Below are 54,475 nucleotides of genomic sequence, written 5' to 3' on the forward strand. Positions count from 1 at the left end.
CGCTATTGGTGACGTGGCTTCCGCCTTTCCAAGCAGGGGTTCCACCTGCTAAGTTACTCAACCTAGGCTCGGTCGCTCCACAGAATACACTTATCTCTGATTAAAGTCTGAGTATGAACATCGAGCTGATATTAGGCTGAACCTGCGCCCGTTGCTGGCTTCAACTCTTTAATTCAAGTAGCTGATTGTATTTCCTGCAATAGAAAACGTATTGCTGACCGTAAAATGAGATTCTATTGTATTTCATACATTGGAATGTTGTGATTTGGCTGAAAAAAGGCCTTTTTTCAATATTCGATTGTACGGAATACAATAGAATCTATTTCGAAGCCTCTTCTACAGCATTCCATTGTACAAAATGCAGTTGCTATCGTTCCTGCGCCTTCACCGCCACCCAGCCGTCAATCAGATAAGCGCCGAAGAATCGGGATACGGCAGTGAACCCGGCCTCCTTCAACAACTCCTCTATCTCTTCAGCATGGAGCGGATGAGAGATTACGCCGAACGATTGCTCGAAGGTCTGCCACTGTTCCTCTGCGATCCCGTTCCCCAGCATATGCAGCCGCCAGCCTGCCATCTGAAGCTCCCATGCAGGAGTACCCGGCACCCCGCAGATGGCGGACAGGCAGAGCGGCGCACCCGGCTGAAGCCGCGCGGCAATGCTGCGAAGGAGCGCCAGCTTACTCTCCCTCCCCTGCACGAAATGAAGCACCAGCATACAGGTTGCGGCATCGTACGCTCTAGCACAGCTCCAGTCACTAATTTCCGTACGATGCAGCCGCACTCTATCCAGCAGACCCGGTTGACCCGCAGCCTCCAGCCGCTGCTTGGCAGCCTGAAGCATACTCTGCGAGGTGTCCAGGCCGTTGAAGCTCCAGTCCGGGTGGCTCAGGCCCAGCTTCAGTATCTCCTGTCCTCCGCCTGCTCCGACGATCAGTAGCTCCTGCTTCTCCCGCTTGTCCAGCCGCGCTGTCAACAGCGTATCCATCAAGTCATATTGCAGCGCGTACCCGGGGATTTTGCGGCTGATATTCTGTACATACTGATCTCCGTCTGCCTGCTCCCAAGAACTGGCTGCCCCGCTCATGCTGTCCTTCAATTACATCCCCTCCGAAAGTAATAATCGGTACATAACCACAACAGGTCATGTACCGATTATCAGGGACGGACGCGGAAACCGCCATCCCACATAGCTGGGATCTATAGCACTGGCCGCTCGTACCAATACCCCGGAATTCCCCGTTCCAGCCGCATCAGTGCCTCCAGATAATAATAATCGCCCCAGATCGTGTAATCATCCGGCGAGTCTCCCGATCTGGCCGAATACGCGCCGTGCTCCAGCAGACCCTCGGCCTGCTCGTTACCATGGGTCGAATAATGCTCTGCCAGTGCCCGCACGGCTGCCTCTCCCGCCTCTTGAAAGAATAGGCGCTCTGGATCATCCGTCTCCAGTTGCGCCGCAATCTCCAGCAGCCCGCAGGCAGCAATGGCTGAGGCTGAGCTGTCGCGCTTCGTTCCCGGTTCAACAGGAACGTCGAAATCCCAGTATGCGACCCCATCCTCCGGCAGATGAGCCACGAAGTAACGGCCCAGCCGCTTCGCTGTCTCCAGCATTTCCGGGCTTTTCAGATAACGGCTGATCAGGGCGAAGCCATAGATGCCCCAGGCCTGACCGCGCGTCCAGGTCGAGCCGTCCCTGTAGCCCTGATGTGTGCCGCCCCGTATGGCGTCTCCGGTCATCGGATCGAAATAGAAGGTATGGTAGCTGGAATCATCCCCGCGCACCAGGAAGCGGCGGGACTTCAGGGCATGAAGCTCGGCCACCCTCCGGTAGGCGTCATTGCCGGTCTGCTCATGCGCCCAGAGCAGCAGCGGCAGATTGAGCAGACAGTCGATAATGATCCGTCCGCCGTTGACGGCATCCCCCTCCCGGCCCCAAGCCTGGATCAAGCCGGGCCCTTCGCGCCAGCGCTTCATCAGCATATCCGCCGCCTCCAGCGTAAGCTGTCTGGCACCTTCATCCCTTTCTATGATCCACTGGGCCTTGGAAGACAAAGAGTACATGAAGCCGATATCATGATGATCGAAAATAATCTTCTGGTCCATACGGCGGCGGAAGCTCCGCACGGTGCTTAACGCCTGCTCGCGGTAGACCGGATCTTCACTATACTCAGAGCAAAGCCAGAGGATGCCGGACCAGAAGCCCGCCGTCCACTCCGTATTGTCATTGAGCGTATAATGCTCGTCCCCGGTACTCACATGGGGGAACCGATCCCCGAATCTTGTAATATTGCGTTTCGTTACGCGAAGTGCGTCCTCGATTGCCTGTTGCCACATATCAGTTACTCCTCCTTGTTATAGGTAATCTTGCTGGATCAGCCGATTGGCCTGTTTGTACTGGCCCGGAGTGATCCCCTCATATTTCTTGAACACGCGGATGAAGGAATTGCTGTTCAGGAAGCCTACACGCTCCGAGACCTCCTGCACATTCAATTCATCCGCCTCCAGAATCCGCTTGGCCTCTTCAATCCGATACTGGTTGATATAATCGATAACGTTGGTGCCGGTCTGTTCCTTGAAATACTTCGAGACATACGTAGGATGGAACCGGAAGCGTTCCGAGATGTGGGTCAGCCCCAGATTCACATCATTGTAGTTCTCATGAATGAATTCCAGGAGCTGCTCCTTCAGCTCGGTATTGTGGGAACGCTTGCGTTCATGCACCATCTGGCAGACCGTCTCCAGAATCTGCAGCAGCTCCGTCTCCATCTCCTCAAAGGTCTCACAGGCAAACAGCCGCCGGATCAGCTCATTGCGCCGGGTCAGCTCCTTCTGGTCATCGGTCTTGATCTGCTCCGTGGCCTTCAGCATGGTCCCGATCAGTTCGAACATCAGGCAGCGGGCCAGCTCAACGGATAAGGGCTCCCCGGCAAAATTGGTCATTAGAATCTCATTCATCACCTCGGTGGAACGGGCATAGTTGCCTGTGGCAATATAATTGACCAGTTGACGCTCCAGATCGAGCGGATAATACAGTTCTTCCTTGGGCTGCCGGATGCGGTCCTGGTCAATAATCTGGCCGATACCGAGAATCAGCCGGTATTCCAGCGCCTCCTCCGACTCCCGGAAGCAGGCGGAAATGTCTGCCAGAGAGATGTGAACACTGCTCACGCCAACGGAGAAATAGATCAGGAAGCGGGACTGGATGAAATGCTGCGCCTCCCCGGTCGCCCGGATCAGCTCCGGCACTGCGTCCGCCGCATTTCCCCGGAGATTGACCAGCAGCGCGATCCGCCCATCCATCTCTGCGGAATAAACCGGACCGGCCGGGCCCAGCAGCTCCTCCAGCACATTGGTCAGGATCAGATGGACGAACTGCCGCTTCCCCTCCTCATCCTCCGGGGCCCGTGTGCGGAACAGACCCTCATAATTCTCCAGGTGTACCAGCAGTACCGCGAAGGAATCACTCTCCCAAAAGAGACCCAGACGCTCCATCTCCCCGGCAAGCCCTTCTCCCGGCTGCACCCGCCCCTTCAGCAGCCTCGCCAGGAAGCTGCTGCGCACCATCGACTGCTGCTCCTTGAGCCGCGTGGCGAACTGGTCCTGCTCCTCCCAGGCCCGGGTCAGCACCGTCTGCAGGATGCCGAACTCATCATCCGGCTGCTCCAGCTTGCCCTTGACCTTATCGGAGATAATATCCATAATCCGGCCGAGCGGCCGGTAATTCCGGCGGGTGAACCACCAGGCGGCGATGCCGCCCAGCAGCAGAACAGCAGCCACACCGGCGAAGGTGATGCTGCGGATCACCATCAGCTTCTTGGCATAGATCCGGGTCGGAACGATAGAGACATACTGCCAATCCTCCACACTAGAGGATATTTGCGAGACCGTCACCGATTCCCCGTTCCAGTCGGCCGTGCCGGTCCGCCGTTCGCTGTCCTTATTCTGCTGCAAATATTGATGTATGGTGTAAGGGGTTTCAACCGTTCCTGTGGAGAAAAGCGTACGCCCGTCACGGTCCAGGATGAACACTATACTCTCCGGCTCCAGCCGCACATTGTTGATCGCCTGCTGGAACCGTTCCGGGTCGAGCATGACCACAAAGGTAGCCGGACTGTCCGGCGACACCTGAACCGGATACGGCTGAAGGTAGACCAAGGTCTCCTCTATGCGGAGGTCCTCGGTGAGGACTTTCATTTTGCGGAAGGCGCTCTGGTCTGACTCCTCCATCAGCCGGGTCCACTCCGGCCCGCTTACCCCGGTCCCCTCATAATAAATCTCATACAGCAGCTTCTTGGACACCAGCGAGGAGGAGGACAGCGCCACATCCGCCGACTTCACATAGATGTACAGCTCGCGGATGAGCCCGTTCCCGATGCGGATCGATTTGAGGTTCTTGATCAGGTCCAGCCCCATCAGCCGCCACCTGGCATCCTGCTCGGACGCATGATTAATGAAGCTGCTGAGCTGGGAATCGGCCATAAGCTGGCTGCTGATGCTGCTGATATCCTGGACCTGGCTGTCGATCGTCTCCTGCACCTGGGACAGCAGCACCATATTGGAGCGGTTCACCTCCTCCTTCAGCAGATTGCGGGATTCCGCAAATACAGCCGCCCCGATCGCAATGGGGATGAGCAGGATGACCAGATAAGAGAGGCTCCAGGACAGCAGGATGCTTTTCTTTTTCATGGAGCTCCTCCTCCTTGTTCATGATGTGGGTGCAATGCTGGTGCGGCTCCGGTCTATTCCTTGATTGCGCCGATCATGACGCCCTTCACAAAATACTTCTGCAAAAACGGATATATAAACAGAATCGGCAGCGTCGCCACCATCACAGTTGCGTACTTCACACTTTCACCGATCGCTTCCTTGTCGCCCATGGCGGCCGAGGTGGTCATCGAATCTGTGCTGTTCTGGATCAGAATCTCCCGCAGCACCAGCTGAAGCGGATACAAATCACGGTCGCGGATGTACAGGATGGCGCTGAACCAGGAATTCCAGTGGCCTACCCCGTAGAACAGAATCATGACCGCAATGACCGGCATCGATAAAGGGACCACAATCCGCCACAGGATGCGCATCTCCCCCGCCCCGTCAATTCTGGCCGATTCCAGCAGATTCTCGGAGATTCCCTGAAAGGCTGTACGCATAATGATCAGATTATAACTGCTGACCAGCCCCGGCACAATCAGTGCGAGCAGGTTATCCCCGAGGTGCAGGGTGTTGTTAATCAGCAGGTAGGTCGGTATAATCCCGCCATTGAAGAACATGGTGAACACAATGGCCAGCATGATCGGATTGCGCAGCATGAAGCTTTTGCGGGAGAGGGTATAGGCCCCCAGAATGGTAAAAAGCAAATTGAGCGCCGTACCCAGCACTACGATCACGAGTGTATTTCTGTAGCCGGAGAGAATGCTCGGATTACTGAGCACCAGCTTATAGCTGTCCAGGTTGAACCCGTCCGGCAGCAGCAGCAGCCCGCTATGGGCCATCAGGCGGTTGGAGTCGCTGAGCGAGGCATTCAGCACATGCCACAGCGGATACAAGGTGATGATAATGAGCAGGACCATGAGCAGCACGTTGAGGCTGTCAAACAGCTTTTCCCCTATCGTTCGTTTAATCGTCATGAGAATCCCCCACTTAGAACAGCTTATTGTCGGATACCGCCTTGGAGAGGCGGTTGGCGCCGATGAGCAGAATGAAATTGACCAGCGACTGGAACAGGCCGACGGCCGTCGTATAGCTGAACTCTGCACTCTCACTGATCCCTTTGCGGTAGACGAAGGTGGAGATGACGTCCGCTGTATCGTAGACGTTCGGATTATAGAGCAGGATGACCTTCTCGAAGCCGATCTCCATCAGCCCGCCTATGCGCAGAATCAGCAAAATGACAATCATCGGGATAATCCCCGGCAGGGTAATATGCCACACCCGGCGGAGCCGGCTGGCCCCGTCCACCATCGATGCGTCGTAGAGCTCGGGATTAATTCCGCTGAGCGCCGCCAGATAGATAATGGTCGAGAATCCAAGCTCCTGCCAGATGGAGGAGGCCGTATAGATCGTGCGGAAATTCCCCGGGTCACTCAGCAGCGCGCTGCTCTCCCCGCCGAAGAACGTAATGATCGAATTGAACAGCCCGTCACGGGAAGAGAAATCGACCACCATCCCGCAAATGACCACCAGAGAGATAAAGTGGGGGATATAAGAGACCGTCTGCACCGTGCGCTTGAACATCTCATGCCTCAGCTCATTAAGCAGCAGCGCCAGCAGGATCGGGGCCGGGAAACCGAATAACAGCTGGTAGAAGCTGAGGATCAGTGTGTTTTTGAGCACCCGCCAGAAATAATAGCTCTGAAAAAAATCACGGAAATGCTGCAGCCCTACCCACTCACTGCCCCAGATGCCTTTGCCGACGGTATACTCCTTGAAGGCAATGACCGCGCCATACATCGGCAGATACTTGAAGACCAGAAAATACAGAACCACGGGGAGCGCCATCCAGTAGATCACTTTGTTCTGCTTGTAATTCAGCCATACCAGGGATAACTTCCGGGTCACAAGTCTCCCTCCTTTCTTTTGGAGGACCTGCCTGCGGGGGCTAAAAGTCCGGTCTGCCGCTCCGCAGGTGGCCTTCATCCTGATCTATCTTGCATTGTAGCGGTCAACCGCCGCCTGCTGAATTTCAATCGCCCGCTTCACATTGAACTTGTTGATCTGGGCTGTGAACTTATCGAAGTTCTCCAGCGGCTCAGCGCCGATAACGAACTTGATGAACATTTCATCGCGGTAGGTGGTGATGTCGCTCATGATTTTGCTGTACTCACTGGATTCCTCGGTAGTCAGGCTGACCGGAGGAAGACCGACCTTGAGCGTATTGTCACTATATTTGGAAAAGAGCGTCACCGCATCCTTCTGCTGCTGGAACTGGTAATACTGCTCGTTGTACCGGTCGTCATCCTCCCCGACAAACGGATAGTTGGCAATGAAATGCTTCGCCATCGCCTGAACCACCGACAGTCCGTCCGGGTTCTTCAGAATCTCATCCGTATAGGTCGGATACCCGTCCTTCATGGTGTACGTCACGCCTTCTACGCCGAAGTTCTTCAGCATATGACCTTCTTCACTGAAGAAATAATCCAGCGCCTTCACAGTCTCCTCCGGGTGCTTGTTGCTCTTGGTGATCGTTGCTCCGGCACCGCTCCATTCCCAGGACCGGCCGGTGAACATCGGCTCATCGCCCTTGTTCACTACGGGGAACTGGACAGCCGTAAGGTTAGCCTCCGGCTCCTTCTCCTGTAGGGCGGGCAGATAACGTCCGATGCCGCCGCCGATGTAGGTGAAGAAGGCGCCGGCTTGGCCGCTCAGAATCTTGGCATCAAACGTCTTCTGATCATTGGTGGCGAAGTCCGGATCAATCAGCCCCTCCTGATACCAGTGGTGGAAGGTGGTCAGGAACTCCTTGAATTCCGGCTCGACCGGTCCGAACGCCACCTTGCCGTCCTTGAGGAAGATCGTATTCGTGATGCCGTAGGCCTCCAGGAAATTCGCAGCCGCCGGGCCCATCGTCGTCAGCTTGGGCGGAGCGCCGTACAGAAGCGGAGCGGAGACGCCCTTTTTCTCCTTGAAGGCCTTCAGCACCGTCTCCCACTCGGCAATCGTCTCCGGCTGCGGCAGCTTCAATTCATCCAGCCAGTCCTGGCGGATGAACATGCCGCCGAAGGTCTTGTACTTGCCCAGCCGCAGATGCGGGATAGCGTAGATGTCGCCGTTATCCGCTTTCAACTGCTTCGCCACCTCGGGATTCTCGTCCAGAATTTTTTTCAGGTTAGGCGCATACTGATCGATCAGGTCATTCAGCTTAATGATGCTGCCGTCCGTGTACAGCTTAGAATAATCGCCATAGACGAACATCACATCCGGCAGCTTATTGGAGGCCAGCATGACGTTGAACTGCTCCGTCTCTGCCCCGACCGCCGGATGCTGGAATTCCGTCTTAATGTTGGTCTTCTTCTCCCATTCCTTGATCGCCGTGATCTCACTCATATTCTTCAGCGTAATCGAGACATTTGTATTCAGCGACGCCCAGATTGAGATCGGTGTCGGCTCATCCGCCGCTGCTCCCTCTGTATTCTTGTTGCCGTCCGCGCCGCCTGAGCAGCCTGCCAATCCGCCTACCGCCAGCAGCAGGCTGGCACCCAGCAGCATCCGCCTTCTCCAAGATCTCTTCATTCTTCTCATCTCCCCCATCTGTTCGTAATCGATGTGCAGCTGCCGGAGGCGAACGAATCGACTCAATTCGTTTCGTTGCGCTTGCCGTCCTGCTGTGTCCGGCCCTCCCGCTCATCTAACTTAACGTGTCCGCCTCCGCTTTGACTATCTCCCATTCTTGCCGCGATATCGATATCTTGCTTACGGCTTGTCCATCACAGGAATTGTATATGGATGTTGAGAAATTGGGATTGATTCTGTGTAAACAAATTAAGGATTTTTTACGTTTTGGGATTGGTCGTGACTCCAGAGAAGTTTTGGACTTCCGGCCGCTGTTGTCCCCAGATTTCTTGATTTGAACCGCTGATCGCGGTAGAAATCCGGTGACTAGCTGATGCTTACGATGCTAGCTTTCCTACGGAAAGCTTTCAGGCGGACGCTCCCGCTCCTACAGTTCCAAATTCCCCTCCGCCACTTTTCCCTTAACTGTACAGTTAATTAACTTAACCCAGTCGGCCAGCCCTTGCAGGGGAGCCCATGTACCGCCCGCTTCCGGCGGATTCTAGTGTAGTAGTGCTACACATTCGCTCCCATTAGGCTATATCCGGCCCGCGCACCACCTCGCCAGCACATTGTAATCGGTTTTTCGATTACATTTGGTCTGCACGCCGCTCCCCGTCCCATTGTAATCGGTTTTTCGATTACATTTGGTCTGCACGCCGCTCCCACGTCGCATTGTAATCGGTTTTTCGATTACATTTGGCCCACACGCCGCTCCCCGTCCCATTGTAATCGGTTTTTCGATTACATTTGGCCTACACGCCGCTCCCCGTCCCATTGTAATCGGTTTTTCGATTACAATGAGCCCGCTTACCCTCGTGAAACCAAATGTGTTCGGTTTCTCGCCTACATTTGGTCACATGCCTCCGCATCACCACATTGTGTTCGGTTTTTCGTCTACATTTGGCCCGTCTACCTTCACCAGCACAAAAAAAGACACCGGTTAAGTGTCTTTAATCTTACTCCTATGGGATTCGCCCTGCTTTGCTTTGCCCTGCTTTGCCTTGCCTTGCCTCCCTTAGCCCCCCCGCTCAAGCCCGGGACAGCACCGACAGCACCGTCTCCAGCACCACATTCACGCCCATTTCACAATCCTCATAGGAGGTGAGCTCTTCCTCGCAATGGCTTTTCCCGTTCACACTTGGGACGAAAATCATCGCCGACGGCAGGAACCCGGCCACGAACTGGGCGTCATGCCCTGCGCCGCTGGCCAGCTTCCGGCTGCTGTAGCCCAGCTTCTGCGTTGCGTCAGCCACCAGCCCGCAGATGTCGGGATCGAACCATACCGTGTCGCGGCCCCACAGCTTCGTCTTCAATACGCTGCAATCCAGCACTTCCTCCGGCAAGCCGTGAATAATCGCCTCAACTTCACGGACCACATCCATGTCCTTATGTCTCGCTTCCACGGTGAAGATCACCTTGTTCGGAATAACGGTGTGGATATTCGGCAGCACGTTCATCCGCCCCATTGTATAGACCAGCTCAGGGTCCAGCACGGCCAGCTTGCGGCGCAGTTCCGTAATAATATCGGTAGCGGCAAACAGCGCATCCCGGCGCATATCCATCGGCGTAGTCCCGGCATGATCCGACTCCCCTGTCACTTCAATCTCATAGCAGACCATACCCACAACACAGTCAACCAGACCGATTTTAACGTTCTCCTTCTCCAGCACGGGGCCTTGCTCAATATGCAGCTCCAGATAAGCCGCCGCTTCCCTGATCCGATTCTCCGCCTCCCCGGCATACCCGCTGGCCTGGAGCGCATCTCCGAAGGTGATCCCCTCCGGGTCCTTCTTCTCCAGCATAGCCGCCTTATCGAACTTGCCGGACAAGACCCCAGAAGCCATCATGGACGGCTCGAAGCGCGCCCCCTCCTCATTGGTGAAGTTCATCACCGTGACAGGCAGCAGGGGCTTAATCCCGTGATCTACCAGGGTTCTCACCACCTCAAGGCCGGCAATCACTCCCAGCACACCGTCGAATCTGCCGCCCTTCTTCACAGTATCCAGATGTGAGCCGATCACTATCGGCGGCCCCTCTTCACTGCCAGCCAGAGTGGCATACATATTGCCCAGATCATCCACCTTCACGGTCATGCCCAGCTCTTCGCAGCAGGCGGTGAAATAGCCGCGCACCCGCACATCCTGCTCCGACAGCGACAGCCGGGTAACTCCGTTATGATCTGTCCGCCCGAAATCGGCAAAAGCCTCAATCGTATTCTTCAGCCGCCCACCGTTCACCAATAGTTGCTTAACCTGCATCGGCTTATTCCCCCGTTTCCGCTGATATGGAATGATTGCTATCCTTATATGTTAACGAATTCCACATGTTTGTCATTGTACATACTGTAAAAATTATAGGCTGGAGAATTTCCGTTATATGCTGGCACCTGCGGGGAAGTCTGTTAGAATATGAGACATCAGGATTACATATTGCAGGACGAGAGGGGTAAAAGCATGAACACTATTTTACGCAGCGGCCTGGCCGTGGCCGAGATCAGTTCACTCGGTGCTGAGCTGGTCAGCTTCAGAAGAACGGATACAGACACTGAATATATGTGGAACGGAGACGCCGCCTATTGGACAGGCCGTTCCCCGGTGCTGTTCCCGATGATCGGGGGAGCCGCAGGCGAAGCGGTCCGGGTAGACGGGCAGGCGTATCCGCTGGCCCGGCACGGCTTCGCCAGACGCAGCGAATTCACGCTGGTGGAGTCCAGCGATACACATGCCGTCTTCCGGCTCTCCCACAGCGCGGACACGCTGGCCAGCTACCCGTATCCGTTCCATCTGTATCTCACCTATACGCTGAACGGCAGCACGCTGGACATCGGCTACCGGGTGGAGAATCCCGGAGAAGAGGAGATGTTCTTCCAGCTCGGCACCCATCCGGCGTTCAACTGCCCGATTGGCGGAGAAGGCAGCTTCACCGACTATTACCTTGAATTCGAACAGCCGGAGCGCCTGGAGCGCTTGTTCCTGAATGAGAATGGCTTGATTACTCCAGGCCAGAGCGAGACTATGCTCGGCGGGGACAACAAGCTGCCGCTGAACCACGACATGTTCGCGCATGACGCCTTGGTCTTCCGCAATGTCCAGTCCAAATCGGTTGCCCTGAAAAGCAGACAGTCTGACAAGAGCGTAACAGTCGCCTTCACCAATTTCCCTGATCTCGGCATCTGGCAGCCGAAGAATGCACCGTTTGTGTGTATCGAGCCTTGGCATGGTGTGGCCGATATCGAAGGCTTCACCGGCGATATCCGGGAGAAGCAGAACGTCATCTCCCTGCCGCCGGGCAGCCAGTTTACCAGCGCGCTGGCGATTACATTTAACTAAATTTCAGCAGGTGAAGGCCGCAGTCACCCCGTGGTGCTGCGGCCTTTTTGCTGTGGAACAGCGGCTTCTCGTCAGGCAGTTCACCCCCCTCCTCAAGCGATAAGTACACTTTAGTAGTATATACAACCTTTTGACCCGGATAGTAAGATATTCACAAATCAAGTGACGCGTAGACCCGAATCAGAACCGGGAAAGGAAGTGACTGCTCGAGTGAAGCCAGAGATAAGTATTATTGTGCCTATCTACAACGTGGAATTGTACCTGAGGAAGTGTGTGGATTCGATATTGGCGCAGACCTTCCGCAGCTTTGAATTGATTCTGGTCAATGACGGATCACCCGATAAGTGCGGCGAGATATGCGAGTATTACAAGGAGCTGGACCCCCGTGTCGTAGTCATTCACAAGCAGAACGGCGGATTGTCCGATGCCCGGAACTATGGTATTGATGTGGCAAAGGGCCGGTATATCGGGTTCGTTGACAGCGATGACTGGATAGAACCGGACATGTATGAAGCCCTGCACGGACTCATCACCGCCCACAATGCAGATATCGCTGTATGCGGTCATTGCGAGGTACAGGATGATGTCAAGCTGGAAAAGTCCTTCACGCACCAGGTGCGTGTATACGATAATGCGCATGCCTTTGACAAGCTGCTGGAGGATACCGAGATCCAGAACCTGGCCTGGGATAAGCTGTATAAGGCCGAGCTGTTCAGCCAGGTGAGATATCCGGTTGGCCGATATTTTGAGGACATTTTTACCACCTATAAATTATTCCTCCAGGCGAACAAGACCGTCTCGCTGGACTCCCCCAAATACCTGTATCTGAAGCGAAGCGACAGCATCACCGGAGCGATGAACAACCGGAAATATTACGACCGCTTCTGTGCGGCGCTGGAGATCTACGAGACCATTCAGGATAAAAACTATCCGATCGCCAAAGAAATCTCGTTATCCCGGACCGTAACCGAGGGCATTGAGCTGTGCAACTTCCAGCTGATTACCGGCGAGACTGCAGTTAACAAGGAATATCTGGCCGAGCTGGGCGGGTTCCTGAGCAAGCATACCTCCGCGATCCTGCGCAACCGTATTATCCGCCGGGAGATGAAGACCGCAGCCCTGCTTATTCTGACCAGCTCCACGGTATACAAAATGCTGTATTATTCCAAACTCCGTTTGAAGGGAAGTAATATGATATGAGCCAAGCCCTTGAGAAAATCCTGCCGCTGTCTTTCCGCAATTATGTAAGCAATATTCCCGTCTATCAATATTATAAGGGCTATCTGAGCTACCGGAATGCATATAAAGACAAGACGAAAGCCATTTACGTCGTCGGCTCCCCCGAGCATGACAATCTGGGCGATCACGCCATCACTTATGCGCAGATGAATTTTTTGCGAAAAGCTTTTCCCGACTATACCCTGATTGAGATTGTCGCCAACCGGCTGATGCATAACATGAAGTGCCTGGAGGAATTCTGTTCGCCGGAGGATATCTTCGTGCTTCAGGGCGGGGGCAACTTCGGAATCGAGTATTTCCGCGAGGAAGAGGTGCGCCGCAAGATTATCTCCGAATTCCCAAATAACAAAATCATCGTCTTCCCGCAGACCATCTACTTCGGTGATACCGAGCTGGGCCGCGCGGAGTTCAAGAAAACACAGGACCTCTACGGTTCCCATAAGGACCTCACTCTGGTCGCCAGAGAGGCAACGTCGTACGAAATTATGAAAGCAGGTTTCAGAAACAACTCAGTGCTGTTAACGCCGGACATTGTCATGTCCCTGGATATCACTGATCCTCCCAAGGAGCGCCACGGTGCCCTTCTGTGCATTAGAGCCGATAAGGAGAGCATTTTCAGCGAGCAGGATAAAAAGGTCATCCAGGAGTACACCTCCAAGCACTACAGCACCACCACTTTCACGGATACCTGCATTCTCCGCCCTGTCTCCCTGGAAGACCGGGATCACGAGCTGAACACCTTATGGAATCAGTTCAAGGAGGCCGAGGTTGTGATTACGGACCGGCTGCACGGGATGATTTTTGCAGCGATTACGTCCACACCTTGTATTGCACTGGGGAACTATAATTATAAGGTCGTAGGCAGCTACGAATGGATCAAGCATCTGGGCTATGTGAAATTCACGAACGATGTGAAGCAAATCCCGGCTTTGCTGGAAGAACTGAAGACGATCCAGCGCCCCCGGTACAATAATGAGTTCTCGGTCCAGCATTACAGCCAAATCATTGAATCCATGGCAAGCAGCAGCGCTAGAGAACCTGCTTCGTCTATCGTTACCGCTTAAGATAAGCACAAGACACTCTCTGTAGCGAGGAAGCGATCCCACCCTTGAAAACAAATATAAAACTTGCTGCAATCATAACCTATGCTTCGGTATTCCTAGGCGTTATTATCTCCCTGGGCTCGACGCCGTTCATTGTGTCGACCCTGGGGAAATCCGAATATGGATTATTCGCGCTGGTGAACTCCATCATCGCCTATATCGTCCTGCTGGATCTGGGCTTCGGCAGCGCGGTCATCCGCTTCAATGCGAAATACATCTCTGAGAATGACTCCGCAGGCCAGCGCAATATCAACGGAATGTTCCTGCTGCTGTTCTCAGCCATCGGACTCCTCTCCTTACTTGCCAGTGTGATTCTGGTGTTTAATTTCGATTCGATCTTCAGCAGCCTTGATGAAGCTGAGCTGGGCATTCTGAAGACCATATTCATCATTGCCGCCATCAATGTGGCTGTGTCGTTCCCGCTGAATATCTTCAGCTCAATCATTACGGCCTATGAGCGGTTCGTCTATCTCAAAATCATCAATCTGATCCGCGTGGTCCTCTCTCCGGCCATGATGGTGCTGGTCCTGCTGTTCGACTTCAGATCGACAGGAATGGTTACCGTTGCGCTTGTGCTGAACCTGGCGATCGGTGTGATTAACGTGGTCTTTTGCCGCACCAAGCTGAATCTGAGGGTCCGGTTCCACGGCTTCGACACCAAGCTGTTCAAGGAAATCTTCAGCTATTCGTCGTATATTCTGCTGTCGTCCATCGCCTTCCAGATCTATACGAATGCTGATCCGCTGATCATCGGGATGTTCCTCGGGGCTACGCCCATCGCCATCTTCGCCATCGCCGCCCAGCTCAACACGTATATTCTCAACTTCTCCAATGTGCTGGCCAGCTTCTATCTGCCGAAGCTCACCAAGATGATCGTCAAGGGGGCAGATCAGGCGGCCCTAATGCTGGAGCTGGTCAAAATAGGCAGAATCCAGGCGCTGATCGTAGGCTACATCGTCTCGGGCTTCGTGTTATTCGGACAGAGCTTCATTCTGATCTGGCTCGGCCAGGATTACAAATATGCGTACACGGTTGCGCTGATCATCATCATTCCCCAGATCACGTCGATTGTGCAGTCGCTGTTCGCCACCATGCTGGAAGCGATGAATATGCACAGGGTGAAGGCCTTTATCTACTTCTCAGTTGCTATTCTGAAGGTGGCCTTAACCTTCTGGTTCATCCGGATCTGGGGGATTACAGGCTGCGCCATTGCTACGGCTATCGGGATGATCATCAATGTATGCTTGAATAATGTGTACTACAAATATAAATTGAAGTTCGATATTCTTCACTTCTGGCTGCAGATCATCCGCGTCTTCATTCCGGTGGTGCTGCTGTCCGGTGTGTGCGGGTTCCTGCTTAGCTTCGTGAGCATCACTTCTTACGTGTACCTGGGCATGTATGTCATCCTGTACTCCCTCATCTATGTGCTTACTATGTGGCTGTTCGGACTGAACGGGGCAGAGAAGCAGATGGTGGCCGGACCGGTGCGAAAAATGGCTCTGCGGAGTCAGGCCTAGGACTCTACGTGAGGCGGGCGGTGATTGGCATGCCGCGCTTAGGCGCTGCTCCATGCTGTGCCTAAGCGAAGAAGCCTCTGCGGGTAAGTTCCGCAGAGGCTTCTTCGCTTAACTTGGCAAGCTTGCTGATCAGAGCTGCTTCAGCCGCTCATCCAGCAACCGGAACATGCTTCTAAGGGCCGTCTGGTCCGCTTCGCCATAATGATCGCCGATATTGATCTCATAATAGCAGGAAGCCCCGCCGGTTGGCTTGAGCCGTGGTGTCAGGCCAATGCCGGTCTCGTTATAGATCCCAATCAATACAGGGGCAAGCTGCTCCAGAGGCAGCGCAAAGTGGATGTGGAACATATTCGAGACCGGAACCTCCGGCAGCGTGGATACCTTATGGCAGCTGTTGAATAAGGCTGCCAGCTCCTTGGCCTGCTCATAGTATTTTGACATCCTGCCGATTCTCTGCCGGTAATAATACCGGGCCGGGACAATATAGGGATAGAGACTGATCAGGTCGCCCCCATGGCGACGCTTCCAGATCTTCGAGGTCTCCGTGAACTCCCGGCTGCCGGCTAAGATAGCTCCGGCAATCCCGCCAATGCCCTTGTACAGGGAGACATACACGCTATCGAACAGCGCGCAGACCTCGGCCGCCGTCTTGCCGTAGTAAGGCAGCACTTCGAACAGCCTTGCACCGTCCAGATGGAGCCTGATTCCCTGCTCCCGGCAATACCCCGATATCGCTTCCAGTTCGGCATATTCCGGCAGCTGTCCGCCGATCTCCCGCTGCGGCAGCTCCAGCAGCAGACAGGCAACCCCCGGTCCCATCCCCTTCACATCCTCCAGGGTAATCAGACGGTCTGCACTGCCCAGCAGCAGCGGCTCCAGATGATGCAGCTCTTTTAACCCGTCTTGCTCATGAATCTCCAGATGGCACAGCGGGTGATAAGCGACTCTTTTGCTGCCCTCCCGGTCACTCCAGATCCGCAGGGCAATCTGCTGGGCCATCGTGCCGCTGGGGAAGAACACGCTGCATTCTTTGCCCAGCGCCTCCGCCATCTCTGCCTGGAACTCCTCAATCACCGTCCCTGTTCCGTACATGTCCGCAGCAAGGCTGTCCTCTACACTGGCCAGCGCCTTCTTGAGTACAGCTGCGTCCCGTCCGCCATGGCCTGCAAGCTGCACCTGCGTCCTGCCGAACGCCTCCATTAAAGCATTCTCCTCGTTCATTTTATTATCCTAGCCCCCTTCTTCGTAGCACCCGATCTGTATGAATCCTTGAAATTATATCATTCCTCTACAAAATAACCGAATTATTAGAATGTTCACATGATATTCCTCTCCAGCAAGGTGAAATAAGTTGACCGCTGTGCTACAATATTGGAATTGCAAAGGCAATTGCTTAGGGAGGTTTATAAATTCACCATGCTTATTATTGGTATCGCCGGCGGGACCGGCTCCGGCAAGACAACGGTAGCGCGCTCCGTGATTGACCGTCTTGGCTCTGACAAAGTAACATTCATATCCCAGGATAACTACTATAAAGACCATTCTTACCTCAGCATGGCTGAACGCGGTGCCATTAACTATGACCACCCGCTGGCCTTTGACACGGAACTGCTGATCGAGCATCTGGATTGTCTCAAAGCGGGACAAGCCGCCTTCGCTCCCGTGTATGACTTCACGGTTCATGCCCGTTCAACCGAGAAGACTGTGGAGCTCGCCCCGAATAATATCGTCATTCTGGAAGGACTGCATGTGCTGTCCGATGAGAAGCTGCGCGAGCAGCTCAACATCAAGGTGTTCGTGGACACCGATCCCGATGTGCGTATCCTGCGCCGGGTGCTGCGGGATATCGAGGAACGCGGGCGGACCATCCGTTCGATCCATACGCAATACCTGACCACGGTGAAGCCGATGCACGAGGCCTTCATCGAACCCTCCAAGAAATACGCGGACCTGATCATCCCGGAAGGCGGACAGAATCAAGTCGGAATCGAACTGCTGTCGGTACTGACTGAGAAGTATCTGTCCGGCGATCACCAATGGAACTGAATTAAGCCGCACCGGCTGATATGGTGCGAGGACCGTCCGGCAATGCCGGACGGATTTTTTCTGTTCCGGGAATTAAAATGTATGCGAAAAACAGAATACATATGGCGCCGCGATGGCTGCCGGACAAATTGTAGGCGAGAAACCGAACACATTTCTCGGCGCGATCGCTACCGGGCCCATTGTAGGCGAAATACCGATCACATTCGGCAGTATGAAGGCGCTCGGACCAAATGTAATCGAAAAACCGATCACATTCGGCAGTACAAAGGCGCTCAGACCAAATATAATCGAAAAACCGATTACTTTCGGTAGTGCAAAGGCGCATAGGCCGGATATAATCGAAATACCGATCACATTCGGCAGTATGAAGGCGCTCGGACCAAATGTAATCGAAAAACCGATCACATTCGGCAGTGCAAAGGCGCTCAGACCAAATATAATCGAAAAACCGATTACATTCGACGGCGCGATGGTTACCGGGCCGATTGTAATCGGAAAACCGATTATATCGGGCAGCTCGAAGGCAGCAGGGCCTGTTGTATGCGAAAAACCGGCAAACAACCGGTCGCCCACAGGGGAGCTAACCACGAAATTCCGCCACGTAAGTCAGGTTACATTACACTAAAATCTAGTTTATCCCGGTATCTTCATCGTTTTCAGCAAAATTATCGATTTGTTTGTTATATTTTCTGACTGATAGCGCTTTATCTCCAAAATAAAGGGTTGATAATTTGGTGATCATCCACTATGATTAGGTCAACGGACGGCATTAAAGTTAAAGCGATTTAACTTATAATTTGTCCACTATAATAAAATTGGCAAACTAAATTTTTATTTACCTCTAAAGTTAAAGCGCTTATACTTTTAACAATGAAAGGCTGGTGTGTCCGTGATTAAGAGTGAGAGCCGGCGGCAGACGTTCTACATGTATCTGTTCATTTCCCCGTGGCTGGTCGGCTTCCTGATCTTCGCCCTGTACCCGATCCTGTCATCGCTGTATTACAGCTTCACCGACTATGACATCATTCATCCGCCCAGATTCATCGGCCTCGCCAACTACACGGAGATGTTCCACAATGAACTGTTCTGGCGTTCCGTGAAGGTCACCCTAAGATATACCTTCATCAGCGTTCCGGTACAACTGCTGCTGGGCCTGGGGTTCGCCCTGCTGCTGCATCAGACCATCCCCTGGCGCGGCTTCTTCCGCACAGCGATGTATTTCCCGAGTATGGTCTCCGGTGTGGCCATGTCGCTCCTCTGGTACTGGATCTTCAATCCGCAGATCGGCCTCTTCAATTATATGCTCTCCTGGTTCGGCATTCACGGCCCGGCCTGGCTGATGAATCCCGATACAGCGCTGTATGCCCTAATTATCATGTCCCTTTGGACAGCGGGCTCTGGCATGATCCTCTTCCTCGCTGGTCTGCAAGGAGTCCCAGCCAGCCTGATCGAAGCTGCCAATCTGGATGGGGCAGGGCGCTTCCGCATTTTTCTGAATATTACGCTGCCGATGATCTCGCCTGTCCTGCTGTTCCAACTGATTATGGGGCTGATCGACTCCTTCCAGGTGTTCACGCAGGCCTTCGTCATGACGCAGGGCGGACCCAATTACTCTACCTGGTTCTACGTCTACAATCTGTATACCAGTGCCTTCAAGGAATACCGCGCCGGATACTCCTCCGCGCTTGCCTGGGTCCTGCTGATTGTCGTCATGCTGTTCACGGCGGTCATTATGAGGCTGTCGCGCCGTTATGTCCATTATGAAGGAGGCAGCAGCCGATGAGCACCGTTAAGGCCACCCGCCCGCTTGACCCGTCCCCCCGGCTCCGCCGGAGAATCAAGCCCGTTAAGATTGCCAGCTTCACCGCGCTCCTAGTCACAACGTTTCTCATGCTGCTGCCGCTGTTCTTCATGGTCTCCACCTCGCTGAAGTCCAAACGGGAGATGCTGAAGTTCCCGCCGACGTTTCTGCCGGAGAGCTGGGCCTTACGCAATTATGTCGATATTTTTGAGACTCTCCAGTTCGGCACATTGTACAAGAACAGCCTGATTATCGCCGGCTTCTCCGTATTCGGTACCCTGCTCTCTTCGGCGCTGGTTGCTTACGGGTTCGCCAGGTACCGGGGGCGCGGCAACAACTTCTGGTTCATCCTGCTGCTGAGCACGATGATGCTGCCTTATCCGGCCATTATGATTCCGCAGTTCGTATTGTTCTCCAAAATGCAGTGGATCGACACCTTCCTCCCGCTGATTGTGCCTGCCTTCTTCGGCTCGGCGTATAACATCTTCCTGCTGCGGCAATTCTTCTCCACGCTGCCTGAGGAGCTGTTCGATGCCGGACGCATTGACGGCTGCGGCGAGCTGAGGATGTGGCGGACCATCGCACTGCCGCTGTCTGCGCCAGCGCTGGCGACGGTTGCGATCTTTGCTTTTATCTACAGCTGGAATGATCTCTTGACCCCTGTGCTCTATCTAAGCTCGTCGGACAAATTCACGCTTCCCGTGGGGATGGCCTCCCTCACCTCATCGCGCTTCCGCATTCCGCCGTGGCATCTGCTGATGGTCGCCTCCGTCCTGGCTATGGTTCCAATCGTCACCCTGTTTGCCATCGCCCAGAAGCAGTTCGTCGAAGGCATCGTACTGACGGGCATCAAGTAAAGCAGCAAAGATAGCTCGGGTTACAACACTTGAAAAATTCAGGAGGGATTGGACAATGAAGAATAAGATGAAGAGCAAGAGGTATGCGCTGCTGCTCGCAACAGCCCTGACAGTATCAGCAGTCTTGGCGGGCTGCGGCGGCGGCAAGTCAGCAGGCAATGTGGCGGCTGGGGACAGCGGAGCCCGGAATACCGGCGGTTCGGGGGAGCAAGTGACGATATCCCACTATACCATTGACTCGGAGGACCGGACTTTTATCGAGAAGCTGATCCCGGATTTCGAGAAGGCGCATCCGAACATCAAGGTCAAGGTGGAGAAGGCCCCCTATGAGCAGTTCGACAGCAAGCTGCAGACACTGATTGCCGGCGGCAATTCCCCGGATGTGACGAGCCATTACGGATATGGCGGGTTTGCCGAGTATTATAACAAAGACATGCTGCTTGATCTGACGGACCTTATTCAGGAAGACGGCTTCAAAGCCGAGGATTATCATATCCCAGAGAATCTGATGAAAATATACACTGTAAACGGTCATACCTACGGCATACCGGTCAATATGTACGTCACCCTGATGCTCTACAACAAGGATATGTTCAATGCTGCGGGCGTCTCCTATCCGCCAAGTGATTATGAAGATAAGAGCTGGACGTTTGACCGCATGGTGGAGGATGCCAAGAAGATGACACTTGTCTCGGACGATATCGCCAAAACACAGTACGGTGTAGATTTCACTTGGGCGGAGCGGGATATGCGGCCGCTGTACTTCGGGGCCGAGCCTTACTCTGAAGATACCTGGACCAACGGCGGCGTTCCTTCCGAGACGCATTTCGATTCCCCCGAGGTGATTGCCGCTTACCAGAAGCTGTTCGATCTTGTGTTCAAGGAGAAGGTATCCCCGACTTCCGAATGGAGTAAAAGCGTAGCCGGACAGAACGGCGACCCGTTCGTCGCAGGCAAGATCGGCATGTCGATCGGCGGCTCCTGGAACCTCGCGGGGGCTAACGACTTCCCGTTCAAAATTGGCGTAGCCGCCGTGCCTTGGGGAGGCAACGACAAGGTGCGCAGCACGCTGTTCGTTGATCCGCTGCTGATTCTGAAGGACTCGAAGCATCCGAAGGAAGCTTTTGAATGGATCAAATACCTGATGACTACTGAAGTCCAGGAGAAGTCCATCGAGCTGAGCGGAGGAAATCCGCCAGTTAATACGGAAGCGGCTGAGGTGTATTACAAGCATTTTGACGGCATTGATCCGGAGGATGTGAAGAAGGTCTACGAGGGCGCGGTCAAATACGGCTATGAATCCTACAATCATCTGATCACCAACTACTCGCAGATCAACGACATGTTCATCAATGAGCTGCAGCCGGTCGAGACCGGACACAAGACCCTGAAAGAGGTTATGCCGGTGATTCAGAAGAAGGTTACGGAGATCATCAAGAGGTAGCGGCCCGGCGATGGTTATATGTTTAGCGAAACCCCGGTGCGGCCTGTATACTGGAGATAGAACAAGTGGAAACGGCTTTGCCGTCCTTTTAAAGGACGGTACCGTTTCAGCGAGAAATAGAAGGATAATGTATCGTGTGAAACATATAAATTCTATATTTTAAAAGCACCGGATAATCTGCCGCAAGGAGCGCTTGAAATGAAAGTAAGTATTTTTGATGTAGCCAAAAAATCAGGGCTGTCCGTGGTCACCGTATCGCGGGTATTAAACGGAGCAACGTCTGTGCGGGAGAACAACCGCCAGAAGGTGCTCGACGCGATCAAGGAGCTGGATTACCGCCCGAATGCAGCAGCCCGCAGTCTGGCCAGCGGCAAGACCGGCATCATCGGCCTGATTGTAACGACCCTGCAGGATTCCTTCTTCGATGCTGTGGTCAAGGAACTGAATGAGACGCTGGCCCTGCACGGATATTATCTGGCGATCTCCGTATATGATGGCATTGGCTCCGGCGAGAGCCACTACCTGATCCAGGAAGACCGGGTGGACGGACTTATCCTGCTCTCCCCGATCAAAGAGGACAATTATATTGTCGAGCTGAAGCGTCGGGGCATTCCCTATGTGCTGATCGACAACCAGCTGCCGGAGAATGACAGCTACTCGATCACCATCGACAACTTCAAAGGCGGGTATGCCGCAGCCAGCCACCTGCTGGAGCTGGGGTATACCTCCATCGCCCATCTCTGCGGGCAGGAGATGTTCCGCAGTACGCGGGAGCGGCGCGCGGGCTTCCTGCAAGCGCTGCAGAAGCAGGGCCTCGCCCCGTTCGAGATCGTACATGGTGAATTTGAGATCACCATGGGCTACGACACGGCGCAGGGCTGGCTCGCAGAGGGTAAGCTGCCGGGGGCGGTATTCGCCGGAGATGACAATATCGCCCTCGGGGTGATCAATGCCCTGATGGAGGCAGGCGTAAAGGTGCCGGAGGAGGTTGCTGTAGTCGGCTACGACGACCACTATATCGCCTCCCAGCTCCACCCGCATCTGACCACTATGCGCCAGCCGGCGGATAAGATCGGCGTCGCCGCCGCCGACATGCTGCTTCGCCGGATCAGCGGGGAGATGAAGCGCGGCTCCAATATTAAGATCGATCCGGAGCTGATTGTACGGGAATCGACCGTTGGGGACGCGAACATTCAGCGCTAGTTGTATTCTATACACTTAAAAACAGTGAAAAGGACGGCTGTTCCCTTCTAATTGTAGTCTGTACAACTAAATCTGCCCGAATGGGGAGAATCCGGGTACAGACGGCATTATAGTTGCACCAAATACAGCTAAACAGATATTCGGCGGTCCATCTGCCGATTTAGTTGTACAGAATGCATTTAAGCATGCCTCTGAAGCATCTTGCACCGGCATGCTCACCAAACGTTTAGGAGGTACAAACATTGGCTTACTACTTGGGGATCGATGGGGGAGGCAGCAAGACCTACGCCCTCATCAGCGATGAACAGGGCCGTATTCTAGGCAAAGGCCGGAGCGGCAACGGCAATCACCAGACCAGCGTGACGCAGGCGGAGAATAACATCCGCGAAGCGGCTTCCATGGCGCTGGCGGAAGCCGGCCTCCGGCTGGATCAGCTTCGACAAGCCTATCTGGGGCTTGCCGGTGCTGACCGCCAGACCGATTATAACATTCTGCATCCGATGATCCGCCGGATCGGCTTCACGAATTATACGATCAGCGGCGATACGATGATCGGCCTGCGGGCGGGGACGGACCGCCCCTACGGGGTGGCCCTGATCTGCGGCACCGGCACCAATGCGGCAGGCCGTAATCCGCAGGGCCGCCATTTCCAGTGCGGCGGGTTCGATTATATGTACGGCGATTTCGGCGGCGGCGGCGCGCTGAATATCGAGGTGTTCCGCACAGTGATCCGGGCCTGGGACGGTCGCGAAGCGCCCACGCTGCTGACGGAGCCGCTCCTGAAGCTGCTCGGCTATGAACGGGTCGAAGACATGTACGATGACTTTCTGGATCACGGGAAGCAGGTGCCGCTGGATGCGGCCCGCCTGCTTTTCCCGGCAGCGGCTGAGGGCGATGCCGCCGCTCTGGCGATCCTGAACCGCCAAGGCGTGGAACTGGGCAAGGCTGCGGCGGCCGTCATTCATCGGCTCGGTATGGAGAACGATGAATTTGATGTGGTCCTGGCCGGAAGCGTGCTGACCCGAGGCGACCGGGGCTGGATTCGCGGGCCGATTGAGCAGACTGTGCATGAAGCGGCACCAGGCGCGGCAGTGGTCACCCTCTCCACCGAGCCTGTGGTCGGCGCTCTCTGGTCGGCGCTGGAGAGCGACGGGATCACCGTCAGCCAGGGTATGTATGAGACGATGCGTGCTTACAGGGAGTTCGAGCTTATTCCCACTACCACCAGACAGGAGTGATTCATTGTGACAGCGAACCAAGGTCTTAAGATTGCCGTCATCGGCGGAGGGTCTTCCTATACCCCCGAACTGGTAGAAGGCTTCATCCTGCATCATAAGGAGCTTCCGGTCCGGGAGCTGTGGCTTGTAGACATTGAGGCTGGCCTGCATAAGCTGAACATCGTGGGCGCTCTGGCGAAGCGTATGGTGGAGAGGTCCGGCCTACCGATCGAGGTCCATCTCACCACCGACCGCCGCGAGGCCATTGCCGGTGCGGACTTCGTCAGCACGCAGATCCGTGTCGGTATGCTGGATGCCCGTGCCCGTGACGAGGCGATTCCGCTGAAATACGGTGTGATCGGCCAAGAGACGACCGGTCCCGGCGGCATGCTGAAGGCACTGCGCACCATACCGGTCATTCTCGGCATCTGCCGGGATATCGAGGAGCTGGCACCGGACGCCTGGCTGCTCAACTTCACCAATCCCGCAGGTATGGTCACCGAAGCGGTCCTGCGGTACTCCAAGGTGAAGAGCATCGGTCTCTGTAATGCCCCGATCGGACTGATCAAGCAGGTATCGGCCAAATATGACACTGCCCCGGACCGGATCTACGCCGAGTTCGTCGGCCTGAACCACCTGCACTGGATTACCCGTATTGATGTGGAGGGTGAAGACAAGCTGCAGGAGATGCTGGAGGATACCGCAGGCTACAGTGCAAAGAATGTTCCGGCACGCGAATGGAACCCCGAGTTCCTGCAATCGCTGCATGCCTTACCTTCGTATTATCTGAAGTACTTCTACATGACCGATGCGATGCTTGCGGAGCAGCAGGAAGCCGCCGCACAAGGCGGGAACCGTGCCGCAGTCGTCAAGCGTGTGGAGGAGGAGCTGTTCGCCATCTACAGCGACCTTGCGCTGAATGAGAAGCCGAAGCAGCTGGAGCAGCGCGGCGGAGCCTTTTATTCCGAAGCGGCTGTGAACCTGATGCGCTCGCTCTATAGCGGCACCAATGACATCCAGACACTGAATGTGGCGAACCGGGGCATCTTAGACTTCCTGCCGGACGATGCCAGCATCGAGGTCAACTGTATCGTCACAAAGACCGGCCCCCTCCCGCTGCCGCTGACGAAGATTCCGCCGATGGCCAAGGGACTGATTCATGCTGTGAAGACCTATGAGCAGCTAGCCATCGACGCCGCCGTCACCGGTGACCGCTGCCTGGCGATCCAGGCGCTGGCCCATCACCCGCTCGTCCCTTCCGTGGAAGTAGCGATCGCCATGCTGGATGAGATGCTGGAGGCGAACAGGGAGTATCTGCCGGCCTTTTTCGCTCAGGACTAATCCCTTAACATCAATAAAGAGCCTGCTAACCACAGTTCACTCTGCGGCCGTACAGGCTCTTCTCTTATTTCTTTATGGTATAACGGTAGGTTTCGCCCTCAATCTCGAAATCCGCATATAGCGTCTTGCCACTCGACTTCACTTCATCAGGAACCTCGGCCATGAACACCAGAGTACCATACTTCAGCGGTCCAATCGTCGAGATATTGGTATAGGTGAAATCTTCACCGCCGTTCTTCTCCATGGTCGCGAAGGTGCTATATTCATATTTGTTATCGTATGTAACCTCCACCTCCGCTACTCCACCCGCATTGATGGCTTGACCTGCGAGATTTTTCACCTTCAAAGTGATCGCCAGATAGGTTGTGCCCGGTTCCTTGGCTTCATAGTAGGTGTAGTATGACCCCGGATTCGATGGATTAACCTTCTTTCCAAATGAGGTCTTGGTAATGGTATACTCACCCGTTCCATCAATCGTGAGCGGCGTGCCTTTTGCGATCCGCTTGTGGTCCTCCCCGGAATCAGCCGCTGCGGCGCTGCTCCCGTTATTGAGAAGCTCAGCCGTACCGCCTTCCTCTTCCGCTGTCACAGGCGTTACTAGGGTCTCCTTAAGCCTGTTATTCTCTTCTTTCAGGAACTTGTTCTCCTTCTTCAGCTCACTAATCTCTGCCTTCAGCTTCTCCGTGCGATCTCTGCCAGCGCCTGCACTGCCCGAAGAACAGCCGGTTACGGTTACCGCCAGCATAGCAGCAACGAGCCAGAGACCGCCTGACTTCATTGTCATAGGACACCCCAATATTTGTATTTCAATCTTCATTATTATAAGACAGACTCTGTGTCAAAAGATAGAAAGTTATGTAACATCCCCACAGCTATTGTCGAATGAAATAGCGGATGGCCGATGCGAGCCGTAATCGTCACCCCCGGTGTTGCTTGCGGTACTGCAAGGGTGAACGTCCTGTAATGGCCTTGAACACCCGCCCGAAATGCGCAATGCTCTCAAATCCCGTCTCCGCCGCCACCCGGGTGACCGGCCACTTCGTCTGCGTGAGCAGTACCTTCGCCTCACGGATGCGGACATAGTTCAGGTACTCAATGATGGTGAAGCCTGTCGTCTGCTTGAAAATCCGGCACAGATACGTAGCGCTGATGAAGAACCGCTCGGCAATCCCCCCAAGGCTCAGCCGCTCGCTGTAATGGTTGTCCAGGTATTCGATGATGCTGTATACCCGGCGCTGCCCCTCGCTCTGCTCCGGTGAGACCAGGGCGGGCTTCGCCCTCCTTATCCGCTCCAGCGTAATCAGCAGTTGCAGCAGCAGCATCCTTGTATATTCAGTGCTCCAGCGCAGCCCCTCCTTCTGTTCCTCCTGCATCGCCTGGAGCAGGTCTGTGATGAGTCCCTGTTCATGCGCCGTAGGCCGCAGCAGGAAGCTCTCCCCTTCGAACACATTCATCCAGTCTGCCCCGGGTGCCACCGGCTCCAGATAGGCATCGTCAAAGCTGATCAGCACCCGCTCATGCGGAAGATGACTTCCGCCGGTTGTGCGGTGCAGGTGATTTTTGTTAATAAACACAAGGTCTCCGGCTTCCAGCGCGTACCTTCCGTTACGGATATAATAGTGCCGCTCCCCGGATAGCAGATAATATATTTCGTAGAAATCATGGAAATGGTCGGTGTCCATATTAAAATGCCCGATGCGCCTCAGCTGCTCAATCTGAAAAATAGGTTCCACCCTGCACCAAGCCCCCTGAAAGGATAAGATAAGCACACTTTTGAGCAAAAATGACTAAATACCGTTCACTTTCTGCATTTCCTATACTATAAAATAGAATCAAATCCAAGTAAATGGAGTGATCCCCTTGTCCAAAAAGAAATATGCACTTGTCGGCACTGGCGGCCGGGCTGAATTTTTCTATGGCGCTCTTGTTACCGCTTACAACGAAACCTCCGAGCTGGTGGCCTTTTGCGATGTCAATCAGACGCGGATGAATTTCGCCAATCATATGCTTACGGGCAAATACGATTACCATGAGGTTCCTACGTACAAGGCCGAGGACTTCGACCGTATGATCACCGAGACCCGGCCCGACTTCGTGCTGGTGACTACGATTGACCGGACGCATCACAAGTATATCATCCGCGCGATGGAGCTGGGCTGTGATGTCATTTCCGAGAAGCCGATGACGATTGACGAGGAGAAATGCCGGGAGATCTTCGATGCGATTGAGCGCACCGGCAAGAATCTGCGGGTAACCTTCAACTACCGCTATGCGCCGCATAACACGAAGATCCGTGAGGTCATTATGGATGGCGTCCTGGGTGAGATTCTATCCGTGAACTTCGAATGGCTGCTGAATACCCAGCATGGAGCGGACTATTTCCGCAGATGGCACCGCGACAAGCGGAACAGCGGCGGCCTGCTGGTGCATAAATCGACGCATCACTTCGACCTGATGAACTTCTGGCTGGGGTCGCAGCCGGACACGGTTTTCGCCATGGGCGATCTGCGCTTTTACGGAAGAGAGAATGCCGAGAAACGGGGCATCACCGAGTTCTATCAGCGTGCCTACGGCAGCAAGGCTGCCGAGAACGACCCGTTCGCGCTACACCTGGACCGTAACGAACACCTGAAGAGCATGTACCTGGACGCCGAACATGAGGACGGGTACCAGCGCGACCAGAGCGTATTCGGGGACAATATCAGCATCGAGGACACCATGAATGTCATGGTCAAATACAAGAACAAGACCGTCATGAACTATTCGCTTAACGCATATATGCCGTGGGAGGGCTTCATCATCGTGTTCAACGGGACTCAGGGCCGGATGGAGGTGCGGATTACCGAGCAGTCCTACGTCAATTCCGGCGGCAAAAAAGAAAACGAAGGCGCACTGGAAGGCGTCAGCATCATGATCTATCCGCATTTCAAGGAGCCTTACTGCGTAGAGTTCGAGAGCAGCAGCGGCGGACACGGCGGCGGCGATCCAGTGCTGCTGAGCGATATTTTTGATAAAAAGCAGGAAGACCGCTTCAACCGCGCAGCTTCGCACAAGGACGGCGCGATGTCCATTATGACCGGCATTGCCGCCAACCGCTCCATGAAGACCGGCCAGCCGGTGAAAATAGACGACATCTGGAAGGCGTGATCTGGCGCGTGGCGTCGCAGCAGCGATGAACCCCGCACGATAATGCAGAAGCCCCCCTTTGATCACGAGTACGTGGTGAAAGGGGGGCTGTATTCGGTTTTCCGCACTCATCCGGCCCGCTCGCTTTGACGAGAGCGCATTGTGTTCGGTTTTTCGCATACATTTGGCCCACTCACATCATCACACGGCATTCTGTTCGGTTTTTCGCATACATACGGCTCGCACACCCTAGCACACGTCCATTGTGTTCGGTTTTCCGAATACATCTGGCCCGTTCACCTCAGCATGTGCGCATTGTGTTCGGTTTTTAGCATATATTCTATTCGCAGCAAAAAAAAGACCCTTCATTTAAGAAGGGCCTTCGCTTGCATCACGGTTAAAACCATTATGCGGTCAAGAGGACTCGAACCTCCACGATATTGCTACCACTGGCACCTGAAGCCAGCGCGTCTGCCAATTCCGCCATGACCGCAAAGAAAACATTCAATGCAACGCAAGAAGTAATATATCATGAATTCTTCAAAAGAACAAGTCTTTTTTATTAATCATGGTTAAAGCGGGACACAGCCACTTTGAGAAGGGGTTTAGCTGGTGCGTCATAGCTAGCCTCAACTTACAGTTGATTACGTTATACCGCGTGCCCTACTCCAGTATATGGGTTATTTCGAGAACGGAGATTATAATAGACTTACGACGTCGGAATCCATTATAGGAGTTGTACTGAGTATGATCGTAAGTGACAAAGTTGGCAAACGAATTGCTACCCTCCGCAAAATAAAAGGCTTGTCCCAGGAACAATTAGCGGAACTGCTCCATGTCAGTGCACAGGCGGTATCCAAATGGGAGACTGGCAAGTCTCTGCCGGAGACAGCCACCCTTCCCCTGCTATCCGCCACATTGAACCACTCGATTGACAGCATTTTGCTGCCCCAGGAGCTTGTGGTGCTCTCTGCAATCTATACAGATGGACAGCAGGAACTGGATGTTACCCAGCTTGTGAACCAGTTCGTAGCCTCAGACCGCTTAAGCTTACTCCCCGGGGAGCACCTTTTTCCCCACTCATGGAATGACGGCCGCCTGAAGCTGCTGCTGGTTACCTATGAGACCCCTGATGGCATATATTCGACCTTTGTGCTGAAGGACCAGCCGCTTACGATAGATATCCATTCGATCGGGTATGTCTCAAGCAGTGATGAGCTGCAGATTATTGCTGCGCATTATGGGAATGAACAGGCACACCGTAGCGTTGCAGCCAAAATGAAGCATTATGAGCATTTCCGCTGGACTCAGTTCACCGCCACACATGAGCTGTTTCCCAGTCTGATCGACTGCGGGGGTCAGGACTACCTCCTGCTGGTCTATCTGAATGCAGAAGGTATTCATGCCGTAAGCTGCGCGGAAGGCGAACAGATTCATTACAGCCAGGACCGCAGCCATCTCTATCAGACCCGCTCCTCCCGGGATCAGTGCATTATTGAAAATATTCCGCGGCTGGGCTTCGGACAGGGTCAGGATTGTTCATGGGCAGGAGCCATGACGCTCGCTCTTACCGCCAGAGGCGTAGAGACCACCTATGAGCAGGTGATGGGCTATTCGGGAGCCTGCTGGAGAGTGGCTTTTGAACCGGTATGGGACTACAGCTCTGCGGATGCCCTTGTCGTCTATGACTACTCCATCCCCGCCTGCAAAGCTTATGGACTAAGTGCCCACCGGGCCAACCGGTTGGAGCCGCAGCAGCGCACAGCCGAGAAGCTGGCGATTCTGGAGGATATCCGCCAAGGCAGACTGCCCCTTGCCATTAACCTCAGGGTAGCGCCGGAGTGGGGAGTCATTACAGGATATCTGGCCGAGGGGGATGTGCTGCTGTGCCGCAGTTATTTTGACGATGAGACCTTCAGTGAGCTTGAAGCTGATCCTGAGTTCCAGGCTCATATGAGGATAAGCCAAGGGTATCTCCATGTGGATCAATGGCCTTACCGGATTATCAGGCTGGGAGATCAGATGGAGGCCCCATCTGCTTTGGAGAATCTGTATGCCTCGCTCCGCGTTAAGCTGGAGTCTATGCAGGCTGAGACCCTGTCCAACAGCAGCTCTTATGCTATAGGATACAAGGCGCTGGAGCTATGGAGAGAGGGACTGCAGGATCACCCTTGGTATGCCGCAGCGGACGAAGAAGCCTTCAGCCGCAGGTTATCCGTCAATCACTTCTGCATGATGGCCCTGGCAGATGCCCGCCGCTGCGCCGCCTACTTACGCGACTCTCTGCCGCTGGTGCATGACCCGCAACAACAGGCTGCCTTGGCGGCGATGACGGAAATCTATGGGGAATTGGCTGCCCTTCTGGATAAATACTATAAGGAGATGTCCGACCCGGCCATACTTCGAACAGCCGGCGCTGCCCTCAGAGCCAGTTGGACGGGCCGGCAGCGTGAGCAGCAGGCAGAGCTGCTGGCGAAGGTTGCTTCGCTGGAGCATCAGGGAGATACTCTGGCTGAAGTGGTGCTGGGCCTAACTTAATAGTGTATTGATGTATAACGGCTCTAGTGCCGGGTTTGGCCTGACGTAGAATTTTTGTGCAACAGACAGCAGCTTAAGCAGAAGCGCCGGATGCTTTTGCTTAAGCCAGCCTGCTGTCTGAAGTTAGTCTAATTTACGGACCGGCCGCAGCACCGCATACCCGTAGCCCTCCGGAAAATGCCGCTGATAATCCTGTTTTTCCTCTTCGTCCCACACATAGCCCATAACCGCAGGATCATAGTTCCAAGCAACTTCCTCAACAATACGCATCACCTGCCCATTATCCTGCAAGTAATCAAATGGCGGATGAAAAAAGACCAGGTACTCCGATTCCGGGATATCCCGGCATTCCATGCCCTCCGGAACCGCCCCGTCGTAATCAGCCGCGACAAGGATACCATACAGATAGCCTTTGCGCCCCTCCTGATAGAACCAGCCTGCCGTCTGGCCGAGCTGCCCGGGCAGCGTATGATGCGACATGCTCTCCAGGGTTCCGGAGACCTCATCGCAGTCATGCCCATTCTTCCAGAATCCTCCGTAATTGTTAGAGCCGATATCGCGGATGCCGATAAACTTATGCGCCGGTATGAACTCAAGCCTAATCTCTGCTTCCTGCAAATGTACCTGTCTCATTCTATCCCGCTCCCTGATCAGATAATGATAAGGAGAGAACACCTCGGCACGAATAGCCAGCGGAATCGGCTTTGGAGCCTGGCGGTAGGCATGTGGAGTGAGCTTGAAGGCTCTGAGAAAGGCCCGCGTGAATGCCTCCTGGGAGGAAAAGCCGAACTTTACGGCAATATCCAGAATGCGCGCATCCGTGTCCCTAAGCTCCAGTGCCGCCCGGCCAATCCGGCGCTGCCAGACATAATCCCGCAGCGTTATTCCAGTCAGCGCATGAAATTGCCGGGTGCAGTAATACGGCGAATAGCCTAAATGTCTCGACATCTCCAGCAGCGTAGGCGAAACCGCCAGATCCTCCTCCACCCAGTCAATCATGCGCTGGACCATCTCATTCCATTCGTACATTGATGTCCTCCTCCTTTCACTGCTGATTTTAGCAGAGGCCTAGTGTGTAGATATGACTTGAGTTGTGGTGCCTTTAATCCTATTTGTATCTTCACAATTTGTATATTTTCAGAACATCCCGCCCCCAACAAGGATATGCTTCATGACCCGGTCCCTGTTGAATCCGTTCTTGTCGTAGAAGCGGATGGCGGCTGTATTCTCCTCGCTGACAACCAAGCTGATACTCGAATAACCCAGCCCTTTGTACTTCTCTGCCAGAAAGGCAATCAGTTGCCTGCCTATGCCCCGGCTTCTCTCTTCAGGCCCGATGCATAGGTATTCCAGATGAAGGGTACCCGTCCGTGCATTTCTTCTTACTATTATGTATCCGGTGAACCGGCCCTCGTTAAGAACAGCGTGAACGTCATATTCACTGTTGCTGCTGTCTTCTATCTCTGCAGTAATCTCCTTAGGGGTGAGAATTGCGCCTTGAAATTGCTGATGATGCAGATCGAGAATCTGCCCGGTCCACCTGGAGGCAGGCTCTGTGACGGGCAGAACAGACAAGCCAGGGTGCATGTGACGGCTGCTGTCAGGCGCTGATGCTGTAGCGATCGAGTAGTGGTAATGCGTGTTCACCTTCTCGGCTTGATAGCGGGCAGCGTATTCCATGAGCGGAGTATTATCACCACTAATAAAAAGATGGATATACCTTATAGCTCCCGCTTTAGCGGTCTCACTCACATAGTTAAATAAGAGCCGGAGCTCTTCTTCAGGGTGAGCTGAATGATAAGGGCCCCATACCTCAATATCCTTTTGCCCGCCCCCAACGTCATAGATGTCCAGGATAATCGCGCCAGTAATACATTCTCCTTCATACAGCACCAGACTTGCTTCCTCCATACCGTCACTAAGGTCATGCATAACATCCTCCAGCGTACTGCCTACATACCCGCACTGCTGGTCTCCTGTATTACGGGCGCAGATGAACGCCGCTAACTTCCCGATATCGGTCAAACGGATCTCCCCCTAATCATAGAATGACTATTGTAAGATAATTCCACCTATCTACTAATAGTACGCTATCCCGCCCCCAAAAACAGCCCCGGGTTGTTCAAAAATAATCCGCAGAACTCCATACCCGCACAAGCCGCCCCTCAGGTTCTGAGTAAAATAGAGTAAATAGAACAGTGAGGTGAATGACGAATGGCAAATTCAACAAAGCTCCGCAAGCGGGCACAGCAGCTGAAGGGCCAGCCGGTCTGCATCACTTTGCATAATGGGCGTTCCTATGTAGGGTGGATTACAGACCTGAACCAGGAGGCGGTGATTCTGTCCAGACCCGGCACACGTAAGGGGTCATCCCCGAAACGGAAATCCTCTTCAGCTGCGCGGAAAGCAGAGGTGTCTGGCTTCATGCCTCTACTCGGCTCGCTGATGGGCGGGGGAGGCGGGGCGGCCGGTATCGGCGGGGGGCTCGGACGGTTCATGGGCATGTTCGGAATGGTGCAGAAGGCCATGCCGGTGATGAAGATGGGCTACAATATGATCAAGTCAATCCGGCCTTTTCTGGGCGGGCTCAAGGGCTTAATGGGCTAACACTAATATTTTCAAAAAAACGGATGTGCCGCCATTTCCCAAGGGCACATCCGTTTTGGTGTGGAGCTTCTTACGCCGCCGCTGGCAGCAGGGTCTCCGGTCTATTTTTTGACCACCTTGAAGTTATCCGTAAGCAGCAGCCAATTCTGCGGAAAAGGCAGGCCCAGCTTCCAGTAGCTGATGCCCCGCAGCCTGAGCTCCTTGATCAAATCGAACTTGGCCTGAATCGAGCGGGCATCCTCAAACCATACCTTATGCTGCCGCCCCTCGTCATCGGTGTAATTGAAATGCGGCGCCTGGGCTCTATAGTCATATTGAATGGCTGCATTCCTGTTCCTTGCCAGATCAATGGCCGCCTGCGGACTGAGCGCTTTGGCATATTGCCCCCCTGCTACAAAAGGCAGCGTCCAATCATAACCGTACAGATTCTGGCCCATCATGATTTTACCGGCGGGCATCTCGCTCGCTGCATAGGTCAGCACCTGACGGACAGGCCCGATCGGCGAGACAGGCATCGCCGGCCCCCCGCTATAGCCCCATTCATACGTCATAATAATGACGAAGTCGGCCACCTCGCCGTGGACCTTATAGTCATGCGCCGTATACCAGGCCCCAACCTGTGACGCGCTGGTCTTGGGGGCAAGGGCGGTGGACAGCAGGAAGCCCTCCTTATGAATGACCTCTGCCGCTTTCCGCAGAAAAGTATTGTACGCTTCACGGTCCTCCGGCCGGAGAAACTCCAGATCAAAGTGGATATCACGGAAGTTCAGCCGCTTCGCTTCCGCGATGATGTTCTCAAGCAGCCGGTCCTGAACCTCCTGATCATTCATAATAATGCGCCCGAGCTCCGAGCTGAACTGGGCATCCTCCAGATTCGTCACGACCATCATCAGCGTCACCTGTTGCTCTGCGGCAATGGAGGCGAGGCCGTCCAGGGGCGGCGGGACCAGCGTTCCGTCCCGCTTGATCCGGAAGCTGAACGGTGCGAGATACGTCAGCTCAGGAGCAGCCTCACGCGCAGCATTCTGCAGCGGCTGGGAGACACTCTCCCCCCGGGGCTCCACATACGCGTTCACTTCCGCCTGCCGCCTCGGTCCAGGGGGAAGGTACAGACGGAGCCCAACCTGTAGCGGCTGATTCAGTGTCAGCCCGTTCACCTCCGCCAGCTCGCTTGCCTTCAGGCCGAACCGCTTGGCGATGCTGTAGAAGCTGTCGCCCGGCTGCACCCAATAATACTGCCCGGCAATCGGGATTACCAGCGCCTGCCCGGCCACCAGGCTTCCCGGCGCAGAGAGCTGATTCGCCTCAGTTATCGTATCAGTGCTTACTCCGTAGGCCTGCGCAATGCCATACAGCGTCTGGCCCGGCTGCACTACATGTATTTGCATACGTTCCTGCCATCCCTTCATAGTAGCCGTTTTATCTCTATTTTATTCGGCGGCCCTGCGGGTATGCGGAATCAGGCGGATCATGTAAATTCAATATTTGCAAAAAAAGACACCCCGGAGGGTGCCTTGCTGCTCATGCTATAAATGATCCTGATGCTATACCTGTTTGAATTCAATCCATTCAACCTGCAGGCCGGGCTTGACGAAGTCCAGCTTCAGCTCATACCGTCCGGCTTCCAGCTCAACCTTGACCAGCTTCTGCCGGATCCACCGGCCTTCCGTTCCGTTCGTCTGAATGGTGGTTACCGCTTGTCCATTCAGGGTCAGGTTGCAGGCGCTCTGCGCAAGCTCAGGCTCAGGAGACATGATGCTGACAATAATGCGGTACTGGCCCGCCTCGTCAGCCTGAATGTAGGTCGGCCCGGACACAGCAGGGGTTACCTGGGCGTTCTCGCTCAGCACCTGTACCTGCTCAGCCCCGATAGCCGGATCAGCCTTGAACGTATCTACTGCTTCGATAATCTCATGCTTTCTGGAGAATACCGGCGCCTTCATAATGAACTCACAGATGTTGATCGCTGAGCGCTGAAGCTCTCCGCGGGTAAGCGTGCCGTTCTCCAGAGATGCGATTGTATTGTCATCGTAAGCGTTAACCTCTGCCCCATAGTTACTAACAACCATGTACAGATCGTTCTGGGCGCGGACCATCCAGTTCATATTCTTACGGTCTGCCGGCCCTCCGTTCACCACATCGTTCATTATCGCCCACCAGTCGGTCATGACGATCCCCTGGAAGCCCCATTCGCCGCGGAGCAGCGTGGTGTTGAGGTCATAGTTGGAAGCCGCCCAATGCCCGTTCACCGGGTTGTAGGAGGTCATAATCGAATTGGCTCCGCCCTGCTTAACTGCGATTTCGAAGCCCTTCAGGTAGATCTCACGCAGCGCGCGTTCCGATACGACAGCATCGACCTTACTGCGGTGCTTCTCCTGGTTGTTGCAGGCAAAATGCTTCAGCGTCGCATTAGAGCCGCCCTTCATAATTCCGCGTGTGCATGCGGCAGCGAAAATTCCTGAGATCAGCGGATCTTCGGAGAAATATTCGAAGTTACGCCCGTTCAGCGGGCTGCGCCGGATATTCAGCCCCGGTCCCAGCAGCGCATCCACCTGGTTGCGCAATAATTCCTGGCCTTCCATAACATACAGTTCTTCCACCAGCTCCGCATTCCATGTAGCGGCGAGCAGGGTTCCGATCGATACCTGTGTAGCCTTCGCTCCACTGTCCATACGGATGCCGGAAGGGCCGTCCGCTGTAGCTGCAACCGGAATGCCGTAGCTGAACAGACTGTCGCTCACGCCCCCGAACGCCGATGCCGTACCCGGAGTTACCAGCGGGCTGCTCATTCCTTCGCCCCGGACAATCGCCGCCAAATCTTGGTCGCTTAGCTGGGCAATGAAAGTGCTCATGCTAACTTTTCCGTCATGGACATCTCTCAGGGTATATCCCTGATTGCCGGTCTGCGGAAGCTGCTGCGGCAGATTGCGTTCAATCCGCTCCGCCAGATCCACCTTGCGCGTTGGCACCTCGGAGGAGACAAGCTCATACGAACCGTCTGCCTTGCGGGCACCCGGCTTCATCCGCATGAAGCTCTCGGTAGGCGCCATAGCCTCTTGCAGCTGTTCCACGACCTTAAGCTCATCCAACACATAGCCTTCTTGTCCATCCAGAAGCACTGCTGATACGGCTTTGACGCTGGTTCCTGCATAGAAGCGGTAGGTTCCGGCTTCCAGCACATAAGCGGAAGCGTGCCCGGTCACTCCGGCGTCATCATAGGAAGCCATGGAATGGAGCGGGAAGCTTACAGTAAGACGCTGAGACTCGCCAGGCTCCAGCAGCTTAGTCTTAGCGAAGGCTGCCAGCGCTTTGGCCGGTTGACCCAGCTGTCCTTGCGGCGCTTCAACATACACCTGCACTACTTCTTTACCGGCATATACTGCTCCCGTATTCGTTACGGTGACGCCGATTTCAATCTGCGGCTCGCCCGCCTGGTTCACCAGCTTCGCTTCCTCCGGCTCCAGCTTGAAGGTCGTGTAAGAGATCCCGTAGCCGAATTCATACTGAACCTTATCGGGACAGAAGGTCTCGAAATAACGGTAGCCCACATAGATATCTTCCTCGTACAGGTTCTTGAACTCATTGCCGTAGTTTCGGGTCGACGGGTAATCCTCAATGGAATACGCGATGGTGTCCGTCAGCTTGCCGCTTGGCGTAACCTCGCCGGCCAGAACATCGGCGATCGCGTGGCCGCCCTCCATGCCGCCATGCCAGGAATAGATCACTGCAGAGATAGGGTTCACATAAGCGGCGTCATTTACCCAGCTCATATCGATAATGTTGGATACGTTGAGCACCACAATCGTCTGTTCAAAATGAGCCGTAACCGAGACAAGCATCGCCTTCTCATCTTCCGTCAGCCGGTAGCTGCCTGCGGTATCGGCATTATCCTGATCCTCGCCCGCCGTACGTCCAATGACCACAACCGCTTTGGCTGACTGGCTTCTTGCCTGTTTCACCAGCTCGTCCGTAAGCGGCATTTCCTTCTGGTTCCACGGCTCCGCAGCCCATACCTTGCCGCCGTCATCGAACGGATTAAGCCCGATCCAAGCCTCGTAGGCTGCAGCCAGCTCTTCATTCACGCTAATGTTCTTCTTGCTGCGCAGTCCATCCAGCAGATTCGTCGTATATGCAACGTGAACGCTACCGCCCGATCCTGTACCGCTGCGGTAATAGTTCACCTGTATTCTGCCAAAAACAGCGACGCTCTCACCGTTACCCAGCGGAAGCACCTGTCCCTCATTCTTAAGCAGTACCGCACCCTCTGCGGCTACCGTCCGGCTAAATTCTGCAAAACCCTCTAACGGCACTCCAATGTTCTGTGTACTCAATTGGTTTCCTCCTGTATGTTCATTTCCCATGCTGTGGGTTGATTCTATAGATAACGCCCTCCCTGCAGGGAATATACGTTGCCTTGAATCTGTATGGTCCATCATATAGCATATCCTTCTAAGAATATAAGCTCCAGCCAGATTATTCAAGCACCGCTTGCCGGATCACCGGGATGCACATCTGTCTGCATAAATTTTTTTAGCTAAAAAGACACCTCTAATAAAAAAGACACCTGTGCGGGCGTCTCTCAAGCCTGTTCCTATGCAATCCGCTCCGCCTGAAGAGATACGGCCGGATCTTCTATTGATTTTATCTGCGGCGGCGGCCCTTCATCATGCGGTTGTACATAATAAGAGCGGCAACGATCATGCCCAGCATGGCTACACTGCCTGCCGATTCCTGCGACATGCCGAACATAAGGCAAATACTTGTCACTAACTGTCTTGTCAGCAGCGCAACCGCAATCAGCATGATGGGCCGCCATATGTTATATCCTCTCACTTCAGCAACACTCCTAACCGGGATTTCAATAACCGTATGATTCCTCATTCCATGAACCATCAGTTTCTATTATAGCACAAGACGGAATGCGCATACATTTTACAGGCGGCCAAGAAGGGGGGTATACCTTTGACAAGAACGTACGTTCGGTATATAATGCTCACATATGAGGGGGATTGAGACCGTGGATGTAATGGAGAAACTAGAGATTCTGACTGCTTCCGCCAAATACGATGTAGCGTGCACTTCAAGCGGTTCCGACCGCAAGGGCCAGGCCGGGGCGCTCGGCAACACCTCCGCGATGGGCATCTGCCACAGCTTCGCGGCGGACGGCCGCTGTATTTCGCTGCTGAAGGTGCTAATGACCAACGGCTGTGTATATGATTGTGCGTACTGCATCAACCGCAAGTCCAACCCCATCCGCCGGGCGGCCTTCACCCCCGAAGAGATCGCAGATATCACCATGCAATTCTACCGCCGTAATTATATAGAAGGACTATTTCTTAGCTCAGGCATTATGCGCAATCCGGACTACACCACCGAGCAGCTGATCTCAGCGCTTGAGCTGCTGCGCAATGTCTATCATTTCAACGGTTATATTCATGTAAAAGCCATCCCCGGAGCAGACGATACCCTGCTGTCCAGACTTGGGCTGCTTGCCGACCGCATGAGCGTCAACATTGAACTGCCCTCGCAGGAGAGTCTCGGACGGCTCGCTCCCGATAAAAGCAAGGTGTCCATCCTGAAGCCGATGGGGCTGATCACGAACCGGATTAAGGAGAACCGCTCCGATATCGTCCGGTATAATCACGCACCCCGCTTCGCTCCGGCTGGACAGAGCACCCAGATGATCGTGGGAGCCACGCCAGATACCGATTACCAGATCCTTAATCTGACGGAGGGCTTATACCACAAGTACGCACTCAAACGTGTCTTCTTCTCGGCCTACACCCCGGTGGTGGAGGATTCCCTCCTACCCGCTCTGGACACTAAGCCGCCGCTGCTGCGGGAACACCGGCTCTATCAAGCCGATTGGCTCCTGCGCTTCTACGGCTTCAAGGCGAATGAATTATTGGATGAGGCTGTGCCGAACTTCAACCCGCTGCTGGACCCCAAATGCAGCTGGGCCGTTAACCACCGGGAGCAGTTCCCCGTTGAGATCAACCGCGCCCCGTACGAGATGCTGCTGCGTGTACCCGGTATCGGCGTAAGAAGCGCACAGCGGATCGTGAAGGCCAGACGGGCCGGATCGCTCGATTTCCATGCGCTGAAGAAGCTGGGCGTGGTCCTCAAGCGTGCCCAGTTCTTCATCACCTGTAAGGATAAGCCGCTGGAGGGACTGAAGGTAAGCGAGCATACGCTGCTTCGTTCACTCATGTCCGGGGAGCAGCTCGCTCTCCAGCAGCCGCAGGTGGAGCAGCTCACGCTGTTCGACGACTTTAACCTGTCGGCCCTTCCGGCAGCAGATGGTTGGGACCTGCTCAAGAAAGGAGCGAAGGCCTGATGTTCAAGCCGTCCGCACTGGCGTACACCTATGACGGAAGCTTCGAGGGTCTGCTGTGCTGTGTATTTGAGAGCTATGCCTGGAAGGAGATACCGCTGGCGATTCATGCTGAAGGCGGGGAAATAGGCCTGCTGCTGGAAGCGAAATGGATTGAGACCGACAAAGACAAGGCCGCACGGGTACTGAAGTCCCTGCCGCTGCGGATCAGCCGCGAAGCCGAGGAGCTGGTGCGTCTGGGCTTCTGGAGCTGCGCTCCCGAGAAGGAAATGCTGCTGCTGAACTTCCTGTATCTCGGCTTCAAGCATGGCCGCAAGGTGATGAATATGCTGGCGGATGACACCGTCAACACGCTGATGAAGGCTGTCCAGCAGCTCCGGCATGAAGCGCATCTGTATACGGGCTTCGTCCGCTTCTCCGTATACGGCCCGGTCATGGCCGCAGTGATTGAGCCTCAGGGTTATGTGCTGCCTGTGATCCAGGAGCATTTCTGTGACCGGTTCCAGGGGGAGAGCTTCATGATCTACGATCAGACCCATGGGGCTGCGCTGATTCATGAGCCCGGGCGTGAGGCCATCGTGCCTTTAAACGGTTGGACCCCGCCCGAGCCGGATGAGACGGAGGAATCTTACCGCCGCTTATGGACCGGCTTCTATCATGCCATCGGCATCAAGGAGCGCCGCAATGACCGGCTGCGTTCCTCGAAGATGCCGAAGCGATACTGGAAGCACATGGTGGAGATGAACGGCAGCAATGGGGTGCCTGTACTCACCGCGGCGCAGCGGAAGAAGGCATTGCAGCCGGAGGTTCCGGAGACCATAATCCAGCTCCAATCATTGGACAAAAAGAGCGCTCCGCAGCCATCAACATGACTACCGGAGCGCTCCTTAATTGAAGCCTACTATATTGTTAATGAAATAACACGATCATCTAGAGCTTAGTTCAAAGCCTTCCATACCCAGCTCTCAACCTCTGGAAGGTCGATGCCTTCTTCACGGATGTACGCGTGATGCTTCTGCACCATGGCGTCCATCTCGTCAGCGATAGCCTGGTATTTGTTTGCTTCCGGCAGGCTCAGCACAGCTTCCTTCGTAAGATCGAAGCGGTCCATCTGGTTCAGTACACGCATATCGAACGGTGTAGTGATATCGCCATTCTCGCGGTAGCCGTGCACATGCAGGTTGTGGTTGTGGCGGTCGAAGAACAGGTCTTTGATCAGGCCTTCATAGCCGTGGAAGGCGAAGATGACCGGTTTATCCTTTGTGAAAAATTGATCAAACTCTTCGTCAGACAAGCCGCGCGGATCGAGCTTCTGGCTTCTCAGCTTCAGCAGATCGACTACGTTAATGTAACGGATTTTCAACTCAGGCAGCTTCTCATGCAGGATCGAGATGGCAGCCAAGGCTTCCATAGTTGGTTCGGTACCCGAAGAAGCGATAACGAGATCCGGCTCTCCGCTTTTGTCGGTGCTGGCCCAGTCAATGATCTTAAGGCCTTTGTCCACCAGCTCCTGAGCTTCGTCAGCCGAGAACCACTGCGGACGCGGATGCTTGGAGGATACGATCAGGTTGATCTTCTGGCGGTCATTCAGGATCTTGTCGAACACAGCCAGCAAGCTGTTCGCATCGGACGGCAGATACTCACGGATGAATTCAGGCTTCTTGTCAGCCAGATGGCCGAGCAGACCCGGATCTTGGTGGGTATAACCGTTATGGTCCTGCTGGAACACTGTCGATGTAGCGATCACGTTCAGGGAAGGAATGTCTTCTCTCCAGGTCTGATCTGTAGCCTTGCGCAGCCACTTGAAGTGCTGGGTGATCATCGAATCGACCACGCGCAGGAAGGCTTCATAGCTGGCGAAGAATCCGTGGCGGCCAGTCAGTACATACCCTTCCAGAATCCCCTCTGCCTGATGCTCCGACAGCTGGGAGTCAATGACACGGCCATAGGGAGCGAGGAATTCATCCTGCGGTTCCTGAATGGCATCCATCCATTGACGCTTGGTCACTTCGAATACTGGTCCCAGACGGTTAGACATAGTCTCATCCGGTCCGAAAATACGGAAGTTGCGGTTCTCTTCGTTGAGGGTTACAACCTCTTTCAGGTATTTGCCCAGTACGGCCATATCCTGTGCAATTACTTGGCCTGGGGCGGAATTATCGAGAGTATAGTTGCGGAAGTTCGGCTTGTGCAGGTCTTTAATCAGCTTGCCGGCATTCGTTACAGGGTTCATCCCCATACGTCTGTCGCCGGTTGGCAGAATTTCAGCCAGATCTGCGTTCAGACGGCCATTCTCATCGAACAGTTCTTCAGGTCTGTAGCTGTTCAGCCATTCCAGCAGCGCCGGAGCATGCTTCATGTTCTTCTGATCGACCGGAATCGGTACCTGATGGGCACGGAAGGAGCCTTCGTTCGGTACGCCATCCCACGATTTCGGACCGGTCCAGCCTTTAGGGGAGCGGAAGACCAGCATCGGCCATACAGGGCGTGTAGTATCGTTATTTTCACGGGCATTCTTCTGAATGGCGGCAATTCTCTCTACGATTGTATCCAGGACCTTCGCCATTTCCGGGTGCATCAGATCCGGGTTCTCGCCTTCTACGAAGAATGCCTCCCAGCCGTTTCCGGCAAAATATGCGGTTAATTCTTCTCTGCTCATCCGGGAGAGGATGGTCGGGTTGCTGATCTTGAAGCCGTTCAAATGCAGAATCGGCAATACAGCACCGTCTGTAATCGGGTTGATGAACCGGTTGGACAGCCAGGAAGCGGCCAGAGGACCGGTCTCTGCTTCGCCGTCACCTACAACGACTGCCGAGATCAGGTCAGGGTTATCCAGAATCGAACCCACGCTGTGCGACAGGGAGTAACCCAGCTCGCCGCCTTCATGAATCGATCCGGGTGTTTCAGGAGCTGCATGGGAGGCAACACCGCCAGGGAAGGAGAACTGCTTGAACAGCTTTTTCAGACCAGGGATGTCCTGAGTGATCTGCGGGTAGATTTCGGTGTAGGTTCCGTCAAGATAAGAGTTCGATACCATCACCTGACCGCCATGGCCCGGGCCTTCAATATAGAACATGTTGAGATCATATTTAGTGATTACGCGGTTCAGGTGCGCATAGATAAAGTTCTGCCCAGGGATTGTGCCCCAGTGTCCGATCGGCTTCACTTTGACGTCTGCATCCTTCAGCGGTTCTCTTAACAACGGATTATCCTTCAAATAAAGCTGACCTACGGAGATGTAGTTCGTTGCACGCCAGTAAGCGTCAAGCTTTGCCAGATACGTTTTCGAGGAATAATCCACCTGTTCGATTGTTAATCCCATGTCTTCCACTCCCTAATCTTTTTCTTTGTAAATTGAATGTATCACTTCTACATTTACATCATACATCGGCATTTCAGAAATTCAATCTTTTTAGAAATTAATACGGTCCAATATTGTGAAATTTTGAACATAGTATGAATTCCTCTGCAAATCACGCACAAAAAGATGTTTATTTTTATAATTATGGATTAATTTGTTATACTAAAAAACGCTAAAAAGACCGGGATTCCTCCCGGCCTGCTATACCTCAGTTATGCTATTTACACCGTCCATCCGTTAATGCACAGATACGAAAGTATTAAACTTTAGATACTCATAATGGAAGCGCATATGCGAGAACTCAAACGGCGTGCCGTTATCCAGGAAGAAGATCCCCTCCATAATCCCTACGGGTTCATTCTCTTTAAGATGGAGCAGCTCCTGATCATTCAGCAGTGAAGGCTCGGCAAAAATAGACAAAAAGGATTTGGTCACCGCCAGATTGCGCGACTCCTCCAGATAATGAAAAATCGACCCCTCAATAATCGTCTGGTCGAGATTTTGCACAATTTTGATCGGAATATATCCCGTCTCAATCATGAAAGGCGCACCTTCAAACAGGCGCAGACGCACGATCTTATACACGAAATCATGGGGCATCAGGAACAAATCCCGCTGAATCTCCTCCGTGGGCCGGATGACCTCGAAGCTCAGCACCTTGATCTCCGGCTTCTTGCCGTGCATCTGGAAGTTATCCGACACCCCCAGATTAGAGCCTTCGTAATTGAAGATCGAATCGTTCTTTATGTATAACGGATTGATGAAGGTGCCGGAGCCGCGTTTCTTGAAAATAATGCCCGAGCTCTCCATCTTCATCAGCGCACGCTTAATGGTACTACGGCTAACCTGATACGCCTCGCTGAGACTGCGCTCATCCGGCAGCTTCATATCGGCGTACTGCCCGGCAAAGATCTTCGTTTTGAGGTCAGCAATAATCTGCTTGTAGACAAATTGGGTCATGGGATGCTCCTTCGTCGGATCTTTGCAGAACAAGTTCATTCAAGATTAAATATATCATAATTTAGATAGGGCAAAAAGGATGAATCCACGGATTCACCCTTTTTGACGCTTGTTATCCCAATCCCTATACCATTTGACAATCTCCCGGCTCGGTTTCTCCGCAACCTCTGCTTCCATGACCGTTTCCAGCAATACATACTGTCTTTGCACCAGAAAATGAAAGCCCATTCTATCCGATATTTGCATGTACAATAATTGCGCCTGCTCCTCTAACGGATAGCGGGTGCAGACCTGTTCAATATGCTTGAAGGCCTGTTCATATTCTGCATTCCCCATATACCAGCGGACCAGATTCAGCTTCAGCCGAATCCACTGCAGCTGGAATCTCTGCCGCTCAAGCTCCGCCCACACATAATCGTGCCCCTCCAGATATTCGCTCTTGAACAGCTTCAGGATTCGTTCGTATTCAGGCAGTGTGTCATTCGAGAGCTCTAACCCCGCTTGGATAAAGCGGTCAAACTCATCAACGTCCAGGCAGATTCCATTCAGCTTGAGCAGATAGCCGTCCGCCGTATTTTGCAGGAGAATCCGTTCTCTGCTGAAGGGCTCCAGCATCTTGCGGATATGATACACAGCCGTATATAACTGCGGATAGGCCCTGTTCGGATCAAAATCAGCCCACAGCAATTCAATCAGAGTGGCTTTACTGACCACTTTGCCGCGATGATGCAGCAGGTAAAAGAAGATTTCCTGCGCCTTCGCCGTTCTCCATTGCAGTGACGGAAGCTCCTGACTCCCTTCGTAGATCCGGAAGGCATCGAGCATCAGCATTCTCCAGCTTGTCTGCGCTGACGCTTCCCGGGCTGCCAGGCCAGGCTTCTGCTGAGCATTCAATCTCCGAACTGTAAGCTTCAGACGGTCCGTATGAATCGGCTTAAGCAAATAATCCAGGGCATTCAGCTCAAAAGCCTTGATCGCATACTTATCATATGCCGTTACGAATACAACCTGCAGATCGGGTCTGCGTTCCAGCAGCCTTTCCGCCAGCTCAATCCCGCTCAGCTCCGGTAAATGAATATCGAGAAACACAATATCGGTCTCGGTCTCCTCTACCTTTTGCTGCCCTTGCAGCGGATCGGTATATTTGCCGATAATCTCAAAACACCCAAGCGCATGCAATTGGCGTTCCAAAGCCTTTAGTGCCAATTCTTCATCGTCAATCAGGATTGCTCTCATTCGGATCTCCTTCGCAACTGGAAATCGGTACGGTTTTATAACCATTATACTTCAAATTTAATGATTTAGGGGCTGGAGGAGAAATGATCTCTCCTCCAACCCCTATCCATTTATTCTGTAACCCGTTGTTCCTTCTGTTCACTGTCGATCCGGTACTGATGGTCGATGACAGCCTCCTGGATGTCCAGGTAGGCCCAATGATTCTTGGAGACATCCGGGAATTTCACCGCATCTGCTCCATGGAGCGGGCCGCGGTCAAACATCTGATTAACAATGACTACTGCTTCCGCACGGGTCAGATAAGCATTCGGCTTGAAGCTGCCGTCCGGATAGCCCTTAAGCAGGCCTGCCGACACGTTGGCTTCAATTACCGCCTGAGCCCAATGTCCAGTGGTATCGCTGAAGCCTGATTTTCCGTCAGCCGGTACCGCAAGCTTCAGGTAGTTGGCAGCAGCAGCGGCCATCTCTGCTCTCGTAATCGGCGCATTCCCCCGGAATTTCCCGGCCGGATCACCCTTCATCACGCCCTGTGCATTCACGAAGGCAATGGCTGCTGCCGCATAATGTCGGACAGCCACATCCGGGAAGGGAGGAGTGCCTACAGCCGCACTAGCATCATAGCCCAGGTTCCGGGCAATCATAAGTGCCATCTGCGAGCGCGTTACCCGATCGTCCGGCTTGAATTGACCATCCGGGAAGCCAACGATATAGGATACATGCGTAGCAGGCGACTGATTATTGAAGTTAATAATCGTAAAGGTACTGAATTTGCTTACCGAGAATTCCAATCCAAGCAGTCCCTCTTTATAGGTAACCGCTTTGCCTTTGACAACCTCTTTCGTGCCGTCGGTATGTTCAATGAAAATACCGAGCTGTGCGAGGAATGCATTACGCGCCGCTTCATTCGCAGGCAGCTTCACATCTCTTAGCGGCAGGATCAGGGTTACCGCCCTGCTGGACAGGTTCGTCTCAATGGTCATCGGTCTGGCGACCACTTCGATTTTGTTGTCCTTCGCCACTTCGCGGACCACAGCTTCAAGCGTGGCTCTCTTCTCGATTTCACTCCGCTCTGTTGCACTTCTCACCGGCACCAGCCGGAAATAGAAGTCTTGTCCGATGCCTTCCAGCGATTCATTCGGAACACGCACAATTGCGTTCTCCGTATAGATTTCCAGTACAATGCCGTTCTCTTTCAGCAATTTGGCGGTTTCCGCCGGAATCTGGACATTCACTTCGCTGACATTGTCCGCCGCATCCGGGATGACTACACGGGCAATGCTTTGTCCCGTCTCTTTCGCCATCTTCACCGCTTCTTCAGCCTTATCCTTGGTGAAGCGGACCAGATCAGTGATCATGCCATTGCTCTGAGTGGTACGCTGTACAGGCACTTTCGTGATGCCAGCCGCATTGGCTCCGCCGATGGCCACATCCACCTGAATCACTTCGGTCTTGGATGTTTCAGGAGCTGCTGGAGCCGGAGCGGAACCTCCGCCTCCGCCTGAAGATACAGGCTCTTGTCTGGTAATGATCATTGTATACGTATTCGTTCCGCCTGCGGAATCCTTGACGGTAACCAGAACTTCATTCTTGCCTACTTTTAGAGGGAGCGCTTTGCTCCATTGACCGTTTGTAACCTCTACCGGAGCTTCACCGGCAATACTGAGTGTTACCACAGCACCAGGATCAAGTGTAACCGGCTTAAATGACATTTCATATACACTGTTCGCTACGGATACATCATAGCTTGCAGTTTCAGGCTTGAACTCAGGCTGCAGTGTGCCGCTCGAAGGATCAAGCGATACGAGCTTCCCGCTTGCGCGGATAACCTGAATCTGGTATTGCCCCAGCTTAACGCCCGGACGCTTCGCATCCACAATATCTACCTGGATGATGTTCAGCCCTTCCTGAAGCGGCAGCTTGCTCCAGTCTCCGTCAGGAACCTCTACACCGTTCAAGCTAACCTTGCGCAGCGTATCGTTATCTCCTGCCGGGGCAAGATTCAGCGCAATAGTCCCCATCTCATTAGGCACGGTCGCCTGATAGCCGCTTGGTACATCCGGCTGGAAGGCTGGACTCAGCGATACCGGCTTATCCCCTGCCGTTAATCCCAGACCGTTCTCCGGCAGCTTGCCGCCGTCTGCGATATATTTGCCATCCCCGCCTAGGTCAATGCCCGGCTGCAATCCGGTAAGCGGGTTATTCTTATTGCCGTTCTCCGTTACATTGCCAAGCTCTGGATCGTAGCTCAACATGCCGCCGTTATGATCAGCGGGAATTGAAACGATCAGTTCATTGCCGTTAATCTCAAAAGGTGCCTGAAGCGGCACGCCGCCGTAAGTGAATCCGGCCAGATCGGTCAGATCGTTGATCGGCTTATTGAACACCAGCTTGAGCTGCCCCGCTTCGGGATAAGCAGCAACGAGCTGAAGCGGAATCACATTGTTATTCTTCGTGATGCCTGACTGCTCGCCGGCCTGGATCGGCTTCAATTCGTTCAGAACGTTGCCTTCAGCCGTAACATTACCGGCAGCGGGATCGTACCCTACGATCAGCGCATCATCAGGACCAAGCGCTTCCTCCAGAACGACTTCCACTTTGTCGCCCTGTACGGACTTCACAGCAATAACCTTCCGGCCATCAATGGTCAGTCCGGTGAGATCAGCATCAGTCAACGCAGAGCCTACAGGCTGGTTGAACGTCAATACCGCGTGATCCGGCTGACCTTCGTTTACCGCCACATGGGTCAATTCCAGCTGTGGTACCGTGAACGGCACCAGCTTCGTTTCTGTTCTTACTTCATCGCCGAATGTCTTGGTCGAAGTCACCGCCACATGGTAGGAGCCCGGTGCCAGCGGACCCGGCAGCTTGGTGTCCCACTTATAGACATCATCGGTTACGGTAATCCCTACCTCAAGATCGAACAGATGCGCATTCGGGTGGACATCCACTTTATACACAGCAGCCGTAACCACCGAATCGAGTGCAGCTTGTCCGGTTACCGGGAGCGGGAAGTCTGCTCCATATACCTCTGTTCCCTTAGCAGGCGTCTGAATTTCCAAGGAATCACCGAACGGTCCGTTCGCAATGAGCGTAAAGTCGGACACTGGCTCTTTCCCGGGTGTCTGAGCCTGGATTGCCGACTCTGCGGCATCATATTCGATTCGAACCACAGGATCATTGGACAGCGGACTGGCCAGGGTCAGAATAATGACACTAGGATCTTGATCAGATACTACAGCATGCGTAACATCGACCAGTCTTCCGTCCAATGTCACTCTGAAGTCATCCGTAGTATCGGTATCATCCGCATTGAACTTGATAGGCTTGTCAAACTTAATAGATACCTGGTTGTTGCTTCCCTCGGTATAGCTTGCGCTATCAGCCACTGGCGGCTGCTTCACCAATCCGGCAATGGCATCCGCCAGACCCTTGCGGGCGGCCTCAACTTCTTCAGGGGAAGTATGCTCATCTTCAAGGACAGCATTGGCAGCATCCGTTGCAGTCTTGAGAATGGCCAGAGAGGCCTTTGTATATTCCTGCGGCTCAAGACCAAGATAGCCCTCTGCTGTCTCGTTATCCTGCTTCAGCGGGGTTTTGTCCACCAGCGTTATGGTAGTACTGATGCTGGAGTTGGCATCGCCTTCCATACCGCCGTATTCAACGAGGTAAGCATTCACGATGTTATCAATCGGATAATCGTTCCATTTTCCACTTGCAAAAATATGCACTACGTGCTCGTAGGAGGAATCATTGGGCTCCCCTGCATCCCAGTTATTGTGCATAATATAGTCACTGCCCAGGCCATAAGTGGTATCCGTTACCGTGGCGGAATCATTTTTCCCTCCACTAGCGTTGTAACCCTTATAGAATGGAAGTCCGGATTTGCCTTCGTACTGCAGCTTTCCTTCAGGTCCGGTTACCCAGCGCCAATCACCATAACCGTTATATTTGTTGTTCTGCAAGGTGAAGACACGTGTATTGGCCCGTCCGTTGGTTTCTGTACGGGCTACGTCCTTCCCGCCGATCCAGCCAATCCCTTGAGCCTTTTCCGCAATAAAAGCGTTCTCAGCCGGGTCAGTAATTGTCGCTAGATACCCTTTGCGTCCATAGTAGGTCCGCTCCTCGGCCTTCACTCGGGCATCCGTCCATTTGATGCTGTTTTGTGTCACATACTCATAGAAATGTCCATTTTTATTAAAAGCGAGCACAGGCCCCAGACCGAAGGTCAGGCTGCGTTCACCCGGCGAGGTCATCGTAAACTGGGCATTCTCCAGTATCTGCTGGTAGACTTCAACCGGCGCATTGCCTTTTAAGATGTAGGCTCCGTTGCCCCCGCTGGCGGCAACTGTAATTCCAGTGCCGGATGTGGCGAATGTAATCTTGTCACCTGACTTATAACCATTGATTACAACCGTAGCCCCGTCCATCATTTCACCGGAATCTGCAGTGATAAATAGCTCCGGGAAGGTTAGGTTAACAGCTCCGCTATCCGGATTGGTGAAACTCCGGTACTTCTCCGAAGTGAAAATTTGTTCCGTACCGTCATTCTCCGCGACTGCCGCATGAGCCACTGGCCCAAGCACCGCAAAGTTGGCGGTGACCAGCGCAATCGACAAAGAGGCGGCCAGACTTCGGGACCATCCTTTGTTCCATTTCTTCGATATTGTCATCTTTTTGTGTACTCCTCATCTAATGGGACTTTTATGGGATCAGCCGACACTTCCTATTGTTCATAGACCGCTTGCCTGTTACCTGTGAATTCCTCCCTTCCTATGCAGGCGTTCACCAAATCGTACTAACGGGATACCGACAGGTTGTGTATAATAATCTCTTAGTTTCTAATACTATCCGACAGTCCTCTACATTAACTCTACAAATCCCCTTTTTTGTGACAAATATCATTGCATAATTGCGAATCTTCTCCCAACCTTGTGTTCCGGTTCATTTGAAAAGTTAAAAAAAGACACCCTAAGGGTGCCCTGGTTGATCCTGCGGATAGCTTATTTCAGTTAATTCACCGGGATATACATCTTCTGAACCTCCTGCACCCCGGGCTTAAACCCGAGATTATAGTACACAGATTCCGCATCATTCCCCTCCATTACATACAACCTCAGTAACGGATAAGTACCCTTCAGCATCGTCAGCGCTCTTTGCAGCATCTTTGTAGCCAGCCCCCTTCCACGATAAGCGGGGTTAACACCGATGCTATAGACTGCCGCCACCTGATCCTGCAGACATAACCGGCAGTTGGCAATGAGCTGATCTGTCGCGTTATCGAATACCAGCGTGGAAGCCTGCGTCAATATTTCATTGGAGTAATTAGGATCTTCACCGGGTACAAAATCTTCTAAAGCAAATTGCTTCCTCCGGGTTGCATCCAGTCCGCCTCTAAAGCTCTCAAAATCACAGCGGGCAATCTCTTCTGCAAGGATGAAACGTTTGCCTCCGGCCTCAGTTCCTTCCACTTCGGGACTTTCAATCCGCAGATCATCCTCCCAGTCCACTTGGAATAGTTCTGTAGGCCGCTGCATCCAGCGGCATCTGAATTCATCCGGCCAGAAGCCTGCCCGCGCGTATAGGTGAACCTGATCCGGCAGAACCTCATAGGTCCGTATCGGTTCCTTCTGATCAGACCACTGAATCAACAACTTTTTAAGCTGCTTCAATATTCCGAATGAATCGTTAAACGGAGGGATTACAAAGAGATGGTAGATCACATTCGGTGACATCCGGACTCCGCCGATTCTACTCTCCCCCTTGTATATCCAAAAGGCATTCCTGCGCGGATTCGTATAAACTTCTTCTCTAAAAAAGCCGTTATACTGCATGTTATAATAGACGGAGCAATATACTCCCCACTCCCCGGGCTCTGCTCTCCGGATAGTCCATTCACCATTTAAATCGTAGGATATCGTATCTTCAGACCATTGCTTTACACTCATCGTGCACTCCTCCTTATACCTCCAGCCATCCGGCTGCACTCACATAGACCTTCCTTTTGATCTTAACAAGGCCATGTGCCCATTCAAATATAGGAAACTGCTATAAAAAGACTCTACTGTTTGTTTTTTTCTCAAATATAGGCTATATTGTCAGACCAAAACTGTCTTATAATGGAATTGGGCGGGATTCTTCGGTCATTTATGAACGCGCGTTCATAGCCCTGCCTGTCATCTATCATGAGGAGGAATGGTTATGCAATACGGTCATTTTGACGACAAGAACAAAGAGTACCTGATTACGAAGCCGAACACGCCTGCTCCTTGGGCCAACTATCTCGGTTCGCCGGAATACGGTGCGATTATCTCAGGTAACGCCGGGGGCTACAGCTTCGTGAAATCCGGGGCCAACGGACGGCATATCCGCTATCACTTCAACTCCAAGGACGAGCCTGGGCGCTACATTTATGTCAAAGACCTGGAGAACGGGGATTATTGGTCCGGCTCCTGGCAGCCGGTAGGCAAGGATCTGGAGCAATACAAGTCCGTCTGCCATCATGGAACCGGATACACGAACATCGTCTCAGATTATGACAACATTCATACCGAGTCCTTATACTACGTACCGCTGAACAAGACCTATGAAGTATGGCGCATGAAGATCCGCAATGACGGCACTGCGGCGCGCAAGCTGGCCCTCTTCGGCTTCGCCGAATTCACCAATGACAACAACTATGAGCAAGATACCGTGAACCTGCAATACACGCTGTTTATTTCCCGGACCTACTTCAAGCACGATAAAATTCTTCAAGTCATCAATGAAAACATCGCAGGAGAGCAAACCTGGAGATTCTTCGGCGCGGCCGGAGCAGAGGTGGCCGGTTATGATGGGGACCGCGATACGTTCCTTGGAGATTATCACAGCTACGGGAATCCGCTCTCCGTGGAGAACGGTCAATGCTCCAATTCGCTGAACTATAATACCAATGCCTGCGGTGCCCTGCAGCTCAATGTCGAGCTTCTGCCGGGAGAAGAGAAGGAAGTCGCCTTCCTGCTGGGACAATATGATGAAGAGGGAGCCTCCGGCATTCTTAGCCACTACCAGGATTTGTCCGTGGTAGACCGGGAGCTTGAAGAGCTGAAGACCTTCTGGCACAGCAAGCTTAACCGCTTCCAGGTGCAGACTCCAAGCAGCAATCTGAACCATATGATCAACACGTGGAATGCTTACCAGTGCTTCATTACCTTCATCTGGTCGCGTGCTGCCTCCTTCCAGTACTCCGGCCTGCGCAACGGGCTCGGCTACCGGGATACGGTGCAGGACATCCAGGGCATTATCCATCTGGACCATGAGATGGCTCTTGAACGCCTGCGGCTGATGATCTCTGCCCAGGTGTCCAATGGCGGGGGGCTGCCGCTGGTGAAATTCGACCATAACCCTGGCCACGAGGGAACACCAGACGACCCTGAGTATGTGCGGGAGACCGGACATCCCCACTACCGGGCCGACGATGCCCTGTGGCTGTTCCCGACGGTTATCAAGTACCTGAATGAGAGCGGGAACTGGGACTTCACGGATGAGGTCATTCCTTATTCAGATCAAGGCGAAGCAACGGTGTATGAGCATCTGCGGCAGGCGCTTCAATTCAGTCTCGACCGGATGGGTGCCCACGGCATGCCGGTTGGACTTCATGCCGACTGGAACGATTGCCTGCGGCTTGGCGCCAAGGGTGAATCACTGTTCGTGGCCTTCCAGCTCTACATGGGCTTCAAGATATTCATGGGTATCGCGGAGAACAAGAACAAGCCGGAGGATACGGCGTGGGCACAAGGGCTGCTGGAGGAGCTGGACGGTAATATCCAGAAGTATGCCTGGGAGAACGACCAGTTCGTCCGCGGCTTCACCGAGGACAACTATACCATCGGCTCCTGGGAGAACGATGAGGGACGAATCTGGCTGAACCCGCAGAGCTGGTCGGTGCTAAGCGGCGCGGCCCGCCCGGAACAGGCCAAGCTCGCCATGGACAAGGTCTATGACAATCTGCGGACCGATTACGGCACGATGCTGTTCTACCCGCCATTCCGCAAATACGGCTTGCCGGTAGCACTCATGGCGCTGTTCAACGCTTCGACCAAGGAGAACGGCGGCATCTTCAGTCAACCGCAGGGCTGGCTCATTCTGGCAGAGACGATGATCGGCAATGGTGAACGCGCGTTCGAGTACTTCCTGAACTGCAGTCCGGCCACCATGAACGACAATACGGAGGTCCGCAAGCTGGAGCCTTACGTCCACGGCCAATTCGTGGAGTCCAAAGACAGCCCGTATCAGGGCCGGGCCCATGTCCACTGGCTCACCGGCACGGCCTCCACCGTCATGGTCTCACTGGCAGAGGGCATTATGGGCGTTCAGCCGCAGAAGGACGGCCTCCGTCTGGACCCGTGTGTCCCTTCGGACTGGACCGGCTTCTCCATGGTGCGCGAATTCCGCGGGAAGAAGCTGAACATCCAGGTGGAGAACAAGCACGGCGTCCAGAAAGGCGTCTCCCGCATCGTCATCAACGGTGAAGAGGTCAAGGGCAACCTGATTCCTGTGTCCCGGATGGCAGCAGAGAACGATGTGCTGGTTGTGATGGGGTAGACCGGAGGTGTTAGTTTCCTGCCCGATAAACGTTAAGAAGCCGCCTTGGTTTGGCGGCTTTTTTATACTCATATCCGTATATGCTACTTCAAAATCTTATTCAATTCCCCCTAAAGAGCAACTACTAGCCGTGGAACAAAACATTCGACGTTAACTTGGCATTACACAGATACCCTGCGCTTGATTGTGATCGGTTTTCCGATTACATTCGGTCCGCGCGCCTCCTCCTGCCCCATTGTGATCGGTTTTCCGATTACATTGGTCCGTGCGCCTCCTTCTGCCCCATTGTGATCGGTTTTCCGATTACATTCGGTCCGCGCGCCTCCTTCTGCCCCATTGTGATCGGTTTTCCGATTACATTC

The 54,475-nt window shown here is 53.7% G+C and carries 38 protein-coding genes and 1 tRNA gene; 17 read left to right on the top strand and 22 right to left on the bottom strand.

Annotation, left to right across the window (positions count from 1 at the left end; all coding sequences use genetic code 11):
* Nucleotides 1-367 precede the first annotated feature (367 nt).
* The 7 genes from J2Z70_RS31075 to J2Z70_RS31105 form a co-directional block, all read right to left on the bottom strand.
* On the bottom strand, nucleotides 368-1,099 hold the full coding sequence (locus J2Z70_RS31075; protein ID WP_245368659.1) for a class I SAM-dependent methyltransferase: 732 nt from the start codon (nucleotides 1,097-1,099) through the stop codon (nucleotides 368-370).
* A gap of 101 nt (nucleotides 1,100-1,200) precedes the next feature.
* On the bottom strand, nucleotides 1,201-2,337 hold the full coding sequence (locus tag J2Z70_RS31080) for a glycoside hydrolase family 88 protein (RefSeq protein WP_209879311.1): 1,137 nt from the start codon (nucleotides 2,335-2,337) through the stop codon (nucleotides 1,201-1,203).
* 18 nt (nucleotides 2,338-2,355) lie between these two features.
* Nucleotides 2,356-4,689: a helix-turn-helix domain-containing protein gene (locus tag J2Z70_RS31085; protein WP_209879313.1), complete on the bottom strand. Its 2,334-nt coding sequence runs from the start codon at nucleotides 4,687-4,689 to the stop codon at nucleotides 2,356-2,358.
* 53 nt (nucleotides 4,690-4,742) lie between these two features.
* On the bottom strand, nucleotides 4,743-5,627 hold the full coding sequence (locus J2Z70_RS31090; RefSeq protein ID WP_209879315.1) for a carbohydrate ABC transporter permease: 885 nt from the start codon (nucleotides 5,625-5,627) through the stop codon (nucleotides 4,743-4,745).
* Between the two features lie 13 nt (nucleotides 5,628-5,640).
* Complete coding sequence (locus J2Z70_RS31095) at nucleotides 5,641-6,498, bottom strand: ABC transporter permease (protein WP_245368663.1); 858 nt, start codon at nucleotides 6,496-6,498, stop codon at nucleotides 5,641-5,643.
* A gap of 144 nt (nucleotides 6,499-6,642) precedes the next feature.
* A complete protein-coding gene (locus tag J2Z70_RS31100) occupies nucleotides 6,643-8,229 on the bottom strand; it encodes an extracellular solute-binding protein (protein ID WP_209879319.1) in 1,587 nt (528 codons plus the stop codon).
* A gap of 1,070 nt (nucleotides 8,230-9,299) precedes the next feature.
* Nucleotides 9,300-10,529: a Zn-dependent hydrolase gene (locus J2Z70_RS31105; RefSeq protein ID WP_209879322.1), complete on the bottom strand. Its 1,230-nt coding sequence runs from the start codon at nucleotides 10,527-10,529 to the stop codon at nucleotides 9,300-9,302.
* Between the two features lie 195 nt (nucleotides 10,530-10,724).
* Between J2Z70_RS31105 and J2Z70_RS31110 the strand changes: the two genes are divergently transcribed.
* From J2Z70_RS31110 to J2Z70_RS31125, 4 genes are all read left to right on the top strand, one after another.
* Nucleotides 10,725-11,600, top strand: a complete 876-nt coding sequence (locus tag J2Z70_RS31110; RefSeq protein ID WP_036726386.1) for an aldose 1-epimerase family protein — start codon at nucleotides 10,725-10,727, stop codon at nucleotides 11,598-11,600.
* 210 nt (nucleotides 11,601-11,810) lie between these two features.
* Entirely contained in the window at nucleotides 11,811-12,800 is a 990-nt protein-coding gene (locus tag J2Z70_RS31115; protein ID WP_209879324.1) for a glycosyltransferase family 2 protein, read from the top strand.
* Nucleotides 12,797-13,903, top strand: coding sequence for a polysaccharide pyruvyl transferase family protein (locus J2Z70_RS31120; RefSeq protein WP_209879326.1), 1,107 nt, complete (start codon nucleotides 12,797-12,799; stop codon nucleotides 13,901-13,903). The genes J2Z70_RS31115 and J2Z70_RS31120 overlap by 4 nt, the downstream gene beginning before the upstream one ends.
* Before the next feature lie 44 nt (nucleotides 13,904-13,947).
* Entirely contained in the window at nucleotides 13,948-15,462 is a 1,515-nt protein-coding gene (locus J2Z70_RS31125; protein WP_209879328.1) for an oligosaccharide flippase family protein, read from the top strand.
* Nucleotides 15,463-15,591: 129 nt separating this feature from the next.
* On the opposite strand, the gene J2Z70_RS31130 is transcribed toward J2Z70_RS31125, so the two are convergent.
* Complete coding sequence (locus J2Z70_RS31130) at nucleotides 15,592-16,683, bottom strand: threonine aldolase family protein (protein WP_209879330.1); 1,092 nt, start codon at nucleotides 16,681-16,683, stop codon at nucleotides 15,592-15,594.
* Nucleotides 16,684-16,878: 195 nt separating this feature from the next.
* On the opposite strand from J2Z70_RS31130, the gene udk reads away from it, so the two are divergent.
* A complete protein-coding gene (gene udk, locus J2Z70_RS31135; protein ID WP_036726376.1) occupies nucleotides 16,879-17,508 on the top strand; it encodes a uridine kinase in 630 nt (209 codons plus the stop codon).
* A gap of 72 nt (nucleotides 17,509-17,580) precedes the next feature.
* On the opposite strand, the gene J2Z70_RS31140 is transcribed toward udk, so the two are convergent.
* Entirely contained in the window at nucleotides 17,581-18,081 is a 501-nt protein-coding gene (locus J2Z70_RS31140) for a hypothetical protein (protein ID WP_209879332.1), read from the bottom strand.
* A 316-nt stretch (nucleotides 18,082-18,397) separates the two neighbouring features.
* Here J2Z70_RS31140 and J2Z70_RS31145 point away from each other — a divergent pair, with 316 nt between their 5' ends.
* The 6 genes from J2Z70_RS31145 to J2Z70_RS31170 all read left to right on the top strand — a co-directional run bounded on the left by J2Z70_RS31145 (nucleotide 18,398) and on the right by J2Z70_RS31170 (nucleotide 25,371).
* A complete protein-coding gene (locus J2Z70_RS31145) occupies nucleotides 18,398-19,291 on the top strand; it encodes a carbohydrate ABC transporter permease (protein ID WP_340827743.1) in 894 nt (297 codons plus the stop codon).
* Nucleotides 19,288-20,166: a carbohydrate ABC transporter permease gene (locus J2Z70_RS31150; RefSeq protein ID WP_036726374.1), complete on the top strand. Its 879-nt coding sequence runs from the start codon at nucleotides 19,288-19,290 to the stop codon at nucleotides 20,164-20,166. The genes J2Z70_RS31145 and J2Z70_RS31150 overlap by 4 nt, the downstream gene beginning before the upstream one ends.
* A 55-nt stretch (nucleotides 20,167-20,221) precedes the next feature.
* Nucleotides 20,222-21,610 (top strand): ABC transporter substrate-binding protein, encoded by a 1,389-nt coding sequence (locus tag J2Z70_RS31155; RefSeq protein ID WP_209879335.1) that lies wholly within the window; start codon nucleotides 20,222-20,224, stop codon nucleotides 21,608-21,610.
* Nucleotides 21,611-21,808: 198 nt separating this feature from the next.
* On the top strand, nucleotides 21,809-22,813 hold the full coding sequence (locus tag J2Z70_RS31160) for a LacI family DNA-binding transcriptional regulator (protein WP_209879338.1): 1,005 nt from the start codon (nucleotides 21,809-21,811) through the stop codon (nucleotides 22,811-22,813).
* A 242-nt stretch (nucleotides 22,814-23,055) separates the two neighbouring features.
* On the top strand, nucleotides 23,056-24,051 hold the full coding sequence (locus tag J2Z70_RS31165) for an N-acetylglucosamine kinase (protein WP_209879341.1): 996 nt from the start codon (nucleotides 23,056-23,058) through the stop codon (nucleotides 24,049-24,051).
* 6 nt (nucleotides 24,052-24,057) lie between these two features.
* Nucleotides 24,058-25,371 carry a 6-phospho-beta-glucosidase gene (locus J2Z70_RS31170; protein ID WP_209879344.1) on the top strand — a complete coding sequence of 438 codons (1,314 nt, stop codon included), beginning with the start codon at nucleotides 24,058-24,060 and terminating at the stop codon, nucleotides 25,369-25,371.
* Between the two features lie 64 nt (nucleotides 25,372-25,435).
* Here J2Z70_RS31170 and J2Z70_RS31175 read toward each other — a convergent pair whose 3' ends face one another.
* On the bottom strand, nucleotides 25,436-26,155 hold the full coding sequence (locus tag J2Z70_RS31175) for a coiled-coil domain-containing protein (RefSeq protein WP_245368660.1): 720 nt from the start codon (nucleotides 26,153-26,155) through the stop codon (nucleotides 25,436-25,438).
* Between the two features lie 133 nt (nucleotides 26,156-26,288).
* On the bottom strand, nucleotides 26,289-27,104 hold the full coding sequence (locus tag J2Z70_RS31180; protein WP_342593072.1) for a helix-turn-helix domain-containing protein: 816 nt from the start codon (nucleotides 27,102-27,104) through the stop codon (nucleotides 26,289-26,291).
* Between the two features lie 127 nt (nucleotides 27,105-27,231).
* On the opposite strand from J2Z70_RS31180, the gene J2Z70_RS31185 reads away from it, so the two are divergent.
* On the top strand, nucleotides 27,232-28,518 hold the full coding sequence (locus J2Z70_RS31185) for a Gfo/Idh/MocA family protein (protein WP_209879347.1): 1,287 nt from the start codon (nucleotides 27,232-27,234) through the stop codon (nucleotides 28,516-28,518).
* Between the two features lie 388 nt (nucleotides 28,519-28,906).
* Here J2Z70_RS31185 and J2Z70_RS31190 read toward each other — a convergent pair.
* Nucleotides 28,907-28,990 (bottom strand) — tRNA-Leu (locus tag J2Z70_RS31190).
* 254 nt (nucleotides 28,991-29,244) lie between these two features.
* Between J2Z70_RS31190 and J2Z70_RS31195 the strand changes: the two genes are divergently transcribed.
* Entirely contained in the window at nucleotides 29,245-31,035 is a 1,791-nt protein-coding gene (locus J2Z70_RS31195; protein WP_209879349.1) for a helix-turn-helix domain-containing protein, read from the top strand.
* Nucleotides 31,036-31,158: 123 nt separating this feature from the next.
* Here J2Z70_RS31195 and J2Z70_RS31200 read toward each other — a convergent pair whose 3' ends face one another.
* Both J2Z70_RS31200 and J2Z70_RS31205 read right to left on the bottom strand, forming a co-directional pair.
* Complete coding sequence (locus tag J2Z70_RS31200; RefSeq protein ID WP_209879352.1) at nucleotides 31,159-32,064, bottom strand: AraC family transcriptional regulator; 906 nt, start codon at nucleotides 32,062-32,064, stop codon at nucleotides 31,159-31,161.
* A gap of 108 nt (nucleotides 32,065-32,172) precedes the next feature.
* Nucleotides 32,173-33,060, bottom strand: coding sequence for a GNAT family N-acetyltransferase (locus tag J2Z70_RS31205; protein ID WP_209879355.1), 888 nt, complete (start codon nucleotides 33,058-33,060; stop codon nucleotides 32,173-32,175).
* A 189-nt stretch (nucleotides 33,061-33,249) separates the two neighbouring features.
* Between J2Z70_RS31205 and J2Z70_RS31210 the strand changes: the two genes are divergently transcribed.
* Nucleotides 33,250-33,642, top strand: coding sequence for a hypothetical protein (locus tag J2Z70_RS31210; RefSeq protein ID WP_209879358.1), 393 nt, complete (start codon nucleotides 33,250-33,252; stop codon nucleotides 33,640-33,642).
* A 101-nt stretch (nucleotides 33,643-33,743) separates the two neighbouring features.
* On the opposite strand, the gene J2Z70_RS31215 is transcribed toward J2Z70_RS31210, so the two are convergent.
* From J2Z70_RS31215 to J2Z70_RS31225, 3 genes are all read right to left on the bottom strand, one after another.
* A complete protein-coding gene (locus J2Z70_RS31215; RefSeq protein ID WP_209879361.1) occupies nucleotides 33,744-35,030 on the bottom strand; it encodes a glycoside hydrolase family 18 protein in 1,287 nt (428 codons plus the stop codon).
* A 156-nt stretch (nucleotides 35,031-35,186) separates the two neighbouring features.
* Nucleotides 35,187-37,973: a glycoside hydrolase family 3 C-terminal domain-containing protein gene (locus J2Z70_RS31220; RefSeq protein WP_209879363.1), complete on the bottom strand. Its 2,787-nt coding sequence runs from the start codon at nucleotides 37,971-37,973 to the stop codon at nucleotides 35,187-35,189.
* Between the two features lie 310 nt (nucleotides 37,974-38,283).
* A complete protein-coding gene (locus J2Z70_RS31225; RefSeq protein ID WP_036726332.1) occupies nucleotides 38,284-38,475 on the bottom strand; it encodes a hypothetical protein in 192 nt (63 codons plus the stop codon).
* Nucleotides 38,476-38,668: 193 nt separating this feature from the next.
* Between J2Z70_RS31225 and J2Z70_RS31230 the strand changes: the two genes are divergently transcribed.
* Complete coding sequence (locus J2Z70_RS31230; protein WP_245368661.1) at nucleotides 38,669-39,979, top strand: putative DNA modification/repair radical SAM protein; 1,311 nt, start codon at nucleotides 38,669-38,671, stop codon at nucleotides 39,977-39,979.
* Nucleotides 39,979-40,848, top strand: a complete 870-nt coding sequence (locus J2Z70_RS31235) for a TIGR03915 family putative DNA repair protein (protein WP_209879367.1) — start codon at nucleotides 39,979-39,981, stop codon at nucleotides 40,846-40,848. Before J2Z70_RS31230 ends, J2Z70_RS31235 begins: the two co-directional genes overlap by 1 nt.
* A gap of 65 nt (nucleotides 40,849-40,913) precedes the next feature.
* Here the strand turns inward: J2Z70_RS31235 and J2Z70_RS31240 are convergent, their stop codons facing one another.
* The 5 genes from J2Z70_RS31240 to J2Z70_RS31260 form a co-directional block, all read right to left on the bottom strand.
* Nucleotides 40,914-43,298 (bottom strand): phosphoketolase family protein, encoded by a 2,385-nt coding sequence (locus J2Z70_RS31240; RefSeq protein WP_245368662.1) that lies wholly within the window; start codon nucleotides 43,296-43,298, stop codon nucleotides 40,914-40,916.
* A 276-nt stretch (nucleotides 43,299-43,574) separates the two neighbouring features.
* Complete coding sequence (locus J2Z70_RS31245; protein ID WP_209879369.1) at nucleotides 43,575-44,297, bottom strand: GntR family transcriptional regulator; 723 nt, start codon at nucleotides 44,295-44,297, stop codon at nucleotides 43,575-43,577.
* 93 nt (nucleotides 44,298-44,390) lie between these two features.
* The gene (locus J2Z70_RS31250; protein ID WP_209879371.1) at nucleotides 44,391-45,533 is read right to left on the bottom strand and encodes a response regulator; all 1,143 of its coding nucleotides are present in this window, start codon (nucleotides 45,531-45,533) and stop codon (nucleotides 44,391-44,393) included.
* 110 nt (nucleotides 45,534-45,643) lie between these two features.
* A complete protein-coding gene (locus J2Z70_RS31255) occupies nucleotides 45,644-50,203 on the bottom strand; it encodes an S-layer homology domain-containing protein (RefSeq protein WP_209879373.1) in 4,560 nt (1,519 codons plus the stop codon).
* Nucleotides 50,204-50,542: 339 nt separating this feature from the next.
* On the bottom strand, nucleotides 50,543-51,478 hold the full coding sequence (locus J2Z70_RS31260) for a GNAT family N-acetyltransferase (protein WP_209879376.1): 936 nt from the start codon (nucleotides 51,476-51,478) through the stop codon (nucleotides 50,543-50,545).
* 253 nt (nucleotides 51,479-51,731) lie between these two features.
* Here J2Z70_RS31260 and J2Z70_RS31265 point away from each other — a divergent pair, with 253 nt between their 5' ends.
* Nucleotides 51,732-54,113: a glycoside hydrolase family 94 protein gene (locus tag J2Z70_RS31265; RefSeq protein ID WP_209879380.1), complete on the top strand. Its 2,382-nt coding sequence runs from the start codon at nucleotides 51,732-51,734 to the stop codon at nucleotides 54,111-54,113.
* The last annotated feature ends 362 nt before the right edge of the window (nucleotides 54,114-54,475 follow it).

Source organism: Paenibacillus silagei (genome assembly GCF_017874735.1).
Taxonomy (GTDB): Bacteria; Bacillota; Bacilli; order Paenibacillales; family Paenibacillaceae; genus Paenibacillus_AQ; species Paenibacillus_AQ silagei.

Bases quoted from the DNA above. Each gene is read 5' to 3' on its own strand.
- J2Z70_RS31080 (WP_209879311.1), bottom strand. From the start codon at position 2,337: ATGTGGCAACAGGCAATCGAGGACGCACTTCGCGTAACGAAACGCAAT.
- J2Z70_RS31085 (WP_209879313.1), bottom strand. From the start codon at position 4,689: ATGAAAAAGAAAAGCATCCTGCTGTCCTGGAGCCTCTCTTATCTGGTC.
- J2Z70_RS31090 (WP_209879315.1), bottom strand. From the start codon at position 5,627: ATGACGATTAAACGAACGATAGGGGAAAAGCTGTTTGACAGCCTCAAC.
- J2Z70_RS31095 (WP_245368663.1), bottom strand. From the start codon at position 6,498: ATGGCGCTCCCCGTGGTTCTGTATTTTCTGGTCTTCAAGTATCTGCCG.
- J2Z70_RS31100 (WP_209879319.1), bottom strand. From the start codon at position 8,229: ATGAAGAGATCTTGGAGAAGGCGGATGCTGCTGGGTGCCAGCCTGCTG.
- J2Z70_RS31105 (WP_209879322.1), bottom strand. From the start codon at position 10,529: ATGCAGGTTAAGCAACTATTGGTGAACGGTGGGCGGCTGAAGAATACG.
- J2Z70_RS31110 (WP_036726386.1), top strand. From the start codon at position 10,725: ATGAACACTATTTTACGCAGCGGCCTGGCCGTGGCCGAGATCAGTTCA.
- J2Z70_RS31120 (WP_209879326.1), top strand. From the start codon at position 12,797: ATGAGCCAAGCCCTTGAGAAAATCCTGCCGCTGTCTTTCCGCAATTAT.
- J2Z70_RS31130 (WP_209879330.1), bottom strand. From the start codon at position 16,683: ATGAACGAGGAGAATGCTTTAATGGAGGCGTTCGGCAGGACGCAGGTG.
- udk (WP_036726376.1), top strand. From the start codon at position 16,879: ATGCTTATTATTGGTATCGCCGGCGGGACCGGCTCCGGCAAGACAACG.
- J2Z70_RS31150 (WP_036726374.1), top strand. From the start codon at position 19,288: ATGAGCACCGTTAAGGCCACCCGCCCGCTTGACCCGTCCCCCCGGCTC.
- J2Z70_RS31155 (WP_209879335.1), top strand. From the start codon at position 20,222: ATGAAGAATAAGATGAAGAGCAAGAGGTATGCGCTGCTGCTCGCAACA.
- J2Z70_RS31160 (WP_209879338.1), top strand. From the start codon at position 21,809: ATGAAAGTAAGTATTTTTGATGTAGCCAAAAAATCAGGGCTGTCCGTG.
- J2Z70_RS31175 (WP_245368660.1), bottom strand. From the start codon at position 26,155: ATGACAATGAAGTCAGGCGGTCTCTGGCTCGTTGCTGCTATGCTGGCG.
- J2Z70_RS31195 (WP_209879349.1), top strand. From the start codon at position 29,245: ATGATCGTAAGTGACAAAGTTGGCAAACGAATTGCTACCCTCCGCAAA.
- J2Z70_RS31200 (WP_209879352.1), bottom strand. From the start codon at position 32,064: ATGTACGAATGGAATGAGATGGTCCAGCGCATGATTGACTGGGTGGAG.
- J2Z70_RS31210 (WP_209879358.1), top strand. From the start codon at position 33,250: ATGGCAAATTCAACAAAGCTCCGCAAGCGGGCACAGCAGCTGAAGGGC.
- J2Z70_RS31215 (WP_209879361.1), bottom strand. From the start codon at position 35,030: ATGCAAATACATGTAGTGCAGCCGGGCCAGACGCTGTATGGCATTGCG.
- J2Z70_RS31230 (WP_245368661.1), top strand. From the start codon at position 38,669: ATGGAGAAACTAGAGATTCTGACTGCTTCCGCCAAATACGATGTAGCG.
- J2Z70_RS31235 (WP_209879367.1), top strand. From the start codon at position 39,979: ATGTTCAAGCCGTCCGCACTGGCGTACACCTATGACGGAAGCTTCGAG.
- J2Z70_RS31240 (WP_245368662.1), bottom strand. From the start codon at position 43,298: ATGGGATTAACAATCGAACAGGTGGATTATTCCTCGAAAACGTATCTG.
- J2Z70_RS31245 (WP_209879369.1), bottom strand. From the start codon at position 44,297: ATGACCCAATTTGTCTACAAGCAGATTATTGCTGACCTCAAAACGAAG.
- J2Z70_RS31250 (WP_209879371.1), bottom strand. From the start codon at position 45,533: ATGAGAGCAATCCTGATTGACGATGAAGAATTGGCACTAAAGGCTTTG.
- J2Z70_RS31255 (WP_209879373.1), bottom strand. From the start codon at position 50,203: ATGACAATATCGAAGAAATGGAACAAAGGATGGTCCCGAAGTCTGGCC.
- J2Z70_RS31260 (WP_209879376.1), bottom strand. From the start codon at position 51,478: ATGAGTGTAAAGCAATGGTCTGAAGATACGATATCCTACGATTTAAAT.
- J2Z70_RS31265 (WP_209879380.1), top strand. From the start codon at position 51,732: ATGCAATACGGTCATTTTGACGACAAGAACAAAGAGTACCTGATTACG.